The following is a 54664-nucleotide window of genomic DNA, read 5'->3' as shown; positions in this document are numbered from 1 at the left end:
TTGTTCCCTTGAGGCAACCGCCGGCCTCAGGCCAGGCGGTGCAGGCCGTACTTTTCGGCCAGCCTCAGGGCCTCCCGGTACTCCTCGGCCGTAATGCGCCGGTCCAGCGGCGGGTGGGCGAAGGCCCGGAAGCAGGGCTGGTACTGGTCCATGATATTCATATAGGTGTTCCGGGATATCTCCTCGGCGACGAACCTCAAGACCTCCTCCGTGCCCGCCAGCCCCGCGGGGAGCACCAGGTGCCGGACGAGGAGGCCCCTCAGGGCCACGCCCCTCTGGTCCATGACGAGGTCTCCCACCTGCCGGTGCATTTCCAGGAGGGCGGCCCGGGCCACCCGGGGGTAGTCCTCGGCTTCCGAGAGGACCCGGGCCGCCTTGGGGTCGGCGTACTTCATGTCGGGCATGTAGATGTCCACGACCCCGTCCAGGGCCCGGAGGGTTCCCAGGGCTTCGTAGCCTCCCGAGTTGTACACCAGGGGGAGACGCAGGCCCTTGCCGGTGGCCAGGTCCAGGGCCCTGAGGAGCATGGGGACCTGGTGGGTGGGGGTGACCGCGTTTATGTTGTGGCAGCCGTCCTCCTGGAGCGTGAGCATGATGTCGGCCAGCTTCTCGATGGAGACTTCCCGGCCCTCGCGCCCGTGGCTGATGCTCCAGTTCTGGCAATACACGCAGCCCAGGTTGCAGCCCGTAAAGAATATGGTGCCCGAGCCGCCTCGCCCCACCAGCGGGGGCTCCTCCCCGAAGTGCGGCCCCCAGCTGGCGACCACGGGCTTCTCTCCGATGCCGCAGAACCCCAGCTCCCCCCGGGTCCTGTCCACCCCGCAGGCCCGCGGGCAGAGCCGGCAGTTCCGGAGGGCCCCGGTCAGGGCGTCCGCCCGCGCGGCCAGCTCCCCGGCACCCAGGGCGACCCTGAGGGGGGCGAGCCTATCGGACGAGGGTGCGTGCAATTTCCTTGCAGTGCCAGGCGATGCCCTTGAAGGACTCTATCATCTCCAGATACAGCGAACTGGCCCGGGGCATGCAGAGCCCCTCGATGAGCCTCTCCTCATGGAGGGTGGCGTAGACGTTTGCGGTGCTTTCCAGGGCCTTTTCCGATTCTTCCAGGTGCCTGGCCACCAGGGTGTTCCTGGCCAATATCATGTCCTTGGTATTGGCCATCATGTCCCGGACGCGCCCGAACAGGTACTCCAGCTCCGAGATTGCCTTGTCGCTGAAGAGGATGTTCTCGGCGATTTTTCCCTTGATGGCCTGGGCGATGCGTCCCAGGTTCTCGCCGATGCGCTCTATGTGGGAGGGCAGGCCGGCGTACTTCATGGCCAGGTCGGTGTCCTTCTCCCCCTCTATGAGGCTCTCGGTAAGGGCGGGCATGCGCTCGCGGACGTGCTGGATGGAGGCCTCCACGTCGGCCATGACCTTGACGTTGCTGTAAATGAGGGCGGTGTACAGGCCGTCTATGCCCTCGACCATGGAGTCAATCAAGTCATGCATCTCGGTGACGAGGTCCTGAAAGGCCATGCGCATCCCTCCACGTTGCCGTTGTTTGTACCGAAGGCGCCCTGTCCGGCTTCATCTTAGCAAATCCGCAAAGGCGAGTAAATCGACCGGCCATGGGCTGCGCACAGAATTTTATCCGCCGATTAAATTTTTTTATTTGACCCTTTTCAGAGGGGTATATTAGGCTTAGTACTCATTTCCTCGTCTTCATGAACCAGAAAAACAACGAAGGAGGTCTGAGTCAGATGAAGAAGTACGACACGCCACTTCTGGACGAGCTAGAGAAAGGTCCGTGGCCCAGTTTCGTCACCGAGATCAAGAAGGCGGCCCAGAAGCACGAAGCGGCCGCGGATGAGCTCGGTCAGCTCGAGAAGTCCTACAAGACGAAGCGCGGCTACTGGAAGCACGGCGGCATCGTGGGCGTCCTGGGCTACGGCGGGGGAGTCATCGGCCGGTACTCCAACCTGCCGGACGAGTTCCCCGGGGTGGCCCATTTCCACACCGTGCGTATCAACCAGCCCAGCGGGTTCTACTACAAGTCGGACTCTCTCCGCGAGATCCTGGACCTCTGGGACAAGTACGGAAGCGGCCTGACCAACATGCACGGCTCCACCGGGGACATGGTCATGCTGGGATGCAAGACCGAGGCCCTGGAGCCCTTCTTCGCCGAGATTTCCTCCCGGGGCTGGGACCTGGGCGGTTCGGGTTCGGCCCTGAGAACCCCCAGCTGCTGCATGGGGGCCTCCAAGTGCGAATGGTCCAACATCGACACCATGAACCTGGCCAACACCCTCACCCAGGCCTACCAGGACGAGCTGCACAGGCCCATGTGGCCCTACAAGTTTAAGTTCAAGATCGCCGGGTGCGCCGTGGACTGCGTGGCCTCCATCGCCCGGGCCGACTGCTCCATCATCGGCACCTGGAGGGGGGACATCCAGATTGACCAGGGCGAGGTGGAGAACTACGCCAAGCAGGGCATGGACATCAAGGCCGAGATCGTGGACATGTGCCCCACGGGCTGCATGAGCTACGAGAGCAAGCTCGAAATCAACAACGCCGAGTGCTCCCGCTGCATGCACTGCATCGCCAAGATGACCAAGGCCCTCGGCCCCGGCCCCGAGAAGGGCGCGTCCATACTTATCGGCTCCAAGGCCCCCATCGTGGTGGGCTCGCTCCTGTCCTGGGTGGTGGTGCCCTTCATGAAGATGGAGCCCCCCTACGAGGAGTTCAAGGACCTCGCCGACAAGATGATCGAGTGGTGGGACGACAACGCCAAGCCCCGCGAGAGAATCGGCGAGCTCATCGAGGCCAAGGGCATGAGACCCTTCCTGGAGGCCATCGGCGTGGAGGCGCAGCCCCAGCAGGTCTACGAGCCGCGGAAGGACCCCTTCTTCTTCTGGAAGGATGAGGACCTCGGCTAAAACCGGAAAGAAAGATTTCATAAAGGAGGCTTGCCATCATGTCAGCACAGTGGCTTACCGAAACTGAAGCCAAGGAAAAGAGGCAGACGGACATCGGACCGCCGCATTACGAGAAGTTCCTTCCGCCGGTCATAAAGAAGAACTACGGCGACTGGAAGTACCACGAGCTCCTGGAGCCCGGGGTGAGCGTGCACGTGGCCAACTCGGGGGATAAGGTGTTCACCGTGCGGATCGGCTCCCCGCGGATTCTCTCCACCGACACCATCCGCGACATGCTGGAGGTGGCCGACAAGTTCTGCGGCGGCTACATCCGCTGGACCACCCGCAACAACGTGGAGTTCCTCACCGACAAGGAGGAGACCGTCAAGTCCCTGAAGGCCGAGCTGCAGAAGCGGGGCTACTCCGTCGGGGGCATCGGCCCGCGGGTCAGCAACGTCGTGCACACCCAGGGCTGGGTCCACTGCCACAGCGCCTGCACCGACGCCTCCGGGCTGGTCAAGGCCATGATGGACGAGTTCCACGACTACTTCGTGGAGAAGTCCCTGCCCAACAAGGTCCGGCTGGCCGTGGCCTGCTGTGTGAACATGTGCGGGGCGGTGCACTGCTCCGACATCGCCGTGGTGGCCGTGCACAGGAAGGTGCCGCACATCGACCACGAACTGGTGAAGAACATGTGCGAGATTCCCACCACCGTTGCCTCCTGCCCCACCAGGGCCATCAGTCCCGACCCGGGGAAGAAGAGCATAAAGATCAACGCCGATAAGTGCATGTACTGCGGCAACTGCTTCACCGTCTGCCCGCCCGTCGACATCCACAACCCCGAGAACGACGGCGTGGCCATCATGGTCGGGGGCAAGGTGGGCAGCCTGAGGAAGGGCCCCATGTTCTCGAAACTTGCCGTGCCCTACATCCCCAACGAGCCGCCCCGCTGGCCCACGGTCATCAAGCACCTCAAGACCATCCTGGAGACCTACGCAAGCCACGCCCGGAAGCACGAGAGGGTGGGCGAGTGGATAGAGCGCATCGGCTGGGAGAGGTTTTTCTCGCTGACCGGCATCCCGTTCACGTTCCAGCACATTGACGACTTCACCTTCATGCGTGATACACTGAGGACGTCGGCTGCGTTCAAATATTAAACCCATGTGGGGGGGCGGCGGGGCACCGTCCCCCCCGCAAGAAGGAGGCACGGGTATGGAGAAGGAGGAACTGAAAAATACGATCTTCGCCTTCGTCGAAAAGGCCAAGGGCAAGAAGAAGCTCAAGGAAAAGGACATCATCAAGGGTGTCTCGGCCGATGCCGGCGTGGAGAAGGACGAGGTGAAGAAAGCCCTGCGCGAGATGATTGACGTGGGCCGCCTGATGTACTCCTACGGCGGAGGCGCCAGCTCCGTGGAAATACCCAGTGAGGAGTATCTCCGGGAAAAGGGCATGATAAAGTAGCGCCTTGCCCGATAAAGCAAGCATTCCGAGGGTAGTCATTGCCGGCCTCAGGGGAGGGGCGGGCAAGACTACCCTTTCTGTTGGGCTGGTCCGTGCCTGGAGGAAACGGGGGCTTCAGGCCGTCTCTTTCAAGAAAGGGCCGGATTACATAGACGCGGGCTGGCTGGCCCAGGCCGCCCGGAGCCCCTGCTACAACCTCGACCCCTTCCTCATCGGCGAAAAGCGGGTGCTCTCCTCGTTTCTTGCCCATGCCGGGGGAGCGGACTGCGCGGTCATAGAGGGAAACCGCGGCCTGTTCGACGGCATGGACGCCGAGGGCAGCCAGAGCACCGCCAGAGTGGCGCGCATCCTCAAAAGCCCCGTCATCCTCATCGTGGACTGCACCAAGGCCACCCGCACGGTGGCCGCCCTGGTCTACGGGGCCAGGCGGTTCGAAAGGGGGGTGACGGTTGCGGGCGTGGTCCTCAACAACATAGCGGGAGCCCGGCATGAGGCGGTCACCCGGGAGGCCGTGGAGCGGCTGGCCGGGGTCCCGGTCCTCGGGGCCATCCCCCGCCTGGGCGGGGCCGAGTTCCCCGAGCGGCACATGGGCCTTGTGCCCTGGCAGGAGCACCCGGAGGTGGAAAGCGCCGTGGAGGCCACCGGCGAGCTGGTCACCCGCTACGTCGACCTGGAGAGGGCCTTTGCCGTGGCCCGGAGCGCTCCGCCCCTCACCCCCGTGAGGGAAGCGGAGCGTCCGCCGGCCGAAGGGGCGCCCGGCCCCCCGCGCGTGGGGGTCGTCCGGGACCGGGCCTTTCAGTTCTACTACCCGGAGAACTTCGAGGAGCTCCGGCGCCGGGGGGCGGAGGTCGTGGAGGTGAGCGCCCTCGGGGCCCACCGCCTTCCCCCCGGCCTGGACGCCCTGTACATCGGGGGCGGCTTCCCCGAGACGCACGCCCTGGCCCTGGCGGGAAACGGTCGCTTCCGCCGGAGCCTCCGGCACGCCGTGGAGGAGGGGCTTCCCGTCTATGCGGAATGCGGCGGACTCATGTACCTGGGGGAGAGCCTACGCCTGAAGGGAAAGCGCCACCCCATGGCCGGGGTCTTTCCGGTGAGCTTCCTCATGCACGAGAGGCCCCGGGCCCACGGCTACACCGTGGCAAGGGTGGTCCGGGCCAACCCCTTCTTCAGGCGGGGCACGGTGCTCCGGGGGCATGAGTTTCACTACTCGGAGGTGGCCGACCCGGAGGCCCTTCCGGGGGAGGCAGCCCTGGCCTTCAGGATGGAGCGAGGCACGGGCATTGCCCGTGGACGGGACGGCCTTTTCCGAAAGAGGGCCTTCGGCACCTATACCCACCTGCACGCCCTGGGCTCCCCGGAGTGGGCCGAGGGCATGATGCGGGCGGCGGGCCAGCACAGGCGGGCCCGGAAGCGGCCCTGACCCGGTTGTCCATGGACCTCAGAAAGCGCATTTCCCGCCTCCTTTCAAGCGGGGAGACCGAAGGTCTCCTCGCCCTGGCCCGCGAGGAGCCCCGGACGGTGCGGCTCCTCATATCCCGTTCGTACGACATGGAGGAGGCCTCCTCCTGGCGGGCCATCAGGGCCATCGGGCTCATCGCCGGGCGGATGCCCCAGGACCGGGCCCGGGGCCTCATCCAGCGTGTTCTCTGGATGATGCGGGAGGAATCGGGCACCAACCCCCGGAGCGGCCCGGACATCCTGGGCGAGGTCCTCAGGGCCAACCCCGACCCCTTCGCCGACGTGCTGCCCGTGGTCATCTCCTTCCACGAGGAGGAGTTCCTCCGCGCCGGGGCCCTCCGGGCCATGGCCCGCGTGGGGGAGGTCCGGCCCGACCTCACGGCGGCCTTCGCGCCCGTGGCCGAGGTCCACCTGGAGGACCCCGACCCCTCCGTGAGGGGCGCGGCCCTCATGGCCCTGGCCCCGCTGGGCAGGGAGCACTGCCTTCAGGTCCTGGCGAAGGCCGGAGATGAGGAGACTTTCCTTTTCTTTGACGGAGACGGCCTTCGCCCCGTCTCGGTCTCCGAGGCCGCCCTGGGGGCTGCACGGCGGATGGGCTGCCGAGGGGCCGGTGCTTCATGGAAAAAATAAGGAAAAGGTGTCTTATCTGAAAGAGCCCGCCTTCCCCGAGGAGGCTCCGGCTTTTTTCACATCCCCGCCCCCTCCCCGATCTTGTCCCTGAGCTTTCTCAACCTCCCCGGGGGCATGTCTTACAGGTCACGGGGTCCCTTCTGGCCGAGGGGCACGGCGGAGGTGCGCATGTCCGCCATCCCTCCGGAAGCCTTGCCGTAGCCCCTGAGCCCGGTGGGCACCCCGGGCATCGGGGTCTCCGCATTGTGTCAGCCAGGTGCGCATCCAGATGCGAAAGGCCGGAAAAGCGGTTATATTTTGTGAGGCGCCCCGGTCGAGGGGTCGATTTTTTTCCGTGCGTTGTGTAAAATACGGCGTCTGAAACGGTTTCAGGAAAGATTTTTTATAGGAACCGCCTCAAGGGCTCGTCTCTGGCATCGGGGGGAAACGGAGTGAGGGGAACGGTCCTCTGGGGGCTTGGTCTGCTTTTATTTCTTCTGGCGCAGGGCCCCGGAGGCGGCCCGGCCCTTGCCCAGGACCGGGGCCCCCTGGTCACGGTCAAGGGCACCAACATGGACATCCGGGAGCTGCTCACACGCCTGGGCGAGGCGCACGGGCTCAGCATGGTCATGGACGAGGGGCTCGAGGGAAGGGTCACGGTGGACGTCCATGACGTGCCCCTCTGGGACCTCCTGGGCGCTCTCCTTTCGGCCCGGCACTACACGTACCGCCTCTCAAAGGGAGGCAGTCTCCTGCTTATCGAGCCCATGGGCAAGCTCCAGGGGGAGGAGCAGGAGACGGAGGTCCGCGAGTTCCACCTCCGCTATGTCACCTTGACCGAGGACGTGGTGGCTTCGGTGCGGGGGCTCCTGAGCAGGCGGGGCAGTGTCTCCGCCGTGCGGGCCAACAACTGCCTTCTGGTCAAGGACATCCCCCTGGCGACCGCCCGGGTGGCGGAGTACCTGGAGAGCCTGGACAGGCGGCCGGAACAGGTCGTCATAGAGGCCAAGATCGTGGAAATCGAGAGCTCCCGGTCCCGGGACCTGGGCATAGAGTGGAACGGCACCGTCAGCGAAGAGTCCGGTGACGTTTTCGGCTCTCTGGGCTCGGTGGAGGGCTCGGCGGCCGTCAACCTGCCGCCCGGCACCGAGGAGGGCCTCACGCTGGGCTTCGGCCTCCTCACCGATACGGTCTCGGTGAACCTCACGCTGGCGGCCTTGCAAGAGGAGGGCTCGGCCAGGATACTGTCAAGCCCCCGGGTGATGGTGCTCAACAACCGGGAGGCCCGCATCACCACGGGGACCGAACTGCTCATACCCACCCTGGAGACCCAGACCCTCATCCAGACCGGGCAGGCCCCCCCGAAGAGCCGGGCCGAGACCTTCGCGGCCAACCTGGAGCTTTCGGTCACGCCCCGCCTGGTGGGGGGCGACGTGGTGGCCCTTACGATAGAGGCCAAACGCGAGGAGTTCGACTTCTCCCGCGAGGTGGAGGGTTTCCCGCCGAAGCTCTCCCGCACGGTGCGGACCGAGCTTCTGGTGGATGAGGGGACCACGGTGGTCATCGGCGGCATCAAGGTACAAAACACGTCCCAGAGGGAGAGCAGAGTCCCCTTCCTTTCCCGCATCCCCTTGCTCGGATGGCTCTTCAAGAGGCAGAGCAGGGACGAGGAGGCCAGGGAGCTCCTGGTCTTCATTACCCCCAGTGTCCTCGCCCCGGAGGACTCCGCGAAAGCTCCTTAGCAGCGCCCCCGTCCTGGGGTGTGACAAAGTCGCCCCAAAGATGGTATAATACTTAAATTTTTTGCCACAGGGAGGCGCACTCCCCCGTGACACTCTCCGCGACAAGGCCTGCGTCTTTCCCTTTCGAAAAAAGAAAAGGAGGTCGTTTTTTTCATGTGTACCATTTGCGGACACTTTGCCCATGGGGAGGCCATAGCCTCCACCGACGTCTTCGATATGCTGAAGAAGATGGAGCACCGGGGGCCCGACACCCACGGCGTCTACCTCGACGAAGAGGTGACCAGGGGGGAAGCCGTGGACGACCTGAAGGGGGCGCTCAAGCGGGAAAGCCGCATCGCCCTGGGACATTCCCGCCTGAAGATCGTGGGGCAAGAGAAGACCACCCAGCCCTTCCTCTCCTGCGACGGGCGCCTGGCCCTCATCCATAATGGGGAGATATACAATTACCGGAAGCTCAAGTCCCTTCTCCTTCGCCACCACGAGTTTCGCACCACGAGCGACAGCGAGGTCTTCGTCCACCTGCTGGAGGAAACCTACCGGGGGGACCTTCTGGACGCCGTGAGCAAGGTGGTGGGGCTCCTGGACGGCATGTACTCCCTGGCCGTCACCGACGGCAAGGACATCGTGGCCGCCCGCGACAGCATAGGCAAGAAGCCCCTGTACTACCTGACCAACAAGTCCGTCACCTACTTCGCCTCGGAGAAGAAGGCCCTCTGGAACCGGATGACCGAGCCCCGGAGGCTTCACCCCGGGGGGCTGCTCTCCATTACCGAAGAGGGGGCGGAGGTGCACGAGGGCTTCCCCCTTCAGTTTCCCCAGATAGACGTCGTGGAGTTCCGGGAGGCCGTGGAGCGGTACAAGGTCATGCTGCTCAGGGCCGTGGCGAAGCGCCTCGAGGGGTTGATGGAGAGCCATCTGGGGGTGATTTTCTCCGGGGGCATAGACTCCGTCCTGGTGGCCAAGCTCCTTCAGCGGGAGGGCAAGAACGTCATCTGCTACTGCACCGGGACCGAGGACTCCGGCGACATCGTGGCCGCCCGTGCGGTGGCCGGGGACCTGGGGCTGCCCCTGAAGACCACCATCATCGACGAGGCGATGGTGGAGGCCCTGGTGCCCGAGATCATACGCAACGTCGAGGAGGGAGGCCTCCTTCAGGTGGAAGTGGCCATCCCCATGTACCTGGCGGCCCGGATGGCCGCGGAGGACGGCATCAGGGTCATGTACACCGGACAGGCGGCCGACGAGCTGTTTGCCGGCTATCCCTGGTACAACGAGGTGCTGAGGAAGTACGGCTATCTCCGGCTGCACGAGAAGCTCTGGGAAGACCTGAACTACCTGTACACCGACACCCTGGAGCGCGAGGACAAGCTGACCATGGCCCATTCCATCGAGCTTCGGGCCCCCTACCTGGACAGGGACGTCATCCGCACGGCCATGCGCATCTCGCCGCGGCTCAAGCTGGAGGGGTGGGAGGACAACCTCAGAAAGAGGGTCCACCGCCAGGCCGCCGTGGAGCTGGGCGTGCCCCCCTACCTGGCCTTCCGGGCCAAGGACCCGGCCCAGTCCGGCTCCGGCATCCACGGCATCATCGAGAACATCGCCAAGGGCAAGGCCGGCCAGATAGACAAGACCCTGGTGGAGAAGAACCTCAAGCGGGACAAGGGCAGCCTCTACCGGTACGAAGAGGAGATGTACGGCGAAGCCCTCACCCGCTCGTACCTGCAGCAGATAGAGGAAGACATCAGGGAGCGGTACGTGCAGCCTTTCCTGGTGGCCTGATGAGGCGGCCCGTGAAGCTCACGGTCGCCCTGGTGCAGACGAGCTACAACTCCGCGGATCTGGCCGGCCACGTGGCCCGCCTCAAGGACGTGGTCAGGGAGAACCGCGAGTGCGACCTGATTGTCTTTCCCGAGCTCATCCTGCACGGGCACCCCTCCGATGAGAGGCCCGCGGGGTTTCTCTACAGGCGGATGAAGGCCTGGCACAGCTCCGTCTCGGAGGAGTTTTACGGCTTTGTCAAAGACGTGGACGCCCGCGTCATCATCGGGGAGGTCCGGCGCAGGGGCGAGCGCTTCTATAACGTGGCCACCTATGTGGACCGCCACGGCGTGGACCGGTATGCGAAGACACACGTGCACTGGACCGAGCAGTTCGTGCCCGGCAGGCGCCTGAAGAGCTTTCAGACACCCTTCGGCAAGGTGGGAGTCAACATCTGCTTCGACGGCGCCTTCTCGGAGGTCTGGCGCGCCCTCGCCCTCACCGGCGTTCCTGTCATCGCCAACATATCGGCCGTGCCCGCCACCTTTCCGGTCCGGTACATGTGGAGGCGTCTTCGGGGGGCGGCCATCTTCAACGAGGTCTTCGTCCTGTATGCAAACCGGGCGGGAGACTTCTTCTCCGGCCACAGCGCGGTCTTCGGCCCCCGGGGGGACCTTTTGGCCAGCGCGGGCATGGAGGAGACCGTCCTTCGCGTGAGGCTCGACCTGGAGGAGGTCACCCGGTGGAGGCGGGAGGAGACGATTTACCCCAACCGGCGGCCCCTTCTGTACAGGGAGATAGTGCGCCGCCGGCCGCCGACCCCTTCCCCTCCCGAAATGGGGTAAACTACCCGTATCCGGAAAGCCTTCACGGGGAGGAGGCGGTGCCTCGGGACGATGCCTTGCACGCAATATTCGGCGTAAACCTCGCTCTCAGGCGGGCGGAGCGCGTCCTGGTCTTCACGGACCTTCCCTCCCCGGAGGAAAACCTCGAGGAAAAGGAGCGGGAGCAAAGGCGGCGCCTTCCGGCCCTGGCCCGGCGCCTTGCCCGGGTGGGCAGGGAGGACTTCGGGGCCCAGGTGCGGTACGTCGAGTTCGGGGCCACCGGAAGCCACGGGGCCGAGCCCCCCTCGGAGCTCTGGCGGGCCGCCTTCGGCGACAGGGCGGTGGATGCGCTCCGGGACGCCGGCCTTCTGGCTCCGCTCATCGCCAAGACCCTCCCGGAGGAGGGCCTGGCCCGGGCGGAGGAGATATTGCTTTCCGCCCGGGGGGAGGCCGTCCAGGCCGTGGCCGCCCTTTCGCACTACTCCACCAGCCACACGGCCTTCCGGCGCTTTCTCACCCGCCTTGCAGGGGCCCGGTTTGCGAGCATGCCGCTTTTCGACGAAGAAATGCTTTCGGGCCCCATGCTGGTGGACTGGCAGGCCATGGCCCGAAGGACCCGTGCGGTGGCGGCCCTCCTGGGGGCGGCCCGCCAGGTGCAGGTAACGACGCCGGAAGGCACCTCGCTGACCTTCTCCACCGGCGGCCGTGAGGGCGAGGCCGATACGGGGCTTCTCTCGGAGCCCGGCTCCTTCGGAAACCTTCCGGCCGGGGAGGCCTACCTCGCTCCCCTGGAAGGAACGGCCCGGGGCAGGCTCGTCCTCCTCTGGGCGCCCACGCGGAAACTTGCCTCCCCGGTCACCCTCCAGGTGGAGGGCGGACGGGTGAGGCACATAGAGGGCCGGGAGGAGTTCGCCTCCACCCTGGCTGGGCGGCTCTCGGAGAGAGAGGAGAACGCCAACGTCGCCGAGTTCGGCGTGGGCACCAACGACAGGGCCTCCCGGGCGGACAACATTCTGGAGTCGGAGAAGATACTGGGCACCGTGCACGTGGCCCTCGGGGACAACAGCGCCTTCGGCGGCAGGGTGAAAACGCCCTTTCACCAGGACTTCGTCTTCTTCGGCCCCACGGTGGTCCTGACCCTCGGGACGGGGGAGCGGCGAAGCCTTCTCCGGGAAGGCACCCTCGCCCTTTAGGGCATCGGTCGAGGCCTCTGTAGAAACGGGCAAGGAAAGGAGGTCGTCATGCAATCCCTTGTGGTCCTGGTCACCACTGCGAGCGAGGAGGAAGCAGCCCGCATCGGCCGGGCCCTGGTAGAGGAGAAGCTGGCCGCCTGCGTGAACATCCTGGGCAATGTCCGCTCGATATTCACCTGGGAGGGCGAGGTGCAGAGCGAGGCGGAAGCGCTCATGGTGGTCAAGACCGGCGAGCACCTCTTCGAGGCGCTGGCAGACAGGGTGCGGGAGCTTCACAGCTACGCGGTCCCCGAGGTCATCGCCCTGCCCATACGGCTGGGCTTGCGGGAATATCTCAAGTGGATGAAGGAGGTGACCCGGCCGTGAGCCGCATTTTATTGTATTTCCAAAATTGAAAATATTAATTTATAATATCTCCCGAAAGTCGATACCGGGGAGAGACGAAGGGGGGGAGGAAGATTTCAGGGGCACCGGGGGATGAAAAGGGCCCGGAAGCGCCTTTTCCGCAAGGCGAGGCGCACTTCAGAGCGGTTTTCGAGAACCTGCCCGCCGGAATGGGCATCGTGGACCTCACGGGGAAGCTCATCCAATGCAACCCCGCTCTTGAGGGCATCCTGGGCTATAGTGCGTCGGAACTGGAGGGCATGAGCTTCCTGGCCTTCACGCATCCGGAGGACAGGGAGAAGGACATGGCTTTCTTCCAGGACCTGGCCGCCGGCAAACTTTCGAGCTACCGCAGGGAGAAGCGGTGCGTCAGGAAAGACGGCTCCCTGCTCTGGGGCAACCTCTCGGTCTGTCTCATCACCGGAGAGGCGGGGAAGCCCCTTTTCGCCGTGGGCCTGCTCGAGGACATAACGGAGCGCAAGCGCGCGGAGGAAGCCCTCAAGCTCTTCTCCGCCGCGGTGGAGGAGGCCCCCGACGGCATCCAGCTCGTGGACCTGGACGGGCGCATTCTCTACTCGAACAAGGCGGTCCAGGACATCTACGGCTTTCCCCCGGAGGAGCTCGTGGGAATGCCGGTGGGCCGGATGAACGCCGACCCCTCCTTTGCCGAGCGGGTCATCCTGCCCGCGCTGCTCGAGAAGGGGCGCTGGGAGGGGGAGGTGATGGTGCGGCACTGCCGGGGACGGGATTTTCCCATCTGGCTCAGCACCTCAATTGTCGCCGACGTCCTGGGGGAGCCCATGGCCATGGTGGGGGTCATCCGGGACGTCACCGAAAGGCGGCGGATGGAGGAGCAGCTTCGCCAGAGCATCAGGGAGAAGGAGACCCTTATCAAGGAGATACACCACCGGGTGAAGAACAACCTCTCGGTGGTCTCGAGCCTCCTGAGGCTTCAGTCCGGCCGGAGCAAGGACCGCGAGACCCGGGACCTTTTTGAGGAGAGCAGAAACCGCGTCCTTTCCATGTCCCTCATACACGAGAAGCTCTACCGCTCGGAGGACCCGGTGCGGGTGGACGTGCGGGACTACATCGGCAGCCTGGCCCGGGAGCTCTTCGAGTCGTACCGCACCTCGGAGGTCGCCCTGGAGATAAACGTGCCGGAGGACGTCTTCCTCGACATCGACACCATGATTCCCTGCGGCCTCATCCTCAACGAGCTTCTGGGCAACGCCCTCAAGCACGCTTTCCCCGGTGGGCGCCGGGGGCGCGTCTCGGTGGGGTTTGCCCGTGTGGAGGGGGGGCGGCTCACGCTTTCCGTCCGGGACGACGGCGTGGGGATGCCCCAGGGCTTCGCCCCCGGGGAGACCGGCACCCTGGGGATGGAGCTCGTCTCCTCGCTGCTTGAGCAGTTGGACGGCGCCATGGACATCCGCTCCGGCCAGGGCACGGAAGTGAGGATAACCTTCGCCGAGGGGCGGCCGGACCGGTAAGGGGCCTTCTCTTCCTTGTCTTCGCCCTCCGGCGCATCCCGGGGGGAAAAGACCTGCCTTCTCCTCGGGCTTTTTCGTGCCGGGGAAATGAACTATAATATGCGCATGTCCGCTTCCCGTGGCATCGTGCGCGCGGGAGGCGGCCCGGGGGTTGGGTTTTCGCGTTCGTACGGCGGTTTTCCTCATCGAAGGAGCTCAAGCGCCCATGACCAATGAACAGTTCCTGACACAGCTCATCCGTCTCAGGCGGCGGGTGCGGGACCTGGAGGAGAGGGCCCTCGGTGCGGGGCCACCCCCCGGCGGACCGGAGACCCGCGCCCCGTCCGCCGCAGCCGGTCCCCTTTTTGAGCATGCCATCAACGGCATCGCCACGTTTCAGGTCCTCGAAGACGAGAGGGGCCGCCCCCGGGACTTTGTCTTTCTGGACGTAAACCCCGCCTTCGAGAGCCTAACGGGCCTTTCCCCCGACAGGGTGCGGGGCAGGAGCGCTCCGGAGATGCTGCCCCCGGTGCGGGGCCTGGAGGGGGGCTGGAGGAACTTCCTGGCCGATGCGTCCCGCTCGGCGGAGCCCCTGCAGGTGGAACTCTACTGCGAGAGCTTCCGGGGGTGGCTCTCCGTCTCCGCCCGCCGCTTGCGCCAGGGCTCCCTGGTGGCGAGCTTCTCCGACATAACCGAGCGGGTCACGGCCGAGGAGGCCCTCCGGGAAAGCGAGGAGAGGTTCCGGAGCATCTATGACCAGTCGCCCCTGGGGGTGGAGCTGTATGACCGGGAGGGCTGGCTTCTCTATGCCAACAGGGCGAGCCTGGACATCTTCGGCGTCCGGGAGCCCTTCGAGATGAGGCGGGTCAAGCTCTTCGACGACCCGCACATCCCGGCAAAGGCAAAGGGCAAGCTCCTGGAGGGCAAGAAGGTCTCCTTCACCGTCCCCTTCGACCTGGAAAGGGAGAAGAAGGAGCGCCAGGTCCGGAGCCGGAAGTCCGGGGTCCTTTACGTGGAGATGCACATTGCCCCGCTGGGGCCGGACCTGCGGGACTATGGGTATCTGATGCAGCTTCAGGACGTCACCGCGCGCAAGCTCAAGGAGGAAGAGCAGGCCCGGGCCCGGGACGAGCTGGAGCGTATCGTGGGCGAACGCACCCGGGAGCTGAGCGAGGCGAACAAGAGGCTCCGGGCCGAGATGAGCGGACGGGAGCAGGTGGAGGCACGCCTGCGCGAATCGGTCAGAGAAAAGGAAATCCTTCTCAAGGAGGTCTACCACCGGGTCAAGAACAACCTGCTGATGATATCCAGCCTCCTGAGGCTCCAGTCCGCGCAGCTGAAGGACCGGGAGGCCCGGGACCTCTTCAGGGAGAGCCGCGACAGGGTGCGCTCCATGAGCCTCATCCATGAGAAGCTTTATCAGTCCGCGGACATGGCCAGCATCGACCTCAGGGACTACATCCGCAACCTGGCCGTCTACCTCTTCCGCTCCTACAGCACCGACGCCTCCAACGTCAACCTCGTCATCGACGTGCCTCCCGTCTCCCTGGACGTCGACACCATCATCCCCTGCGGCCTTATCCTGAACGAGCTCATCAGCAACGCCCTGAAGCACGCCTTTCCCGAAGGCAGGACCGGGGAGGTGCGCATCAGTCTCCGGCAGGAGGACGAAAACAGCTACGAGCTTCTCGTCCGGGACACCGGGGCGGGCCTTCCCGCGGGCCTTGACGTCCGCCGCACCGAGACCCTGGGGATGCAGCTCGTCTGCTCCCTGGCGGAGCAGCTCGGCGGGAGGCTTGAGGTGCAAAGCGACGGGGGGACGTCCTTCAGGATAACCTTCCGGGAGAAGGCCTCACCGGCCTCCTCATAGGGAGGCCAGCACGTCCTTGAGCGCCCGGAGGAGCCTGTCCACGTCCTCTTCGCCGTGGGCGGCGGTCACGCTCAGGCGTATCCGGGGCGTGGGTACGGTGGGCGGGCGGATGGCCGGTGCGTAGATGCCCCGCTCGCGAAGGCCCCGGGCCACGCGGAGCGTGCGCTCCACGTCTCCGGGGAAAACCGGGAGAATGGGCGTTTCGGAGCGGCCTGTGTCGAGGCCCAGCTCGCCGAGCCCCCGGTGCAGGAGCTCCCTGTTTCTCCAGAGCCTCTCGACCTCCGGCACGGGCTCGCGGGAGACGATGCGCACGGCCTCCAGCGAGGCCGCGACCACCGCGGGGGGAAGGGCCGTGGAGTAGACGAAGCTTCGCGCCGCCTGCACGAGCCACTCTATGGCGGCCCCCTCCGCCGCAGCGAAGGCGCCGTAGGAGCCCAGGGCCTTGGAGAAGGTCCCCATCTGAATGACGCGTCCCCCGGGGGCAAGGCCCGCGTGGCTGAGCGCCCCCCTGCCGCCGCCCAGCACCCCGGTGCCGTGGGCGTCGTCGAGGTAAAGGAGGGCGTCGTAGCGCTCGCAAAGCGACAGGATGTCCCGGAGGGGGGCGACCGTGCCGTCCATGCTGAAGACCGTGTCGGTGGCCACTATCCGCTTTCCCGAGACGGCGACCTTTCCCAGGAGCTTTTCCAGGTGCTCCATGCTCCGGTGTCGGTAGCGGTAGGTCATGGCCCGGGCCAGGCGGGTGCCGTCGACGATGCTGGCGTGGTTGAGCTCGTCGGAGAGAATGACGTCTCCCCGGCCGGCCAGGGCCGGCAGGATGCCCGTGTTTGCCTGGAAGCCCGAGCCCAGAAGGAGGGCGTCCGGGGCGCCCTTCAGGGCGGCGGCGGCCGTCTCCAGCTCTCTTTGAAGGGTGCTGCCCCCGCCCAGAAGCCGGGCCGCCCCGCCCCCGGTGCCCTCCCTTTGGAGGGCACGGCGCGCCGCCTCCTTCAGGCGGGGGTCCGCGGCCAGGCCCAGGTAGTCGTTGGAGGCGAAGTTCAGAAGCTCCCTGCCTTCCATCCGCAGGTGGCGCGCCTGGGGGCCTTCGCGGTCGTTCCTTTCCCGCAGAAGCCCCGCCGCCTTGAGCCTGATGAGCCGTTCCTGGAACACGGACTATTTTATCATTAATTCTTATCAGCTTATAAATGCGGCCCAAGGTTCTTGACTCCGATTCGCACCATATGATAATCTCACAAAGTTTTCATTTCCATTCGCAGGCTTTTCACTTTCAATTAAGGGGAATGCGCAAGTGCTGGAACTGAACTATTGGTTTTTTGTCCTCGTGGCGAACTTCCTCGTCCTGACGTACATCCTGAACCGCATACTTTTCGCTCCTCTGCTCAAGCTGTTTCGGGAAAGGGAGGAGGCCATATCCGGCAGGCTCATGGCGGCGCGGGGCATGACCGAGGACCGGGAGGCCAGGCTGGAGGAGCTCAAGCGCGAGATGGCCGCCGCCTCGGCGCGGGCGCGGGATGCCTTCGATGCCCTGAAGCAGGAGGGGCTGGAGAGGCAGAGGGAGCTTCTGAAGAAGACGGGGGATGAGGCTTCCGCCCTGGTGGAGAAGGCGCGGGAGGAAATCAGGGCCGAGTCCGACCGGGCCCGCCAGTCCCTCAGGAAGGACGTGGAGACCTTCTCCGAGGACATCGTAAGCAAGCTTATAGGGGTATGACGAGCATGAAGGAGCTGGCAAAGAGATACCTGCCCCTGGTCCCGGGCGCTCTTTTCCTTTGCGCCCTGCTGGCCGGGCCCGTTTTCGGGGCCCCCGAGGGGGGCGGGGAGGAGCACGGCTCCGTCCTTCTGGGCTTCCTGTGGCAGCTGATAAATTTCGCCATCCTGGCGGCCGCCCTCATCTATTTCGGAAGAAAGCCCGTCAGAGACTTTTTCCGCACCCGGAGCGAAACCATCAAGAAGAGCCTCGACGAGGCACGGGAGGCCAAGGAGCTGGCCCAGAAGGCCCTCGACGAGGTGGAGCAGCGCCTGAGGGAGAAGGACAAGGAGGCCGAGGAAATGATGCGGCTCTCCACGGAGAGAGGCGGACGGGAGCGCGACCGCCTTCACGAGGAGGGCGAGCGCCTCAGCCAGAAGATTCTGGAGCAGGCCAGGGTGAACATAGACTTCGAGCTGAACCAGGCCCGCGCGGCCATCAAGGCCGAGGCCGTGGAGCTGGCCATGGAGCTGGCCGAAAAGAGGCTGGAAGGCAAGATAACCAAGGACGAGCAGGAGCGCCTCCTGGAAGAGGCCCTCGGGAAGATAGAGAAGGAATGAAGAACAACCGGAACGCAAAACGCTACGCGCGGATGTTCCTCGGGGCCGTGGGAGAGGACGCCCCCGGAGCCCTGGAGGAGCTGGCCCTGGTGGACGCCCTCCTGGGGCGGAGCGAGGACTTCAAGAACTTCCTCCTGAACCCCGTGTTCACCGACGAGGAGCACCAGAAGGGCCTGGAGGCGGTGGGCTCCCGGGCGGCCCTGTCTCCGACGACGGTGAAGTTTCTGACGTTTCTCTCCGAGGAGGCTGCGGCGGGGGCCATTCCGGAGATACTGAGGCACGCCGTGGCCCTCTATGCCGAGAGGCGCGGCCTGGCCAAGGCCACGGTGGTTACGCCCATGCCCCTGAACGGCTCTTACGCGGCCAGGCTCAAGGAGGCCCTGAAGAGGGTCTCCGCCAGGGAAGTGACCGTGGAGTTTCAGACCGACCCTTCCCTTCTGGGGGGCGTGCTTGTAAAGATGGGCAGCACCATGTTCGACGGGAGCATCAGAGGACAGCTGCGGCTCCTCAAAGATGAGCTGATAAAGGGGTGAGACAATGGAAATCAAGGTCGACGAAATAAGCGAGCTCTTGCGCAAGCAGATAACCGCCTTCGAAAAGAAGGTCGACGTCAGCGAGGTGGGCACGGTGGTCTCCGTGGGCGACGGCATTGCCCGCCTGTACGGGCTGGACAACTGCATGGCCGGCGAGCTCCTGGAGTTTCCCAACAACGTCTTCGGCATGGCCCTGAACCTCGAGGAGGACGCCGTGGGCGCGGTCCTCTTCGGTTCGGACGCCTTCGTCAAGGAAGGCGACGTGGTCAAGCGCACGGGGACCATCATGTCGGTGCCGGTGGGCGAGGCTCTCCTGGGGCGCACGGTCAACGCCATCGGACAGCCCATCGACGGCAGGGGCTCCATGGAGACGGGCGAGAGCAGGTTCGTCGACGTGGTGGCCCCGGGCATCATCGAGCGGCAGCCGGTGCGCGAGCCGCTTCAGACCGGGCTGAAGGCCATCGACTCCATGATTCCCATCGGCCGCGGCCAGCGGGAGCTCATCATTGGCGACCGGCAGACCGGCAAGACGGCCATCGCCCTGGACGCCATCATCAACCAGAAGAACTCCGGCGTCGTCTGCATTTACGTGGCCGTGGGGCAGAAGCGCTCGAGCATCGTCAACACCGTGAAAATCCTGGAGGAAAACGGGGCCATGGAGCACACCATCGTGGTTTCGGCCACGGCGAGCGAGCCGGCCCCGCTTCAGTACATCGCTCCGTACACGGGGTGCGCCATCGGCGAGTACTTCAGGGACAAGGGGGGCCACGCCCTCATCATCTACGACGACCTGAGCAAGCAGGCCACGGCCTACCGGCAGCTTTCCCTGCTTCTGAGGCGCCCGCCGGGGCGGGAGGCCTACCCCGGGGACGTCTTCTACCTGCACTCCAGGCTGCTTGAGCGGGCGGCCAAGCTCTCCGACGAGAAGGGAGGGGGCTCCCTGACCGCCCTGCCCATCATCGAGACCCAGGCCGGCGACGTCTCGGGCTACATTCCCACCAACGTCATCTCCATCACGGACGGCCAGATATACCTGGAGCCGGAGCTTTTCTACGCCGGCGTCAGGCCGGCCGTCAACGTGGGCCTTTCGGTCAGCCGCGTGGGCGGCGCGGCCCAGACCAAGGGGATGAAGCAGGTGGCCGGCACCCTGAGGCTCGACCTGGCCCAGTACCGGGAGCTTGCGGCCTTTGCCCAGTTCGGCTCCGACCTGGACAAGTCCACGCTGGCCCAGATAGAAAGAGGCAAGCGCATGGTGGAGCTCCTGAAGCAGGACCAGTATGAGCCCCTTGCCGTGGAGGAGCAGGTCATCACGCTGTTTGCGGCCACCCAGGGCTACCTGGACGACCTGCCGGTGGAGGCCGTGCGGAAGTTCGAGGCCGAGCTGCTTCAGTACATCCGGGACGCCGGGCGGGAGGCGGCCGCGGAGGTCCGGGAGAAGGGCGCCCTCGACGAGGACCTCAAGGGCAAGCTCCGCGGTGTCCTGGACGACTTCAAGAAGGGATTTCAGCCCTAGCAGGGGACCATGGCAACGCTGAGAGACATACAGCGGCGCATCCGGGCCGTCAAGAGCACCCGGCAGATTACCCGGGCCATGAAGATGGTCTCGGCGGCCAAGCTCCGCCGGGCCCAGGGCCGGATGCTGGAGCTGAGGCCCTACGCCGACAAGATGCAGTCCGTCATAGAGGGCCTGGCGGCGCGCACGAAGGAGGAGGCCCATCCCCTTCTGGCCGTGCGGCCCCGGCACAACGTCGAGGTTCTGGTCATCACCTCGGACAGGGGGCTCTGCGGGGCCTTCAACACCAACATCCTCCGCTCGGCCTCCGCGCTGATGGCCGAGCTGGGCAAGGAAGAGGTGAACTCCGTTTCCGGCGGGCCGGTGGATGCGGGTGTTAGCGTCGTGGGCAAGAAGGCGCGGGATTATTACAGGCGCAGAAGAATCGAGGTCAGCAACACCTGGGTCGGCCTCTCGGGGAAGATATCCTTCCGTGAGGCCCAGCAGATAGCCGCCGGCATGACTTCCCGCTTCATCGAGGGCGACCTGGACGAGGTCTACATGGTCTATAACGAGTTCGTCAACGTCATCCGGCAGCAGGTGCGGGCCGTAAAACTCCTGCCCATGGCGGCGGGGGAGGAGGCGGCCGGGGGGGCCGAGGCGGGCCCCGCGGCGGGGTACATCTACGAGCCTTCCGAGGAGCTGCTCCTGGACGCCCTGCTGCCCAAGAACGTGGAGGTCCAGGTGTACCGGGCGCTCCTGGAGTCGCAGGCCTCGGAGGAGGCCGCGCGGATGTCTGCCATGGAAAACGCCACCAAGAGCGCCAACGAAATGATAGAGAAGCTCACCTTGCAGTACAACAAGGCGCGCCAGGCGACCATCACGGCGGAGCTCATGGACATCGTGGGCGGGGTGGAGGCCCTGAAGGCCTCGTAGCCCCCGCCCTGGGGATAGAGAACAGAAATGGAGGGAGAAGGGATGCAGGAGAACGTCGGAAAAGTCGACCAGGTCATCGGCGCGGTCGTGGACCTGGAGTTCGAAGATAAAATGCCCGAGATCTTGAACGCCGTCAAGATCGAGCAGGCCCCCGACCCCGAAAAGGGCACCCCGGGCTTCAACCTTACCCTGGAGGTGGCCGCCCACCTGGGCGAGAACAAGGTTCGCACCATCGCCATGGGGGGCACCGACGGCCTGGTCCGGGGCACGCCGGCGCTGGACACCGGGCAGCCCATCAGCATCCCGGTGGGCGAAGGCACCCTGGGGAGAATCATCAACGTGGTCGGCGAGCCCCAGGACCAGCTGGGCCCGGTCAAGTGCGAGAAGCGCAGCCCCATCCACAAGGAGGCCCCGGAGTTCGTGGAGCAGAACCCCTCCACGGAGGTCTTCGAGACGGGCGTGAAGGTGTTCGACCTGCTGGTCCCCTTCGTCCGCGGCGGAAAGATGGGCATGTTCGGCGGCGCCGGGGTGGGCAAGACCGTCATCATCATGGAGATGATCCACAACATCGCCATGAAGCACGGCGGCGTCTCCTGCTTCGCTGGCGTCGGGGAGCGCACGCGCGAGGGCAACGACCTGTACCGCGAGATGAAGGAGTCGGGCGTTCTGGACAAGGTCGCCCTGGTCTACGGGCAGATGAACGAGCCCCCGGGGGCTCGGTTGAGGGTGGCCCTGAGCGCCATCACCACGGCCGAGTACTTCCGGGACGAGGGGCAGGACGTCCTGATATTCATCGACAACATTTTCCGCTATACCCTGGCGGGCTCCGAAGTCTCGGCCCTCCTGGGACGGATGCCCTCGGCGGTGGGCTACCAGCCCAACCTGGGGACCGACATGGGGGTGCTTCAGGAGCGCATCACCACCACGAAGAAGGGCTCCATCACCTCCATGCAGGCCATCTACGTGCCGGCCGACGACCTGACGGACCCGGCGGTGGCCACCGCGTTCACCCACCTGGACGGCACCGTCGTTCTCTCGCGGCAGATATCGGAGCTGGGCATCTATCCCGCCGTGGACCCGCTGGACAGCACCTCCCGCATCCTGGACCCCCGGGTCCTCGGAGAAGAGCACTACAAGGTGGCCCGGAGCGTGCAGATGATCCTTCAGCGCTACAAGGAGCTGCAGGACATCATCGCCATCCTGGGCATGGAGGAGCTGTCCGAGGACGACAAGCTCACCGTGGCCCGGGCCCGGAAGATACAGCGGTTCCTCTCTCAGCCCTTCCACGTGGCCGAGACCTTCACCGGGACCCCCGGCAAGTACGTCAAGCTGGAAGACACCATCAAGGGCTTCAATGACATTGTCGAGGGCAAGTACGACGCCATGCCCGAGCAGGCCTTCTACATGGTGGGCACCATGGAAGAGGCCGAGGAGAAGGGCCGCCAGCTGGGCTGGGAAGGATAGGGGATGGCCGAGAAGCTCAGGCTCGACATCGTCACCCCCTACGGGGCCGTCTTCAGCGACGAGGTGGACGAGGTGACGGCCACCGGAAGCGAGGGCGAGTTCGGGGTGCTGCCGGAGCACGCTCCCTTCGTCACGACCCTCAGGGCGGGCCTGTTTCAGGCGCGCAAGGACGGGCAGCCCCTGTACTTCTTCGTGGGCTGGGGCTATGCGGAGGTGGGGCCCGAGAAGACGGCCGTCCTGGCCGACAGTGCGGAGCGCGCCGAGGACATCGACGTCGAGAGGGCCATGGAGGCCAAGCGGAGGGCCGAAGACCGTCTCAAGGAGCAGGAAGACGTGGACTTCACCCGGGCGGAGGCGGCCCTGGAGAGGGCCCTGACGCGGATTCACATAGTCGAGAGAGTCGTCGGGCGGTAAAGCCTCCCCAGAGGGGGGGCGCCGTGTCCTGGTGCCCGGCAGGGTCACGCCAGGTGGTAAAGGGGGGCCGATATGGGCGCTGGGGGCATCGGCGCCGGGCGCGGATGAGGGAGCCCGGGACGGGTGAGGACATCCCCGGGCGGTTTTATGGGGCGCTGGGCCTGCGCGGAGGGTTGACAAGAATCGCTTTCATGTGACATATTTTATAGCACGGTTTTTTTAAGATGTACGTACCGGGCCGCTGAAGAGCAGATGGAATGCGGCCTTTTTTATTTCTCATCGTGCGGCCTCTGCTCCGCCTCAAGCGGCGGTCAGACGGCGGGGGGTTCGAGCCGCGGCGAAGAGGAAGGTGGTGAGACACCCGAAGTTCAAAGCTGCCGGCCTGTGGGCCGGACAGGGCCGCCGGAGGGAGATATCCCATTGCCCGAGGGGCGGGGCATGTCCGAACCGCAGGGACGCCGTGCTGCTTCCGCCGAAAGGGGTGCGGAACCACGAAGAAAAGAAGGAAGGTTGATATAATTGGAAATACGGGTCAACGACAATGATGTCGAAAAAGCCCTGAAAGTCCTCAAGAGGGAGGTCCAGAAGAACGGCCTCCTCGGGGAGCTGAAGAAGCGCCGCTACTACGAGAAGCCCTCCGAGAAGCTGCGCCGCAAGCAGAGGGAGTCCCGCAAGCGCCAGCTCAAGAGCCAGAGAAAGCGCCGCTGAGGGATGTGGTTTTTTTAAAGGCCCGCCCGCCGATCCCGGGGGCGGGCCTTTTTTGTGCTCCCAGAGCTCACCTTCTCCTGTCCCTCAGGGCGGGCAAACGCCGCCGGGCCTCCTGCACCAGCGCCGGGTCCAGCTCCGCCGGAAACACGCCCTCCCCGTCCCCCGCCACAAGCAGGGTCTCCCCTTCGGGGCCGAAGACCGCCGAGTCCCCGCAGTAGGCGATGCCGTTTCCGTCCGTCCCCACGCGGTTTACCCCCACCACGAAACACTGGTTCTCGATTGCCCTGGCCCTGAGGAGCACCAGCCAGTGCTCCCTCCGGCTGCGGGGCCAGTTGGCCAGGACGAACAGGGCGGCGGCCCGGGGGGCCACCTCCCTGAAAACCTCGGGGAACCGGAGGTCGTAGCAGATGAAAACGCTTGCCTCCATGCCCTCGATGCCGAAGAGCACCGGCCCCTCGCCGGCCTCGAAGCAACGTTCCTCCCCCGCGGGGGAGAAGGGATGCATCTTGGCGTACCGGGCAAGGAGGCCTCCCTCGGCATCCCAGACGCCGGCCAGGTTCCTGGCCCTCCCGCCCCGGGCCCGCTCGGCATAGCCCGCCACCACGGCGACCCTGCACTCGCGGGCCAGGTCGGCGAGAAAGCGCTCCGTGCCGGAGTCCTCGCGCAGGGCGTCCACGTTCATGGTAAATCCCGTGGAGAACATCTCCGGAAGAACGCACAGGCGGGCTCCTCCGGCCCCGGCCTCCGCAGCGAGGGCCCGGGCACGCTCGTGGTTGCGGGCCGGGTTCTCCCATGCCCCGTCCATCTGAAGAAGGGCTATTTTCACGAAAAATGCGCCATTCGCGGACTTCCCGCATTTTACCACAGCGAAGAAGCCGCGATACGTTTTCGGCGTTGACGTGCAGTGGACCACCTGTGTCCCCTTCCCGCCAAAACCATGAAGAGGCACACGTTTTTCCTCCGGCGCGGGAGCTGTCTGGAAAATGTGTGAGGCTCATAAGATGTGTTGAAGCGCTCCCCGTTTCGCGATACAATGGGGCCATGGCAGGAGGCTTTTTCAGGAAATCCGTCCTCCCCGTTCTGGTCCTTCTGGCCTTTGTGCTTTCGCCGGGCAGGGGGCTGGCCCACGAGCGCGTCCTGAGGACCAGCGATGGCGAGACCATCAGCCGCGAGCAGATGTACAAAGAAATCCGGGACGTGCGCCTCGTCTTCATGGGCGAGGCTCACACGTACGCGCCCCACCACAGGGCGGAGCTCGAGGTCCTGAAGGCGCTGCACGGGTCCCGGAAAGACGCCCTGGCCGCGGGCCTCGAGATGTTCAGGTCCAGGGACCAGAAAGCCCTGAACGAATGGGTGGCGGGGGAGCTTTCCGAGGAGCGTTTCAGCGCCATCTACCTGGCCAACTGGGGCTATCCGTGGCGCTTCTACCGGCAGATATTTCTCTATGCGCGCCGGGAGAAGGTCCACCTGATAGGGCTCAACGTTCCGAAGGAGATTACCGAGAAGGTCGCCCGCGACGGCTTCGATTCCCTCACCGAGGAGGACCTGAAGGGCATCCCCCCGGTGCTCACCTGTAACGTGGACAGGGAGTACATGGATTACATCCGCATGATGTACCGCATGCACGGGCCCGGGGACAAGACGTTCGTCCACTTCTGCGAGGCTCAGCTCCTCTGGGACAAGGCCATGGCGTGGCACGTCATCCAGTACCTCAAGAACAACCCCCGAAGCTCCGTGCTGGTGCTGGCCGGCTATACCCACGCCCTCAAGCAGGGCATCCCCACGCAGATGGACCGCATGGAGGGGGGCTATCCCTACGTCGTCATCCAGCCCCTCATGCCCGGCATGGACCCCGGCGAGCTCACCCACGAGAACGCGGACTACGTCCTGATAGACTACTGAGAGCGGCCTGGGCCGCCCGTTTTCGTTGACTTGCGGGGCTCCCCTGTATTAATTTATCAGTCATTCCGTGCTTCTCCCCCTCGCCTTTGCGTCTGAGGCGGGGCATCCGGCGGCCCGCGACGACCGCCGGCCGTGCGCCGGGGCGGAGGGTGCGTCCAAGAGGAGGCTCTCAGATGATCATCGTTTTGAGGAAAGGGTGCAGCAAAAAACAGATTGAAGGCATCGTGAAAAAGATAGAGGCCGTGGGGCTCACCCCTCACGTCAGCGTGGGCGTGGAGCGCACGGTCATCGGCGCCATCGGCGACGAGCGGGGCAAGGTGCAGCTTCAGAACCTCGAGGCCCTGCCCTGCGTGGAGAAGATGGTCCCCATCCTTCAGCCCTACAAGCTGGCCAGCCGGGAGTTCAAGCGCGACCGCACCGTGGTCACCGTGGGCAGGGCGGTCTTCGGCGCGGGCCACTTCGGCATCATCGCCGGGCCCTGCTCGGTGGAAAGCGAAAAGCAGATAATAAAGGCCGCCGAGGGCGTCAAGAAGGCCGGGGCCCGTATGCTCCGGGGCGGGGCCTTCAAGCCCCGCACCTCGCCCTATTCTTTCCAGGGGATGGAGGAGGAGGGCCTCAAGCTCCTGGCCAAGGCGCGCACGGAGACGGGGCTGCCCTTCGTCACGGAGGTCATCAACACCCGGAGCGCCGAGCTGGCCGCCGAGTACGCCGACATGCTCCAGATAGGGGCCAGAAACGTGCAGAACTTCTCCCTGCTGCGCACCGTGGGGAGGCTGGGCAAGCCCATCCTCCTCAAGCGGGGCATGTCCACCACCATCCAGGAGTTCCTCATGTCTGCCGAGTACGTGCTCTCGGAGGGCTGCACGGCCCTGGTGCTTTGCGAGCGGGGCATCCGCACCTTCGAGAACGCCACGCGCAACACCCTGGACATCTCCGCTGTCCCCGTCATCCAGGAGCGCTCCCACCTGCCCATCATCATCGACCCCTCCCACGCCACGGGCGTCAGGCAGTACATCCCGCCCCTGTGCTTCGCCGCCCTGGCCGCCGGGGCCGACGGCGTCATGCTGGAGGTCCATCCCGACCCCGCCCGGGCCCTCTGCGACGGGCCGCAGTCGCTGGACATCGAGGAGTTCGGGCAGGTGATGGAAAAACTCAAGACCCTGTCCCGGGCCGCCAAGGTCAAGCTCTAAGCTCCGGGCCGGACGTCCGGACGGGCTCGCCGTTCCCCCTGCGGGTCAAGGCCGCGCCGAAACCGCCGTTTCTCTCCAGTGCGGGCATGCACCCCGCCTCCCCGGTGCCCCCTGCATGAAATGCTGATATAATCAATCTAATCTTGGAGAGCAAGCGGGATTCCCGGGACAGGAAAAGGGAGAACGAAAGAGGAGGCCGCTCCGAACAAATCCCGGCTCCGGGCCCCCCGGATGGCGGCCTGCAATGGGCCACGGGTGTTAGCCGGGGCTGTACGTACCGGGCACGGGCGCCATGAAGTGACCGTCGAACTTCTCTACAATTTTTAGTTGCGGTCCCGAAGGCTTTGGTGATTGACCGGAAGGGAATGCGGATGGCCGAGGAGAAGAAGGAATACGAGCGCGAGGAGCTGGAGGGCAAACCGGTTCGGGACGTCATCGAGGAGCTGTCGACCGACCGCGAAAGCGGCCTTGCCGAATCGGAGGCCGCAAAGAGAATCGAAAGATACGGCGAGAACGCCGTCGAGGAAGAAAAGAAAAGCCCGATTCTGGATTTTTTCTCCCACTTCTGGGGACCGATACCCTGGATGATCGAGATAGCCCTCCTTCTGGCCGGTTCGGTGCGGAAGTGGGAGGAATGCGGGGTTATTCTGCTGTTGCTGCTGGTCAATGGCGGGGTCAGTTACTGGCACGAAAGCAAGGCAAGCCAGGCCATCGAAGCACTCAAGAAACAGATGGCCTTGAATGCCCGGGTTATCAGGGACGGGGGGCGGAAAACCATCCCGGCCAGGAGGCTCGTGCCGGGAGACATCGTCGTTCTGCGCATGGGAGATGTCGTCCCCGCCGACGCGAAGCTGCTGGAAAAAGAGCATCTCAGCGCCGACGAATCGACCCTCACCGGGGAGTCCCTTCCCGTGGACAAGCAGGAATCCGACGGCGTGTACTCGGGCACGACGGTCAAACAGGGCGAGGCCCGGGCCGTGGTGGTTGCCACGGGAGGCAATACCCGCTTCGCCCGCACGGTGGAGCTTGTGGCGGGGGCCCAGGGGGTGTCACACTTCCAGCGTGCCGTGCTTCGGATAGGCTACTTTCTTATGGGGTCGGCCGGGGCGCTGGTCGTTACCATCGTTTTGGTCAGCATACTGTACAGAGGCGACATGGCAATCAAGGTGATCATCTTTGCGCTGGGCCTGACTCTGGCGGGAATTCCGGTTGCCCTGCCGGCGGTGCTTTCCGTCACCATGTCCATAGGCGCCGGGCGGCTGGCGCAGTGGAAGGCTATCGTCTCGAAACTGCCCGCCATGGAAGAGATGGCGGGCTTGAAGGTGCTCTGTGCCGATAAGACGGGCACCCTTACCAAGAACAAGCTGGAGCTGCAGGACCCCGTTCTCCTGGCCGCAAAGGACAAGCACGACCTCATACTGGCGGCGGCCCTCACGGCCCGGCGCGAGGAAGACGGGGAAGACCCCATCGACGCGGCCGTGCTGAAGGGACTTGGTGATACGAAGGAACTCGATGCGTACAAAGTCGACGAATTTCGCCCGTTCGACCCCACAAGGAAAATGGCCGACGCGGACATCCAATACGAGGGCAAGAAATTCACCGTTGCCAAGGGGGCTCCGCAGGCCATATCAGAACTCGTCGGCCCCGAGGGGAAAGGAGCTGGAGACGTCGAGGCCAGGGTTGACGAGCTCGGGCGCGAGGGTTTCCGCGCTTTGGGCGTAGCCAGGAAAGACGAAGGCGGCGAGTGGCAGTACCTGGGGCTCCTGCCCCTCCTGGACCCTCCGCGCGAGGACTCGGCGGAGGTTGTGAAAGCGGCAAAGGAGCATGGAATAGATATACGGATGGTAACCGGGGACCATCTGGCCATAGCCAGACAGGTGGCCAAACAGGTTGATTTGGGCCGGGACATAAAGGTTGCCGCCGACGTCTTCGGCAAGGGCAAGGAGGACGAATCGCAGATGGCCCGGCGGGTGACCGAGAGCGACGGCTTTGCCGAAGTAACCCCGGAGCACAAGTTCAATATCATCAAGGCCTTCCAGTCCGGGGATACCATCATAGGGATGACCGGCGACGGGGTAAACGATGCCCCCGCCCTGAAGCAGGCCGACGTGGGCATCGCGGTGCCGGAAGCCGCCGACGCGGCGCGTGCGGCTGCCGCGCTCGTTCTGACGGCGCCCGGATTGGGGGTGATTATCAGGGCGGTCGAGGAAGCCCGCCGCATCTTCGAGCGGATGATGAGCTACGCCACGTACCGCATTACCGAGACCATCCGCCTGCTGCTGTTCATCGCCATTTCGGTTCTGGTATTCAATTTTTATCCGGTCAGCGCGATAATGATCATACTCCTTGCGATATTGAACGATTTGCCGATAATCGCCATTGCATGGGACAACGTGCGGACGCCGCCCCGCCCGGTGCGCTGGGACATGCCCAGGGTCCTTTCGATGGCAAGCATGCTGGGCCTGGCCGGCGTAGTCTCTTCTTTCCTTTTCTTTTACTACCTGCGGACGTACACGGATTTTCCCCCCGAGGTAATCCAGACGATGGTGTTCCTGAAGCTGCTTGTCGCCGGCCACATGACCATATTCCTCACGCGCACCCGTGCCGCCTTGTGGGAGAGGCCGCTGCCGAGCCTTGGCCTGCTCATACCTCTGGAACTCACGCAGATAGCCGGTACCTTGATAGCGGTGTACGGCTTTCTCGTTACCCCCGTCGGCTGGCGTAACGCGGGCATCGTATGGGCGTATGCCCTTGTATGGCTTTTCATCCTGAACGGGGTAAAGATGCTTACCCACAAGGTGCAAATGAAAGTGAAAGCGCGGTGAGAAGGTGTGTGGATACGGATGTCTCGGGACCCTGGCCCGGGCCGCCAAGGTCAAGCTCTAAGCGGCCGGACGTCCGGTTTGGAACATCGGAGGCTGCGCCAAACCGCCTTTTCTTTTCAGCGCTCCACAGAAGGGAAGAGCGATTTGAGGACTGCGGCGGAGCACCCGGCGCGAGGCAACCGCCGCTACGGCATAACTGTACAGAATAGAAATTGAAATACACAATGAAGTGGTCTGAATAACTCTCTCAAAAATCCAAACGCCGCTTTTCTGGGCCGAATCCTCTTGCTTCTTATTTGACGGTTCTTGACTTTTACAATCGATTCTTCCGCTCTCCTGTGACTCGAATTACATATTTACAGTTGCGTAATAGAACATATTATGCTAATAAAACATGAAAGGTCCTTCTCATCATGGTCTTCAGTTTTATGGTCATCATTGCAGCCAGATGTATTCGCTCAAAGAGTGATTCTTGATGATTCATAGAATCATGAAGAGTATAATGTAACATCTTTCATCTAATGAGACCTGCCAAAAAGAAAATAAGGAAGATTCTGCTTATCTTGGCACTCCTCTTTGTCAACGCCTGGTTCTGGGGTAACGCCGCACTTGAATATTTTCTGTATCATGGTTTAGTAATCGAAGATTTTGTCGTGAACTTAAACCAGATTCCAGAGAAAGTTATCCTTCCTGAAACGAATATCGACGGCGAGCAAATTACTTTGTTCAGTTACGCAGTTAAGATGCCCTTTCTAAAAGAAGAAAGGAATATAAAGATAAGTCCTCATATATATGAGCGAAGTTTGTCATCCATAGATTTATTATTTTACGAAAATGACGGTCTCTCAGCTATTATCAGTTTCAGTGAAAGTCCTTGGGTGACTTATCGTGAGAATGAATCACTGTACGATAGATTCCGGGAAGGAATTATTTATGGGTCTGATCGTTCTTGCAAGAAATTCCTTACTGAGACGCATTATAGTAGACTCAGCGACTTAAGTTGGTGGAACCCAATTCAGAATCTAAGGTCTTTCCCCTATTTGTTTGTAAAATTAACGGCAACAACAGGCAAGATGTATGATGTTAAGACTCCACACATAGCGGGGTTCCTTAGAGAAAGTGCTGATGGCACATCCAGCAATTTTGAATTTTGTAATGATGATAAATTCGATTCTTTCCATATCGCCTTGAAACGGTCTACAGGGAAGGAATTCCCAATCAGAGATATTGTGAGTACAATCACAAAAGTTGATGATATTGACGAGGCCTACACAAATATGAAAGCCCTCTATGAGAATAATCCGGGATATCCGGAGAGGCTTCTAATACTATCAATGATATCCCTTAAAGGGCCTCAGGAGAACTACCAAAGGAGGTACCTTATAGAAGTTTTGAAAGAGCAGCTTGAATGGGTTAAAGAAAACTATAAAAAGACTAAGAACAAAGATGAAAAAGAAGGTGCTAAGGAATGGATCGAGGAAATACAAAGCGATATAGAATATTATGGAAAGAGGATGCAATGATATCCAATAACTGCGCTCTTCTATCAGTAATTTATAATCCCTCTCGACCTTGCAGTTGCATCTTCGCTTGTGGAGGGCGTAGTCACATGTACTTCCTGTACCGACACCTTTGAAACCTCATATAATTGTTCACAATACAATCGAGAATCGTTACTTATGGCGCACTCCTGTGATGGAATAAAAAAACCGAGGATATAAATATATTTCTCCATCATTTACGTGTGGTTGCTTGCTATAAGCATGTTGATTGCTACCCTCGGGCCGCCATATGTGATAGCTCGAATAGCGCATACTAGAGACTCTTCCCTGTTAACGGATATGGAACAATCGTTTCAGGTATATGCTAAAGAAGCATCTGTCAGATTGAATGTTGGTAGTGACGTCATCCTATATACGCTGATCTCAAATGTCATTATATTCAGTGTCGCCATCTTGGTGGGCTTCTTCGTTCTGAAGAAAAGAATGTGGGCAAGGAACGGCATGATTCTGTTAATGATCATTCTAATTGTACGGGCGCCGGTTTTCCGAATCATCGCAAGTGGGTCGCTTCTTGATTTGCATTCTTCCTGAAAGTGAGATTGTCAGTTTTACAAGAAATATCTAGACTGCAATGGATAATTGATGTTGATGGGCGGGAGAAAAAGTGCTATATCAAACCCGTTCCATACAGGTGGTTCGAATGACTATGGTGACGAACCATTTATCTAATGGGTTTTTGAGGAGGAGAGTGGAGAGAGCGCCCATTTACCGGCTTTCAACGCAACACCACGCCGTGGGGGATCTTGCCGTGGCGGATGGTGATGATGACGTCGGCCAGGCGCTCGGCCATCGCGCGGTCGTGGGTGGCCAGGATGATGGTGGGCGCGTCGGTCTGTCTCTTCATCCCCAGGAGAATCTTTTCCACGACGGCCGCGTTTTCCTCGTCGAGGCTCGCGGTGGGCTCATCGAGGAAGAGCACCTCGGGCTCCAGCACCATGGCCCGCACCAGGGCGAGGCGCTGGGCCTCCCCACTTGAGAGGGACAGGGCGTTTTCCTTCCTCTTGTCGTAAAGGCCCACGGCCTGGAGCATCTCCGCGGTGCGCTTTTTGCGCTCCCTGCGGCCCACCCCGCGCACCATGAGGCCATAGGCGGCGTTCTTCCACACGGTGGTGTTGAAGAGGGCCGCCTCGGGCAGCACGTAGGTAATCTTGCGCCGTAAGGCCACGTCGTGGGGGACGTTGCCCTTTCCCGTATAGGAGTATCGCACTTCCCCCGCCGTGGGAGGCTCAAGGAGCGCGCATATGCGCAGAAGGGTGGACTTCCCGCAGCCGTTGGGGCCCATCACGGCCGTCACCCCCGAGGCAAACCCGTAGGTCGCCCCGGCCAGGACCTTCTTCTTCCCGTAGCTCTTCTCTATGTTGGATACGCCGAGCCTAACGTTCATACTGGGTTCTCCTCTGAAGGAGGTGCAGGGCCATGTTGATGCCGAGGGACATGCTGAGGAGGATGATGCCCAGGGCCAGGGCCAGGGTGAACTCCCCCTTGTCGGTCTCCAGCGCTATGGTGGTGGTCATCACGCGGGTCAGCCCGGCGATGTTGCCTCCCACGATGAGGATGGAGCCCACCTCCGCCAGCACGCGCCCCAGGCCGGCGACGGAGGCCGACATGATGCCGTAGCGGGCCTCGCGGACGACGGCCCTGGTCACCTGGCGGGACGTGGCCCCGAGGGTCCGGGCCGTTTGGGCCACCTGGGGCTTCACCCCCACCATGGCCGAATGGGTCAAAGCAGCCACGATGGGCAGAGCCAGGACGAACTGGGCTATCACCATCGCCCCCGGGGAGTAAAGAAGGCCCATGAAGCCCAGGGGCCCGCTCCGGGAAAGCAGGATGTAGATGAAAAGGCCCACCACCACGGGGGGAAGGCCCATGAAGGCGTTCAGGACCGAGACGATCAGCCCCCGGAGGGGAAACCTCCTCAACCCCACCGCGGCCCCCAGGGGAATGCCCGCCAGGGCGGCCAGAAGAAGGGCCGACCCCGAGATGGCAAAGGTCCGGAGCACTATGTCGACGAGCTCCGCGCTGGGGTGTGCGATGAGCCTCAAGGCACTGCCGAAGGCGGAGAAAATGTCCCCCAAACGGTTCCCTCCTCAGAGTGATGTTACCACGAACGGCTCCGGGGATTCACGTGCTCTAAATCACAAACGGGGCAACCACCGGATGCGGCGGGCCCAACCCTCAGGCCAGCGCCCCGAGGACGTATTTCAGGGCCAGGGCGAGGATGACCAGCGAGAGCATGCCCTTTATGGCCCGCGCGGGGACATGCTTCTGGGCCCTGGCCCCCATGTACATGCCCACGACGCCGCCCAGGCCGAAGAGAAGGCCCAGGAGCCAGTCGGGGCCGGTGTGAAGCCCGGAGGGCAGGAGGCTGTAAAACGTCACCCCCGCGGCCGAGGTTACGAAGGTGCCCAGAAGGGCCGCGCCGGCCACGGCATAGACGGGAAGCCCCAGCACGCTTATGCAGAAAGGCGCGATTATCGCCCCCCCGCCTATCCCGTACGCCCCGCCCACCACGCCCACGCCCAGGGCCAGGAGAAAAAGCGGCAGGGTCCGCACCTCGTACTCGGTGCCCGCGTACCCGAACCATATGCGCCCCAGGCTTATCCGCCCGGCTGCCACGGAGGGTCTTGCCCCGTCCTGCCCGCCGCCCCTGGCCCGCACGGGACGAAGCATGTCCTTTAAGAGCCTCCCGCCGACGTACAGAAGGACGACGCCCACGAAGACCTTGAACCGGGCGGGGTCCGGGAGGAAAAGAACGCGGAGGTAGTACCCCAGAAAAACTCCGGGAAGGGTGCCCGCCGTGATCGCCAGGGCCAGGGGCCAGTTCATCTTCCCCTCGCGGATGTAGCTCAACACGCCGCTGGGGATGCCCACGATGTTGTAAACGAAATTGGTCGCCGTCACGGAGGGGCTCACGTAGCCCAGCACGCTCACCTGAAAGGGGAGGATGAGGAACGCCCCCGAGAGTCCTCCCATGGAGGTGAAGAACGACACCACCAGGGCCACCAGGGGCGGCACGAAGATGTTCGTGCTCACACCCGAGACGGGAAAGACAACATTGAGGAAATCCATCCCGTCATTATAGCAGGGGGCAGGGTCGTTTGCCCTCGGCGGGGCCTTTTCCCGGCCCGGTCGATGCTGTATCATCCGGGTATGAAGAAAAACCGCTTCGTCCTTATCGGCTTGGGCCACCTGGGGCAGGAGCTCCTGAAGCGCCTGGCCGCCGAGGTGGAACTGACCGTTGTGGAGGTGGACCCGGGGCTTGAGCAGGTGGCACAGACGATAAGGGTGGGTGCGGTGCAGTTCATTGCCGGGGACGCCACGAGCAGGCTCGTCCTGGAGAAAGCGGGCGTCAACGAGGCCGACGGCGTCATCGTCACCACGACCACGGAGGAGGTCAACCTGGAGGTCGCCCGCGTGCTGAGGGAGCAGTTCGAGCCGCGGCGCATCGTCTCCATCGGCATCACCCGCGAGGGCGTCAAGGCGTTCGAGGAGATGGGGGTGGAGGTGGTGGACATCATCAGGTCCGGCGTGACCGAGCTCAGAAACGCCATGGAGCAGACCGTCCGCACAGTGCAGGGCATCGGCCTCGGGGAGAACGAGATCGTGGAGGTGGAGGTCCACCCCCACTCCAAGCTCGCCGGCAAGGCCCTGGGCTCCATAGCGCCCATAAACTGGCGGGTGGGCCTCATCTACCGCGACAAGCAGATAGTGATGCCCCGGAAGGACGCCGTCCTGAAAGCCGGCGACCGGGTGGTCCTCCTCGGAGACCCGCAGACCCTGGCCATGGTCTCGGAGATATTCACCTTCAGCTTTACCCGGTTTCCCCTGGAGTACGGCCCCGTGGCCGCCGTCTACCTCGGGGGCGCGGAGGACGAGGCGTTCTTCGAGGAGCTGGCCTACATCTTCCGGGTGTTCCCCATGAAGCGCGCCGTCTTCATCCATTCGGCCGACGCGCAGCTCGTCCGGGAGAAGTTCGAGCGCTTCATCACGAAAGAGAATTTCAGGAGCGTAGAGCAAAGGGCGTGGGCCCTCTCCCCCCTGAGTGCTTTGAAGGACCTCTTCAAGGAGCGCAAGTGGGAGCTGGGCCTGATTGTCTTCTCCCGGCTCTCCATGTTCGGGCGCCTGGGGGCCTTCCGGGCCCGACGGGGGAGGAAGGGGTTTTTCCTTACCCTGGCCGACATGGCCCCCTGTCCCGTTGTTCTCCTCGGGGGGACTTTCCCCTACGAGAAGGTCGCCCTCCCCCTGGTCGGCGGGCTCGAGTTGCACCATATCTTCGGGACGGCCATTGAGATATCCCTGTCCCTGGAGAGCGAGACGGAGGCCCTTCTGGTGAACCCGTCGGAGTACATCTCCTCGGAGGAGGACGTGCAGGAGTTCGAGGGGATGAAGAAGGCCGTCTCCGACATGAGCCTTACGTACAAGCGAAGCGTCAACTCCCGCATTCTCAGTGGCAATCCCGTGGAGGCCATGGCCGGGGCCGTAAAGGACTATAACTGCCTTCTCGTTGACGCCGGCGGATGGAAGCGCCAGGGATGGCTCAGAGACCTCCTGGACCCCGACGTCCTCTGGCAGGTGATGAAGCGCTCGCCCCTTACCAGCTTCCTGGTGCCTCCTCTGGAAGAATCCCTGTAGCGCATGCAGGAGCAGCTCCTCATATTGTTTCTCATAATGGGAGGGGCGGCCGCCGTCCCCTTCCTGGCCCGGAGGCTCCGCCTGCCCTCTGCGGCCCTGGAGATAATCTACGGCATCGTCCTTTTCAACACAGTGCTTAGAGCGCAGCCCGAGTGGTTTGCCTTCTTCAAGGAGCTGGGCCTCATCTACCTGATGTTCATCGCGGGCATGGAGCTTGACCTGAGACGGTTCATCCGGACGAACCGGTTCTGCTGGTACGTCGCGGTCTCGCTGCTGTCCTTCGCCGCAACGCCCGTCGTCTTCGTCTGGCTGGGGTATTCCTTTTACCTGGGCGTGGCGGTCTCGATGATATCGGCGGGCATCATCATCCCCGTGCTCAGGGAGCTGGGCATGACGCAGACGGGCCTGGGCAGGGACATCATCGGCGTGGGGCTGACGGGGGAGCTCCTTTCCATCACCATGCTGACGGGCATCGACATCTACCACACCCACGGCCTGACTCTCTCGGCCTTCGCCCAGGCCCTGAAGCTCCTTCTTCTTCTCGGGGCATCGGCGCTTTTTCTGCGACTCCTGTACATTGTCGCCTGGTGGAATCCCGCGCGGGTGCAGAAGGTCATGGAGAGCGAGGACCCCGTGGAGGAGGGCATACGGGTCGTCCTTTCCATCGCCTTTGCGGGCGCCCTCATCGCCCTGGGCTCGGGGGTGGAGCCCATCCTGGGCTCTTTCATGGCGGGACTCATTTTCGGCTACGTTTTCAGAAGCAAGGGACACTTCGAGGAAAAGATAAACGCCGTGGGCTTCGGGTTCTTCGTCCCGCTTTTCTTCATCGGCGTCGGCGCGGAGTTCAACCTGGGGCTCCTGGGCTCCGCCCGGTCCTTTCTGATGGGCATTTTCCTTTCGGCCATGGTTCTTGCAAGCAACGTCTTCCCCCTTCTCTTTGCCCCTTTCATGAAGCTCAGGTTGCGGGAGGCCCTGGGGATGACCCTTCTTCTTTCGGCCCCCCTCTCGCTCCTGGTGGTCTCCGGCACCCTGGGAGAGAGGATGGGGCTTCTGAGCGCTTCCATGAAGGGGGAGCTCATCCTCGCTGCCCTGGTCTCGGGCATCCTCTACCCCAGCCTATTCAGGCCCCTGGGGCGCGGCATCATGGCCTCGCTCGAGGAGAAAGAGGCCGAGAAGGCCTGACCCTCTGCGCTTTACTTCCCCCAGGGGGTGCTTTATTATATGAGCCATGAAAACCCTGAGGCTGGCCCTTGCGCAGATAAACGCGGTGGTGGGCGACCTGGAGGGAAACGCGCAGAAGATACTCTCCTACGCCGCCCGCGCCAGGGACCTGGGGGCCGACCTGGTGGCGTTCCCCGAGATGGCCCTCACGGGTTATCCCCCCGAGGACCTTCTGCTCAAGCCCCTTTTCATCGAGCGCAACGTGCAGGTCCTCGGCGAGCTCAGCGGCTCGGTGCAGGGTATTGCCGCCGTGGTGGGGTTCGTGGACCGCCGGGAGGACATTTATAATGCCGCCGCCATCATCTCGGGGGGGCGGGTGCTGGACGTCTATCACAAAATCTACCTTCCCAACTACGGCGTGTTCGACGAGATGCGCTACTTCCAGGCCGGCACCCGGAGCCCCGTCTACGAGGTGGGCGGCGTGCTCATCGGGGTGAACATCTGCGAGGACATCTGGTACCCCGAGGGCCCCGCGCGGCTTCAGGCCCTGGCGGGGGCGGAGGTCGTCATCAACATCAATTCCTCCCCCTACACCACCAGGAAGATGGAGTTCAGGGACAAGATGCTGGCCACCAGGGCCACCGACAGCGCGGCCATCGTGGCCTACGTCAACATGGTGGGCGGGCAGGACGAGATCGTTTTTGATGGGGGAAGCTGCATCATGAACGAGCGGGGCGACGTCATCGCCCGGGGGCGGCAGTTCGAAGAGGACCTGGTGGTGGCCGACCTGGACATCGAGGCGGTCTTCATGCACAGGCTGCACGACCCCCGCAGGCGCCAGCAGGTGCGGGGGCTTCGCCCGGAAGACAGGATACGGATAAAGGCGCCCGAAGGCGTAGGCGGCGGGCGGAAGGAAATCCTTCAGACGGTGGCCCCCCTCATGGAGCCCCTGGAGGAGGTCCACAGCGCCCTCATCACGGGCCTCAGGGACTACGTCCATAAGAACGGCTTCGAGGGGGGCATCATCGGCCTGAGCGGCGGGGTGGACTCCGCCCTGGTGGCCGCCCTTGCGGCAGACGCCCTGGGCAGGGAGAACGTCCACTGCCTCTTCATGCCCTCCCGCTACACCTCGACCGAGAGCAGGGAGGACGCATACGCCCTGGTCGCCAACCTGGGCGTGGCCCTGACGGAGATACCCATAGACGCCATCTTCTCGGCCTATCTCAAGGAGCTGGAGGAGCCCTTCCGCGGATATCCGGGCAACACCACCGAGGAGAACATCCAGGCCCGCATCCGGGGCAACCTCCTCATGGCCTTCTCGAACAAGACGGGCTGGATAGTCCTCACCACGGGGAACAAGTCGGAGATGAGTGTGGGCTACGCCACGCTCTACGGGGACATGGCGGGCGGGTTCGCCGTCGTCAAGGACGTCCCCAAGACCCTGGTGTACGACCTGGCGCACTGGAGAAACCGCATGGGCGAGGTCATCCCCAGGCGCATCCTTGAGAGGCCGCCCAGCGCGGAGCTGAAGCCCGACCAGAGGGACACCGACGTCCTTCCGGCCTACGACGTCCTGGACCCCATCCTCCAGGCTTACGTGGAGGAGGAACGGAGCGTGGAGGAAATAGTGACATTCGGCTCCTGTGAGCCGGAGTGCGTCAAGAAGGTCATAACCATGGTGGACCGCAGCGAGTACAAGCGCCGGCAGTCACCCCCGGGCATCAAAATCACCCCCCGGGCCTTCGGTAAGGACTGGCGGGTCCCCATCACCAACAAGTACAAGAGCTACTGAGGCCCCGTGGCGATGCGGGCTCCCCCGAAAAGCCCCGGCAACCCCCTGCCAGTCCGTCCCGGGCCAGAGTGCCGTTGCCCTGCCTTCCCTTGCGGTCCGTGCGGGTAGTCATCGATACCAACATCATGGTGGCCTCCCTCTTCCCCGGCGCCTCGAAGCGGCTCATAGAGGCATGGGCCTCGGGACGCCTGACACTCTGTGTGTCCCGCCCCATCCTGGGCGAATACGAGGCCATCCTGCGCCGCTTCGCCTTTCGCGAGGGAGAGCTTCGTCGCCTGAGGGAGGCCCTCGAGACAAGCCCGCACACCCTCTGCGCGGTGCATCCCCCCGAGGGGCACTGGGTGCCCGAGGACCCCGAGGACGACAAGTTCGTAGCCTGCGCCCTGGCCCTCGAGGCCGTCTGCATCGTCACCAGCGACGAGCACCTCGGGGCGATGGAAAGAGTCCAGGGCGTGGAGGTGCTCTCACCGGCCCGGGCCCTGTCCCGGCTTAACCTGTGAGGCCTCCCAGGTCCATGAGCAGGCCGCGGCCTGTCCGATAAGACCCTGGAGCGACTTACTCAAGGGACGGCTGGGTTTGATGGGTGAGAAAGGGCACTGGTGCCCCTAGTCCCGGGGGACTGGTTCTTGATATACTACCGGCACGCTGATGGGGACGTTCGCAAGGAGCATCGCACTTCTGGTTTTTGTCCTGGCTGCGGCTGTTTCCCCCTCTTTTGCCCAGGATGACGGCGGATTTCGTTTCCGGACGGACCCGGAGGTCAAGCAGGTTCGCCCGAAGAAGCCCGTGAAGATAAAGCTCAAGCGCCTGGGAAGCGGGGACTACACGTGGGAGCTCAAGGGGGACGACCCCGGGGAGATTCTCCGTGTGGACAAGGAGCTGCGAAAGGTGCTCCAGGGCTCCGAAGAGAAATAGACAATCATTCATGAGGAGGTTTCCCACATGGCTTCTTTCTCCGTACGCGAGGTAGTTGAGATGGCCATCCAGACCGAGAGGCTCGGGTACGCGTTCTATGAGGAGATGGCGGGAAGGTTTCCCGACCACAAGGGCCTCAAGGACCTGTTTACGACCCTGGCCAAAAAGGAGCACCACCACGAGCAGGTCTTCACGGACCTCCTGGGCAAGATAAAAGATGCCCCGGCCCTGGAGGGCTGGGAGGAGGCGCAGCCCTACTTCAGGGCCATGGTGGAGAGCGAGTTTTTCCTGGGCGACAAGAAGGCCCTGCCCTCCATGGACCGGGTGGGCACGGTGGCCGAGGCGGCCGACTTCGCCCTGGGCTTCGAGAAGGAGACCCTGCTTTTCTTCGTGGGCCTCAGGCAGGGGGTCAGGGAGAAGGACGTGGTGGAGGACATCATCGAGGAAGAGATGAGCCACATCGTCTGGCTCAAGGAGTTCAAGGAATCCCTCTGAGAAAGGGCGCCCTCTTCATCGTCGCCACGCCCATCGGCAACCTCGAGGACATCACCCTGAGGGCGCTGAGGGTCCTCAAGGAGGTGGACCTCGTGGCCGCCGAGGACACCCGGCACACGGCCAAGCTCCTCAGTCATTTCGGCATATCCCGGCCCATGGTAAGTTACTGGGGAGAGAAGGAGAAGGTAAAGGCGGAGGCCGTCATGGCCCGCCTTCTTCGGGGCGAATCCGTGGCGCTGGTCTCCGATGCGGGCACCCCGGGCATCTCCGACCCGGGGGCGGTGCTCATCAGGCGGGCCCTGGAGGAAGGAGTAAGCGTGGTCGCCATCCCCGGTCCCTCCGCCCTGGTGGCCGCCCTGGGCATCTCGGGGCTTCCCACCGAGGAGTTTACGTTCTTCGGGTTCTCTCCCTCCAAGAAGGGTGAGAGGCAGAGGTTTCTGAGGGAGCGGGCCCTCGAGCCCAGGACCATGGTCTTTTACGAGTCTCCCCACCGGGTGGTGGACACCCTCGTTGACATGGAGGAGATTCTGGGGGGCGGGCGCAGGGCGGCGGTCATCCGCGAGCTGACGAAGGTGCACGAGGAGGCGCTCCGGGGCACGCTCTCCGGGGTCCTGGACATGATGCAGAGGGAAGGTTCCGTGATAGCGGGGGAGTATGTCATCGTCCTGGAGGGCAAGCCCCCGGAGGCGGGGCGCACGCTCGGGGAGGCCCTGGAGGAGGTGGCGGCCTTGATGAAGCGCGGCATGGGCAGGAAGGAGGCGGTCCGGACCGTGGCGGGGCAATACGGCCTGAGCCGGCGGGAGCTGTACCAGAGGAGCCTGGGGAGCCCGGAGACATGAGGACACTTCTCCTCTGGCTTGCCGTGCTCCTTTTCTTCTCGCTCTATCCCTTCAGCCAGCGGGGGCTTGTTCCCCACTCCGACCTCCTGCTCCATGCCGTCCTGTACGGCATCACCTGTCTTCTGCTCTTCAGCGTCCTCGGGGGGCTCTCGCGCGAGGCCCTCAGGCGGCATGCCCTCTCTCTGGCGGTCGTTTCCGCCTCGGTGTATGGTTTGCTCATGGAGGTGGCCCAGTCGTTCACGCGGACGCGCACCTTCTCATGGGAGGACGAGATGGCAAACGTCGGGGGAGCCCTGCTGGCTGCCCTCTACATTATTGCACGGAGGAAAAGGCGATGAAAATAAGGCCGCTGGCTCTGGGAGTGGCCCTCGGGCTGGTGTGGGGCGTCTCTCTCCTGGTCACCACCCTTGTTTCGGCCAGGACGGGCTACGCCCGGGAGTTCCTCGCGGTGATGGCCGGGTCCATCTACCCCGGGTACGCCATATCTCCCGCGGGCAGCCTTCTGGGGCTGCTGTACGGGTTTGTGGACGGGCTGGCCGGCGGGGCCGTGCTGGCCTGGATTTATAACAGGCTGGCGGGGGCCAGATGAGCGCTGTCTCCCGCGTCTACTTCGCTTCGGCCCGCCTGTACAAATGGACCCACGGGGATAGCCTGCCGGGGAAGCTCGAGAGGCTCCTGGGCGAAGCGGGCCTCGCCGGGCGCTTCGCGCCGGATGAATGGGTTGCCGTGAAGACCCACTTCGGCTCCCACGGGGCTCACCGGGTGGTGCGCCCGGTCTTTCTGCGCAAGGTGGTGGAGGCCCTGAAGGGCGCCGGTGCGAGGCCCTTCGTGACCGACACGGTGCGCATCAAGGGGCTCGATTACCTCGAGGTCGCAAACCAAAACGGGATAAACCACCTCTCCGTGGGCGCCCCCGTCATCCTGGCCGACGGCCTGTACGGCAGCGATAACATCATCATCAAGGCCGGGGAGATACTGGGCGAGATAGCCGTGGCCTCCGTCATCCACGACGTGCCGGCCATGGTGGTGGTCTCCCACATAAAGGGGCACATCAACGCCGGGTACGCAGGGGCCATCAAGAACCTGGCCATGGGCGGGGTCAGCTCCGCCCACCGCACCTGCGGGTGGAAGTGCGGCAGGGGCTCCATGCACGCCATAGGGGCCGGCAAGCTCACCTGGGATCAGGGGAAATGCGAGCTCTGCTACCAGTGCGAGGAGGTCTGTCCCATGGAGTGCATCGAGTTCGCCCAAGATGGGAAGGTCTTCCGCTACGAGGACGAGCGCTGCTGGCGGTGCGGACGGTGCACGCGGGTCTGCCCCGGGGAGGCGGTTGTGCTGGAGGGGGCGGATGAGGGCACCTTCATGCGCTCGCTGGCCGAGGCCGCCGGGGCGGTCTTGAGCACCTTCGCGCCCGGCAAGGTCCTCTACCTGAACTTCCTCACGGAGATACAGCCGGAGTGCGACTGCATGCCGGGGGCCGACGTGCCGGTCATGCAGGAGCAGGGAATCCTCATGGGCGAGGACCTGGTCGCGGTGGAGCAGGCCAGCATGGACCTCATGGGGAAAGCCGCGCCCCTGCCCCAGTCGGCCGCCGAGGACAGGGGCCTTCGCGCCGGGGCCGACGTGCTTGAGGGACTGCACCTGAAGCCCTATGAGCTTCAGGTACGGGAGGCCCAGAGGCTGGGCCTGGGAAGCCGCCGCTACGAGCTCGTGGAGCTTTCCTCCCAGGGAGAAGGCGGGCGCCCCGCCTAATATGTATGGATTAGAAAGGGGTTGCTGCTGCCCGTGGGTGGTGGACAGCAGCAAGGGGAGGTAACGAGGCGCTAATCTTTTCTAACACTGTCGGGGGGCAGATGTCAAGAGAAATTTTCAAATTATTTATTAGTCCTAAATTTAGGCTGGCTAAACCCCCTCTTTGACGGGGTCTTTCTCCGCCCCCGGCGGCCCCGCCAAGGGGGCTATGGGCCTGCCGCCGCGGTTTGCCCTCACCGGGCGGGATGCGATATACTTGAGCACCGTGAAGAACGCGGCCTTTGTTTTTGTTATTATTTTCGGCTTTTTGCTCCCCGCTCAAGCCCTTGCCCTGCAGGCGGTGGTCCTGCCGCCCTCGGTCAAGCCCGGCGACCCCTTCGTCCTCAGGGTCTATACAAACCCCGATGCGCCCGAGGCACGGGTGGGAGAGGAAGACCTGGCCTTTGCTCCCTGCGGTCCCGGCTGCTTCGAGGCGGTGGGGGCCGTGGACCTGCAGACGCCTCCCGGAACGGTCAGCATCGAGGTTCGGGCCGCCGGGGAGGTCCTCAGGCTTCCCCTTGTGGTGGAGGAGGCAGCTTTTCCCCTTCAGAAACTCACGCTCCCGAGGGGAGAGGTGACCCTGAGCCCCAAGGACGAGGCCCGTGCGGAGCGGGAGGCGACCCTTCTGCGGGCCCTCTGGCAGCGGGTCTCCGGGAAGCTCTGGGAGGGACGGTTTCTCATGCCCCTTGATAACAGCTTTTCCACGGCTTTCGGCACCCGGCGTCTCATGAACGGGACCAAAAAAGGCCGCCACACGGGGCTGGACATCCGGGGCCACCGGGGAGAGCCCGTGCTGGCGGCCAATGCCGGGCGCGTGGTGCTGGCCCGGGAGCTCTTCTTCGGCGGAAACACCGTGGTGCTGGACCACGGGCAGGGCATATACACCATTTACATGCATCTCTCGGCGTTCAAGGTCGCCAAGGGGAGCGTCGTACGGAAGGGCCAGGTCATCGGGCTGGTGGGCTCCACAGGCCGGTCCACGGGGCCCCATCTGCACTACGGGGTCAAGGTCAACGCGGTCAACACCAACCCCGTGGCCCTGAGCGAGCTTCCCCTGGGGCCCCCGGAAGGGCCCGCAACGCAGGCCGGAGCAGTCCCATAGCGCCCCGGAAGCGCCGGATAGGTGGCGTCCCCTGCGGTTTTGCCTTTGCTTCGCTTCCCGGCCGTGTTATCCTGTGCGCATGACCATGCGCTTGCGGAATGCCCTGCCCCCACGCGGGGGCCGGGCGGCGGAGGACAAGGGGAGACGGCCGAAAGCGGCTCCCCGGGGTCTTGCTCTCCTTGCGGGCGTTCTTCTCTGGCTTGCGCTTACCGGCCCGGCCCATGCGGCTTTCATCTGCAAGGGCCAGATATTCTCCGAGGGAGACCCCAAGTCCATGGTCTATCTCGTCTGCGGCCCGCCGGATTACCAGGAGGTCGTCGGGGAGGAGTCCCGGGGAGGCATCCCGCTTCCGCCGGAGGGCAAGGGAAGAGGGACCTTCCAAAAGAGCAAGGAGCCGGTGGTCCAGTGGGTGTATAACTGTGGAGAGACGCATTTCCTCAAGATACTGACCTTCAGGGGAGGCACCCTGGTGGACGTCCGGAGCAGCGAGCAGCGGGGCTGGGGGGCAAACCGGAGGAACTGCTGGTAGAGGCCGGTGCAGCGTTTTCCCTCGCCGGCGTGCAGGCCCCCCTGCCTTGCATCGGCGGCGCCCATGTATTATAGTCGTACTATTGCTCCACGCATGAAACAGCCGACATGGCAGTGCCGCAACCGGCCTTGGCGTAAGCGTCGTTTCAGGCTTCAATGTCATGTATAAGACGAACTGGTATAAAGCGAACTGGTTCGCAAATCCCCTTTTCATCCCGACCGGAGGGCATACATGAGCGAGACCATCGAGATCAAGCCCGGCATCTACTGGGTGGGGGCCATCGACTGGGCCTTACGGGACTTCCACGGCTACGTGACCCCCAGGGGGTCCACCTACAACAATTTCCTCATCATGGACGGCGACGTCACCCTGGTGGACGCCGTCAGGCACGAGATGGTGGACGTCGCCATCCAGAACATCCAGGCCATTACCGACCCGTCCCGGATAAAAAACATCGTGGTCAACCACATAGAGCCCGACCACGCGGGCGGCCTCTGGGAGGTGGTGGAGCTGGCCCCGGAGGCGCAGATATACTGCACCAAGAAGGCCCGGGAGGCCCTGGAGAAGATGTTCGACATCTCCCACTGGAACATCAACATCGTCAAAACGGGGGACGAGCTGAAGACGGGTGCGAAGACCCTGCTTTTCATCGAGACCCCCATGCTCCACTGGCCCGACTCCATGATGACCTACGTGCGCGAGGACAAGCTCCTCATCAGCCAGGACGCCTTCGGGCAGCACCTGGCCTCCTCGCAGCGCTTCGACGACGAGTTCGTGGAGTGCTCCTCCATGGGCGCCCTGGAGGACTCGGTCTGGGACTACTACGCCAACATCCTCATGCCCTTCGGCTCCCTCATCGAGCGGAAGGTGGCGGAGCTGGAGAAGCTGGGGCTTCAGATAGACATGATAGCCCCCGACCACGGCATCATCTGGAGGCGGGACCCCGGCAAGGTCGTCCAGATGTACCTGGACATGGCCAGGGGCAAGAGCGAGGAGCGCGTGGTCATCGTCTACGACACCATGTGGCACAGCACCGAGAAGATGGCCCAGCCCATGATGGAAGGCATCCGGGACGAGGGCATGGACTGCAGGGTGTTCAAGCTGAGGGCCTCGCCCACCAGCGTGGCCGTCAAGGAGTTCTGGCGGGCCCGGGGCGCCCTGGTGGGCTCGCCCACCCTGAACAACACCGTCTTTCCCTACGTGGGAGAGTTTCTCGTCTACCTGAAAGGCCTCCGGCCCAAGCACCGCATCGTCAGCGCTTTCGGCAGCTACGGCTGGGGCGGCGGCGCGGTCAAGGAGATGCTGGGTGCCTTCAAGGACATGAAGCTCGAGACCGTGGAGCCCGGGTTCGAGGTGAAATACAAGGCCTCGGCCGACGAAGTGAAGGCCTGCTACGATTTCGGCCGCCGGTTCGCGCAGAAGACCCGCGAGTACCATAAGCAGTTCTGAGTGCGTGAACGTCACGCCCCGCGGGGCCGCGCGGCCCCGCGGGGGGGTTTTCCAAGGTCCTCCCGCCCCTCACCCTCCTGCCCTCCGGGGGCGTGCCCCGCCTCTCATGAAGTATAATTTTTTGTACGGGTTTTCCAGAGGGATGAAAGGAAGGGAGGGCAAACCATGGTCCGCCCCATACTCATCGTTGAGGACGACACCAAGATAGCCAACGTGGTGAAGGTCTACCTTCGGGAGGCGGGCTATCAGGTGCTTCATGTCGAGCGCGGGCGCGACGCCCTCAAGGCCGCCGAGAAGGAGCCGCCCCTGGCCGTCATCCTGGACCTCAAGCTCCCGGACCTGAGCGGCGAGGAGGTCTGCCAGGGCCTGAAGGAGCTGGGGGACTTCCCCATCATCATGCTCACCTCCAAGCACACCGAGGAGGAGCGCGTGGCGGGCTTCGCCCTGGGGGCCGACGATTACGTGGTCAAGCCCTTCAGCCCGCGGGAGCTCATGTACCGCGTGCGGGCCGTCCTCAGGCGGACGGACAAGGGGGGTGCGGCGGAGCCCATGAGCTTCAACGCCGGCTCCCTGGTCATCGACGAGCAGCGCTACCAGGTCACCCGCGACGGCCGGCCGCTGAACCTCACCAGCACCGAGATAAAGATACTCTCCACCCTGGCCTCCCATCCCGGGAAGGTCTTCACCCGCGAGGAGCTGGTCATGGGGGCCCTGGGGTATCAGTTCGAGGGGTACGACCGCAGCGTGGACGCCCATATAAAGAACATCAGGCACAAGGTGGAGCCCGACCCCAGGCACCCCACCTTCATACACACCGTCTACGGGGCGGGCTATCGCTTCTCCGGGCGCCGCGATGATTAGGAGCCTCTCTGCGAAGTTCCTCCTCCTTCTGGTCTCTGTGGTGGCCGTGGGCCTCTCCGGCACCTTCCTTCTCCGGGAGCTCATGGTCCAGGATTTCAGGGGATACCTCGAAGGGGAAATGCTGGACCGGGTCTCCTGGGTCGTGGCCTCCCTGGAGAGCTCCCGTGCCAGGGCCGGCCTCTGGCGGAGGGAGGACCTGGTGCGGGGCACCGTCTGGGCCGCCATGATGGGGATGGACCTCAAGGTCTATGACGAGCGGGGCGCGCTCCTCATGGACACCGGGGAGGCCCTGGAGAGCCTCCCGCCCCTGGTGAAGAAGCGCATGCGGGCCGTTGCGGCCGGCGGGGGGCGGGCCCAGAGGGAGTACGTGCCCGCTCCCCTTTTCCTGGGCGGCAAGCAGATAGGCCGCCTGGAGGCCTGGGTGGCCGCCCCCCGGAGGGAAGCCCTTTTCGTCCGGAGGTCCAACAAATTCCTCCTGGTCTCGGTGGTGGCCCTGGGTGGCGTGGCCGTCGTGCTGAGCATCGTCTTTTCCCGGATGCTTACCCGCCCCATCAAGGAGCTGACGGCCGCGGCCTCCCGCATCTCTGAGGGGGACCTGGAGAGCCGCGTGCACATCCCCCGGAGCGACGAGCTCGGCACCCTTTCTGAGACCTTCAACGCCATGGCCCAGAACCTCCTGACCCAGGAGCGCCTGAAGCGGCGGCTCACGGCCGACATCGCCCACGAGTTGAGAACCCCCCTGAGCGCGGTGCGCGGGGAGCTGGAAGGCATGATAGACGGCCTCATCCCCACCGACAGGAAGACCCTGGAGTCCCTTCATGCCGAGATAGGGCGCCTGCGGAGCATCCTGGAGGGCATAGAGGACCTCTCCCAGGCCGAGGCCAGCAGCCTCGCCCTGAGGAAGGAGGACCTCACGCTTTCGCACTTCCTCCGGAACATCGTGGACCGCTACCAGGGCGTCTTCGAGGACAAGGGCATAGCCCTTTCACTCGAGGCCCCGGAGGAGACCGTGGTGGCCGCCGACCCGGACAAGCTCAGCCAGGTGGTCATAAACCTTCTGAGCAACGCCCTCAAGGCCACGGCCCCCGGCGGAAAGGTTGCGGTACGGGCGTCGCGGAGAGGGAAGGAGGCCCTCATCGAGGTCTCCGACACCGGCCGGGGCATTGAGGAGAAGGACCTGCCGTTCATATTCGAGCGCTTCTACCGCCCGGGGCATCCCGGCCGGGGGAGCCTGGGAATAGGGCTTACCATAGTCAAGGAGCTGGTGCAGGCCCACGGCGGCAGGGTCGAGGTAACGAGCAGACCCGGGAAGGGCTCGGTTTTCAGCGTTTTTTTGCCACTTTAAGGCCCTTCTTCATATTTTTTCACAATCTGTTCGCAGCCTGTTCATATTGTTTTCATACTCTGGTAATATATACGCCAGTCACCACCCGGAAAGGAGGGCAGGAATAGTCTGCAAGGGTATGGGGGTAAAGCGTATGAACGGTGAACTACGAAACCACGGAGGAGGAAGTCAGATGAAGAAAGTCGTTCTTGTCGGTATCATTGCCCTTACACTCGTCTTTGCCGGACTGGCCATGGCAGTGCCCCCTGGCAAGACCCTGACGTTCGAGGACGGCCCCATGGGCCCGGTGACCTTCAGCGGCCAGGTCCATGCCGACGCCGGCCTGAAGTGCAACGACTGCCACACCAAGATTTTCCCCATGAAGAAGGGCGGCGTCGAGATCACCGCTCCGCACAAGGCCGGTGTGGCGTGCTTTACCTGCCATGACGGCTCCAAGGCTTTCAGCTTCGAGGGCAACTGCACCAAGTGCCATAAGAAATAACCATGCTTTCCCGAAAAAAGGCGGCCCAGAGAAGGGCCGCCTTTTTTCTTTGCGCCGGGAAACACGAAAACATTGACCCCGAAGGAAGCACTCACTATAATGTGCCGAAGATGAAGCCGGTCCTTCTCATAATCCTCTGCGCCTCCCTCTTCCTGTGGGCCGGCCCGGGGGAAAGCGCCCACCGGGCTTCTTCGGCCACGCTTGCCCAGAACTCCTCCTATGGAGAAAAGCGGCCCGTCAGGACCAAGAAGGAGGCCCGCGAGATACTCAAGGAGCATCTGAAGGGCAGGAACCTCAGGGTGGGCAAGATAGAGGAAAAGGAGCTTTACTTCGAGGCCGAGATACTGGACGCCCGGGGCAACGTTGTGGACAGGCTCATCGTGCAGAAGCAGACCGGGCGCATCCGCTCCATATACTAAGGGCGGTACTCAGGGGGACCGCGCCAGTGAGACCGCGGTCACTTCCTTTGCCCCTCCCCGCAAGAGCGTCCGGGCGCACGCGCCCATGGTCGCCCCCGTGGTCATGACGTCGTCCACCAGAAGCACCCGCTCTCCGTCGGGCTTTCGGCGAAGGGCGAAGGCCCCCTTGAGGTTGCCCAGGCGCTGAGCCCGCGTCAGGCCGACCTGGGAGGGGGTCTCCTTTCTCTTGTAAAGGACGTCCCCGGCCAGGGGCAGGCCGAGCCCCGCCGCCAGGGCCCGGGCCAGAAGATAGGATTGGTTGAAGCCGCGCCTCCTCAATGCGCCCGGGGAAAGCGGCACGGGCGCCACGCAGTCCGCCCCGGGCAGGTCGAGCGCAAGGAGAAGCCCTCCCAGGGGACGGGCCAGCCGCTTGATGCCCTGGAACTTCAGCAGGTGGACCGCTTCCTTCAGGGTGCCGGCATAGGCCCCGTAGCAAAGCGCGCGGGCAAAGGGGGGAGGGTGCTTCATGCACTGGCCGCAGACCGTGGCGTAAGGCGATATGAGCGGCAATGAGCAGACCCGGCAGGCGACGCCGTCCTCACGGCGTATGCCCGCCCAGCAGGCCGAGCACAGGGGCGAAAGGCTGTACCGGTCGGGGGGTGAGGCGCAGGAAGGGCACCGGGCAGGGTAAAGGACGTTGAGCAGGCGGCCTGCCAGGGCATCGAGCGAGCCTCCGAACGGGCCGGACCCTCGCGGAGGGCCCGATTCTCGCGGAGGGCCCGGTTCTTGCGGAGGTTCCGACCCCTGCGGCGGGTCCGGTCCTCGCGGAGGGCCCCAAAGAAGCCCCTTTCTCAGGCCCCCTTCTCCTCCGGTCCCGGGAGACCGGCCTCGCCCGAATCCCCGGCGCTCCCGGCGGCCTGTTTCCTCAGGCCCTCGATGTAGTCGCTGTAGGCTTGGTCGTGCTCGATGAGCCGGACGCCGATGCCGTTTCTGACCAGGCCCGAGCCGGGTCCCGCGTTCCTCAGGGCCTTGCCCTTGACCCGGGCGGTCTTGCCGTCGGGGAGGAACAGCGTGATGTGCAGCAGGCTTCCCGTGCTCAGGCTGTGCTGTGTCCTCAGGAGCAACCCCCCCTGGGAGAGATTGCTCGAGACCCCGCGGAGGATGCGGTCCCCCGCATAGAATTCGGCGTCCAGGCTCAGCCGGTACCGCTTGAACTTGCGCCTGTCCATCAGAACCCCCCTTCCCTCAGGATAAGCTCCTCCCTGCTGGCCCCGGTGGACACCATGGCCACCGGCACGCCGAGCATCTCCTCGATGCGGCCGATGTAGTCCCGGGCGCCCTTGGGGAGCTCCTCCATGCTGCGCAGGCCGCTCGTGCTCTCCTTCCAGCCGGGGAGGCTCTCGTAGACGGGCTCGCACCGGGCCAGGACCGTTGCCTCCCGGGGGAAGTGCTCAAGCCTCTCTCCTCCGCACCGGTATGCCGAGCATATCTTTATTTCCTCCAGCCCGTCGAGGATGTCGAGCTTGGTCATCACCACGCCGGTCAGGCCGTTTACCCTTCGGGAATGCCTGAGGGCGACCATGTCGAGCCATCCGCACCTGCGGGGTCTGCCCGTGGTGGCCCCGAACTCCCCACCTTTCTTCTGAAGCCTCTCGCCCAGGCCGTCACGAAGCTCCGTGGGAAAGGGTCCCTCGCCCACGCGGGTCGTGTACGCCTTCACCACGCCCAGGACCTTTCCGATGCGGGTGGGCCCCACGCCCGAGCCGATGCACGCGCCGCCTGCGGAGGCGCTGGAGGAGGTCACATAGGGGTAGGTGCCGTGGTCGATGTCCAGGAGGGTGCCCTGCGCGCCCTCGAACAGCACGTTTTTCCTCTCGTCCAGGGCCCGGTTCAAGAAGACGTCGGTGTCCGTGACGTAATGGGCGAGCTTCTCGGCGTATCCCATGAAGGCCGCATGGATGTCGCCGGCCGTGAAGGCCTCCTGCCCGTAGACCCTGGTGAGGACCTGGTTCACGTAATGAAGGGCTTTCTCCAGCTTTTCCCTGAAGATATCGGGATGCAGGAGGTCCCCCACCATGAGGCCCACCCGTGCCATCTTGTCCACGTAGGCCGGGCCGATGCCCCTGCCCGTGGTGCCTATCTTGGAGGAGCCCCGGTGCTTTTCGCTGGCCCCGTCCAGCGCCGTGTGGTAGGGCATGATGAGATGGGCGCCCCGGCTCAGCAGGAGGTTGTTGTCGACGTCTATGCCCTCGCGCCTCAGGCCCTCTATCTCCGCGATGAGGGCCCCGGGCTCCACCACGGTGCCGTTTCCGATGACCGCGGCCTTCCCCGCGTGCAGGATGCCCGAGGGGATGAGGTGCAGGATGAAGGTCTTCCCGCCGATGACCACCGTGTGGCCCGCGTTGTGGCCGCCCTGGTACCGGGCCACCACGTGGGCCTCTTCGGTGAGGACGTCCACGATTTTCCCTTTTCCCTCATCGCCCCACTGGGCGCCCACAATGACGACGGCTGGCATTCTGCCCTTTCCTTTGCCTTATTTCCAGGGACCCGGATGGATGCCCCGCCACCCCCCGGCGGCCCTACAGGTATATCTGCTTGACGGAGAGGATGTTCGGGAGGTTCCGTATCTCCTTGAGCTCCTTGTCCCCCACTGCGGTGTCCACGCAGACCACGCTCATGGCGAGCCCGCCGGCCGACTCCCGCCCGAAGTGCATCCAGGCTATGTTGACGCCGTGGGAGGCCAGGACCGAGCCCGTTCCGCCGATGACTCCGGGCTTGTCCTGGTTGTGAATGACCAGGATGGTCCCCTCCGGGATTATCTCCACGGGGAAGTTGTCCACCATGATGATCCTGGGGTCCCTGCGGCTGAAGAGCGTGCCGGAGAAGGAGTGCTCCTCCTTCTTGACGCGCACCCGCAGGGTGAGCACGCTCTGGTAGTCCCCCGCATCGGCGCTCTTGGTCTCCTTGACCTCGATGCCCCTTTCCCGGGCGATGATGGGGGCGTTGACGAAGTTGACCGTGGACTCCAGGATGGGGGTCAGAAGCCCTTTCACCGCCGCCATGGTCACCGGCTCGGTGGTGAGCTCGGCCGCCTCGCCCCTGTACTCCAGGGTCACCTCGGTGATGCCGCCCTCGATGAGCTGGGCGGCGAAGCTCCCCAGCCCCTCGGCGAGCTTGAGGTAGGGCCGCAGGTGGGGCACCTGGTCGGCCGGCACGGAGGGGAAGTTCACGGCGTTTCTGATGGTCCCCGCCTGGAGATAGTCCACTATCTGCTCGGCCACCGCCACGGCCACGTTCTCCTGGGCCTCGTCCGTGGAAGCCCCCAGGTGGGGGGTGAGAACCACGTTGTCTTCGAGCCTGAGCAGGGGGCTGTCCTCCGGCGCGGGCTCCTCTTCGAAGACGTCCAGGGCGGCCCCGGCCACCCGGCCTGACTCCAGGGCCTCGGCCAGGTCGCCCTCGTTGACGATGCCGCCGCGGGCGCAGTTGATGATGCGCACCGTTGTCTTCATGAGCTTTATGGTCACTTTGTTGATGAGGTTCCGGGTCTCGCCCGTCAGGGGGCTGTGCACGGTAATGAAGTCGGCGGTCCTGAATATCTCCTCAAGCGGGACCTTCCGGATGCCCATGGCCTCGGCCGTGTCCTCGCTCAGGAAGGGGTCGTAGGCGATGACGTTCATCTCCAGGCACCGGGCGCGCTTGGCCACCTGGGAGCCTATCTGGCCCAGGCCCACCACGCCCAGGGTCTTGTTGAAGAGCTCCACGCCCTTGAACTTCTTCTTCTCCCACAGGCCGGCCTTCATGGAGGCCGTGGCCTGGGGCACCTTCCGGGCCAGCGAGAACATCAGGGCGATGGTGTGCTCCGCCGTGGTGATGGTGTTGCCCCCGGGGGTGTTCATCACCACGATGCCCTTCTTGGTGGCGGCGGCCTTGTCCACGTTGTCCAGTCCGGAGCCGGCCCGCCCGATGACCTTGAGGTTGCGGGCCGCCTCGATGACGTCGGCCGTGAGCTTGGTGGCGCTGCGGATGACGATGCCGTGGTACTCGCCGATGACGGAGGTGAGCTCCTCGGGGCTCATGCCCACCTTGACGTCCACCGTGAGGCCCGCTTTCCTCAGTATGGAGATGCCGGTTTCCGAGAGGTTGTCGCTTACGAGGACCTTCATCTACTTCACCATGAGTATTTCCTGGGCCGCAGCCACTCCGCTGCCCAGGGCGAGGTCGTGGCCCAGCCCCCTCAGGACCATCTCCAGGCCCGCGACGGCTGTGATGACGTCGAAGGTGTCGGCATAGCCCAGGTGGGCGATGCGGAATATCTTTCCCCTGGCCTGGTCCTGTCCGCCCGCGCCGGTGATGCCGTAGTCCTCGCGCATCCGTTTGTAGACCTCCTGCCCGTCGATGCCCGCCGGGGTCTCCACGGCCGTCAGGGCGTTGCTCGGGGACTCCTTGGCGAAGAGGGAAAGGCCCAGGGCCTTCGCGGCGGCCCGGGTGGCCTCGGCCAGGCGGGCGTGGCGGGCGAAGACATTGCCGTAGCCTTCTGCCTCCAGGAGCTTCAGGGCCTCGTTCAGGGCCACGACCAGGGTCACCGAGGAGGTGAAATTCGTCTGGTTTTTCGCCAGGGCCGCCCGCTCCTTCTTGAGATTGAAATAGAAGTGCGGCGCCTCCGCCGTCTCGGCCTTCTTCCAGGCCCGCTCGCTCACGCTTATGAAGGCCAGACCCGGCGGCAGCATGAGCCCCTTCTGCGAGCCCGCCACCATGACGTCGATGCCCCACCCGTCGGTCTTTATGTCGTGGGCCACCAGGGCGCTGATGGCGTCCACCACGTACAGGACCTCGGGATGCCTTTTAAGCACCTCGCCCACGGCGCGGATGTCGTGGAAGACCCCCGTGGAGGTCTCCGAGCCCTGGATGAGGACGCCCTTTATGGAGCCGTCCCTGGCCAGCTCCTGCTCGACCTGCTCGGGCTTGACGGCGTGCCCCCAGGGCACCTCTATCTCCGTGACCTCCAGGCCGTAGGCCCGGCCGATATTGGTCCATCGCTCGCCGAACTTTCCGCCGTTTACCACCAGGACCCTCTCGCCGGGGCTGAAGAAGTTGTTCACCGCGGCCACCATCCCGCCGGTGCCGGTGGAGGTGAGGATGAGGACGTCGTTTTCGGTCTGATAGAGCCGCTTCAGTCCCTTTTTCGCGGAATCCAGGATGGGGACGAAATCCGGCGCCCTGTGGTGCAGGATGGGCAGGGCCATGCTCTGAAGCACTCGTGGGGGCACGGGCGTGGGTCCCGGAGCAAGGAGATAACGTTTGAGCATCGAGCACAGACCTCCCGGAAATTATTTTCAGAAGTCAGGGACTTCGCATGAAACCCAGCCTATGAAACTAGCATACGCGCAGAGATTATTGCAACACGCGCGGCCCCGGAGCGGGCCGCCGGGGCCGGGAGAAAGGCAGCGTGTCATTGTTTAGTACGGGGTGTGGCATCAGGGTGTCATTTTTCCCGTCCGCGCCCCTGTGAGCCGGGTCACGAAAGGGGCGCAACCCTTTTTGTTCCCTGGAACTTTACGCGCCGCCATTTTGTGGCACGAGTGTTGCTTCCTCTTAGCGCCGTTGGGATGAGTAATAACTCAGAGGAGGCTGAAATGAAAAAATTTGTCACTTCTTCATCGGTTCTGGTCCTGGGCATCCTGGCGGCCGTGTTCCTTGCGGCCTGCGGAGGGGGCGACGGAGGCGGCGGCACACCGTCGCTGTCCTACACCGGCTCCACGACCCAGGCCGCCATTACCAACACCAATGCCGAAACGCTGCTCAAAGGCGCCTATGAGGGAGGCGAGGAGACCAGTTTCGTGATCACAATGGGAACGGACACGAGCTCCCCCGGCGGATACTCTCTCCCC

General features: G+C 63.9%; 54 protein-coding genes. 42 read left to right on the top strand and 12 right to left on the bottom strand.

Annotated elements, in window-relative coordinates; translation table 11 throughout:
• Window positions 1-26 precede the first annotated feature (26 nt).
• Together P8Y39_03010 and P8Y39_03005 are read right to left on the bottom strand one after the other, a co-directional pair.
• The gene (locus tag P8Y39_03010; protein ID MEJ2191306.1) at window positions 27-947 is read right to left on the bottom strand and encodes a radical SAM protein; all 921 of its coding nucleotides are present in this window, start codon (window positions 945-947) and stop codon (window positions 27-29) included.
• A complete protein-coding gene (locus tag P8Y39_03005) occupies window positions 925-1515 on the bottom strand; it encodes a hypothetical protein (protein MEJ2191305.1) in 591 nt (196 codons plus the stop codon). Before P8Y39_03005 ends, P8Y39_03010 begins: the two co-directional genes overlap by 23 nt.
• Window positions 1516-1739: 224 nt before the next feature.
• Here P8Y39_03005 and dsrA point away from each other — a divergent pair, with 224 nt between their 5' ends.
• The 12 genes from dsrA to P8Y39_02945 all read left to right on the top strand — a co-directional run bounded on the left by dsrA (window position 1740) and on the right by P8Y39_02945 (window position 15662).
• Window positions 1740-2915, top strand: a complete 1176-nt coding sequence (gene dsrA, locus P8Y39_03000; protein ID MEJ2191304.1) for a dissimilatory-type sulfite reductase subunit alpha — start codon at window positions 1740-1742, stop codon at window positions 2913-2915.
• A 38-nt stretch (window positions 2916-2953) separates the two neighbouring features.
• Window positions 2954-4051 carry a dissimilatory-type sulfite reductase subunit beta gene (dsrB, locus tag P8Y39_02995; protein MEJ2191303.1) on the top strand — a complete coding sequence of 366 codons (1098 nt, stop codon included), beginning with the start codon at window positions 2954-2956 and terminating at the stop codon, window positions 4049-4051.
• A 55-nt stretch (window positions 4052-4106) separates the two neighbouring features.
• Complete coding sequence (locus P8Y39_02990; protein MEJ2191302.1) at window positions 4107-4355, top strand: hypothetical protein; 249 nt, start codon at window positions 4107-4109, stop codon at window positions 4353-4355.
• 4 nt (window positions 4356-4359) lie between these two features.
• Entirely contained in the window at window positions 4360-5775 is a 1416-nt protein-coding gene (locus tag P8Y39_02985) for a cobyrinate a,c-diamide synthase (protein MEJ2191301.1), read from the top strand.
• 5 nt (window positions 5776-5780) lie between these two features.
• Entirely contained in the window at window positions 5781-6443 is a 663-nt protein-coding gene (locus P8Y39_02980; protein ID MEJ2191300.1) for a hypothetical protein, read from the top strand.
• Between the two features lie 431 nt (window positions 6444-6874).
• Window positions 6875-8164 carry a secretin N-terminal domain-containing protein gene (locus P8Y39_02975; protein ID MEJ2191299.1) on the top strand — a complete coding sequence of 430 codons (1290 nt, stop codon included), beginning with the start codon at window positions 6875-6877 and terminating at the stop codon, window positions 8162-8164.
• 153 nt (window positions 8165-8317) lie between these two features.
• The gene (locus P8Y39_02970; protein MEJ2191298.1) at window positions 8318-9943 is read left to right on the top strand and encodes an asparagine synthetase B; all 1626 of its coding nucleotides are present in this window, start codon (window positions 8318-8320) and stop codon (window positions 9941-9943) included.
• An 11-nt stretch (window positions 9944-9954) separates the two neighbouring features.
• Entirely contained in the window at window positions 9955-10767 is an 813-nt protein-coding gene (locus tag P8Y39_02965; protein MEJ2191297.1) for a carbon-nitrogen hydrolase family protein, read from the top strand.
• A gap of 38 nt (window positions 10768-10805) precedes the next feature.
• Window positions 10806-11939 carry an aminopeptidase gene (locus tag P8Y39_02960; protein ID MEJ2191296.1) on the top strand — a complete coding sequence of 378 codons (1134 nt, stop codon included), beginning with the start codon at window positions 10806-10808 and terminating at the stop codon, window positions 11937-11939.
• A gap of 48 nt (window positions 11940-11987) precedes the next feature.
• Window positions 11988-12305, top strand: coding sequence for a divalent-cation tolerance protein CutA (cutA, locus tag P8Y39_02955; protein MEJ2191295.1), 318 nt, complete (start codon window positions 11988-11990; stop codon window positions 12303-12305).
• A gap of 92 nt (window positions 12306-12397) precedes the next feature.
• Window positions 12398-13813, top strand: a complete 1416-nt coding sequence (locus tag P8Y39_02950) for a PAS domain S-box protein (protein ID MEJ2191294.1) — start codon at window positions 12398-12400, stop codon at window positions 13811-13813.
• A 205-nt stretch (window positions 13814-14018) separates the two neighbouring features.
• Complete coding sequence (locus P8Y39_02945; protein ID MEJ2191293.1) at window positions 14019-15662, top strand: histidine kinase dimerization/phosphoacceptor domain -containing protein; 1644 nt, start codon at window positions 14019-14021, stop codon at window positions 15660-15662.
• On the opposite strand, the gene bioF is transcribed toward P8Y39_02945, so the two are convergent.
• A complete protein-coding gene (bioF, locus tag P8Y39_02940) occupies window positions 15657-16805 on the bottom strand; it encodes an 8-amino-7-oxononanoate synthase (GenBank protein MEJ2191292.1) in 1149 nt (382 codons plus the stop codon). The genes P8Y39_02945 and bioF overlap by 6 nt on opposite strands.
• 139 nt (window positions 16806-16944) lie before the next feature.
• Here bioF and P8Y39_02935 point away from each other — a divergent pair, with 139 nt between their 5' ends.
• The 8 genes from P8Y39_02935 to rpsU all read left to right on the top strand — a co-directional run bounded on the left by P8Y39_02935 (window position 16945) and on the right by rpsU (window position 23507).
• Window positions 16945-17364, top strand: a complete 420-nt coding sequence (locus P8Y39_02935; protein MEJ2191291.1) for an ATP synthase F0 subunit B — start codon at window positions 16945-16947, stop codon at window positions 17362-17364.
• Complete coding sequence (gene atpF / locus P8Y39_02930) at window positions 17361-17960, top strand: F0F1 ATP synthase subunit B (protein ID MEJ2191290.1); 600 nt, start codon at window positions 17361-17363, stop codon at window positions 17958-17960. Before P8Y39_02935 ends, atpF begins: the two co-directional genes overlap by 4 nt.
• On the top strand, window positions 17957-18493 hold the full coding sequence (gene atpH, locus P8Y39_02925) for an ATP synthase F1 subunit delta (GenBank protein MEJ2191289.1): 537 nt from the start codon (window positions 17957-17959) through the stop codon (window positions 18491-18493). The genes atpF and atpH overlap by 4 nt, the downstream gene beginning before the upstream one ends.
• Before the next feature lie 4 nt (window positions 18494-18497).
• Window positions 18498-20006, top strand: a complete 1509-nt coding sequence (gene atpA / locus P8Y39_02920; protein ID MEJ2191288.1) for a F0F1 ATP synthase subunit alpha — start codon at window positions 18498-18500, stop codon at window positions 20004-20006.
• A 9-nt stretch (window positions 20007-20015) separates the two neighbouring features.
• On the top strand, window positions 20016-20921 hold the full coding sequence (atpG, locus tag P8Y39_02915; protein ID MEJ2191287.1) for an ATP synthase F1 subunit gamma: 906 nt from the start codon (window positions 20016-20018) through the stop codon (window positions 20919-20921).
• A 42-nt stretch (window positions 20922-20963) separates the two neighbouring features.
• On the top strand, window positions 20964-22385 hold the full coding sequence (gene atpD, locus P8Y39_02910; GenBank protein MEJ2191286.1) for a F0F1 ATP synthase subunit beta: 1422 nt from the start codon (window positions 20964-20966) through the stop codon (window positions 22383-22385).
• A gap of 3 nt (window positions 22386-22388) precedes the next feature.
• A complete protein-coding gene (locus tag P8Y39_02905) occupies window positions 22389-22799 on the top strand; it encodes a F0F1 ATP synthase subunit epsilon (protein MEJ2191285.1) in 411 nt (136 codons plus the stop codon).
• A gap of 519 nt (window positions 22800-23318) precedes the next feature.
• Entirely contained in the window at window positions 23319-23507 is a 189-nt protein-coding gene (gene rpsU / locus P8Y39_02900) for a 30S ribosomal protein S21 (GenBank protein ID MEJ2191284.1), read from the top strand.
• 67 nt (window positions 23508-23574) lie between these two features.
• Here the strand turns inward: rpsU and P8Y39_02895 are convergent, their stop codons facing one another.
• Window positions 23575-24333: a nitrilase-related carbon-nitrogen hydrolase gene (locus P8Y39_02895; GenBank protein ID MEJ2191283.1), complete on the bottom strand. Its 759-nt coding sequence runs from the start codon at window positions 24331-24333 to the stop codon at window positions 23575-23577.
• A 215-nt stretch (window positions 24334-24548) separates the two neighbouring features.
• Here P8Y39_02895 and P8Y39_02890 point away from each other — a divergent pair, with 215 nt between their 5' ends.
• The 4 genes from P8Y39_02890 (at window position 24549) to P8Y39_02875 (ending at window position 30947) form a co-directional block, all read left to right on the top strand.
• Window positions 24549-25409 (top strand): ChaN family lipoprotein, encoded by an 861-nt coding sequence (locus P8Y39_02890; protein MEJ2191282.1) that lies wholly within the window; start codon window positions 24549-24551, stop codon window positions 25407-25409.
• A 173-nt stretch (window positions 25410-25582) separates the two neighbouring features.
• Window positions 25583-26599, top strand: coding sequence for a 3-deoxy-7-phosphoheptulonate synthase (aroF, locus tag P8Y39_02885; protein MEJ2191281.1), 1017 nt, complete (start codon window positions 25583-25585; stop codon window positions 26597-26599).
• A gap of 347 nt (window positions 26600-26946) precedes the next feature.
• Window positions 26947-29424, top strand: a complete 2478-nt coding sequence (locus P8Y39_02880; GenBank protein ID MEJ2191280.1) for a plasma-membrane proton-efflux P-type ATPase — start codon at window positions 26947-26949, stop codon at window positions 29422-29424.
• Between the two features lie 563 nt (window positions 29425-29987).
• Entirely contained in the window at window positions 29988-30947 is a 960-nt protein-coding gene (locus P8Y39_02875; GenBank protein MEJ2191279.1) for a hypothetical protein, read from the top strand.
• A 754-nt stretch (window positions 30948-31701) separates the two neighbouring features.
• Here P8Y39_02875 and P8Y39_02870 read toward each other — a convergent pair.
• From P8Y39_02870 to P8Y39_02860, 3 genes are all read right to left on the bottom strand, one after another.
• Complete coding sequence (locus tag P8Y39_02870) at window positions 31702-32370, bottom strand: ATP-binding cassette domain-containing protein (protein ID MEJ2191278.1); 669 nt, start codon at window positions 32368-32370, stop codon at window positions 31702-31704.
• The gene (locus tag P8Y39_02865; protein ID MEJ2191277.1) at window positions 32360-33061 is read right to left on the bottom strand and encodes an ABC transporter permease; all 702 of its coding nucleotides are present in this window, start codon (window positions 33059-33061) and stop codon (window positions 32360-32362) included. Before P8Y39_02865 ends, P8Y39_02870 begins: the two co-directional genes overlap by 11 nt.
• A 100-nt stretch (window positions 33062-33161) precedes the next feature.
• Window positions 33162-34055 carry a sulfite exporter TauE/SafE family protein gene (locus P8Y39_02860; protein ID MEJ2191276.1) on the bottom strand — a complete coding sequence of 298 codons (894 nt, stop codon included), beginning with the start codon at window positions 34053-34055 and terminating at the stop codon, window positions 33162-33164.
• An 81-nt stretch (window positions 34056-34136) separates the two neighbouring features.
• Between P8Y39_02860 and P8Y39_02855 the strand changes: the two genes are divergently transcribed.
• The 17 genes from P8Y39_02855 to P8Y39_02775 all read left to right on the top strand — a co-directional run bounded on the left by P8Y39_02855 (window position 34137) and on the right by P8Y39_02775 (window position 48797).
• Window positions 34137-35618: a TrkA family potassium uptake protein gene (locus P8Y39_02855; protein MEJ2191275.1), complete on the top strand. Its 1482-nt coding sequence runs from the start codon at window positions 34137-34139 to the stop codon at window positions 35616-35618.
• A gap of 3 nt (window positions 35619-35621) precedes the next feature.
• The gene (locus tag P8Y39_02850) at window positions 35622-36800 is read left to right on the top strand and encodes a cation:proton antiporter (protein ID MEJ2191274.1); all 1179 of its coding nucleotides are present in this window, start codon (window positions 35622-35624) and stop codon (window positions 36798-36800) included.
• Window positions 36801-36846: 46 nt separating this feature from the next.
• Window positions 36847-38571 carry an NAD+ synthase gene (locus tag P8Y39_02845; GenBank protein MEJ2191273.1) on the top strand — a complete coding sequence of 575 codons (1725 nt, stop codon included), beginning with the start codon at window positions 36847-36849 and terminating at the stop codon, window positions 38569-38571.
• A 98-nt stretch (window positions 38572-38669) separates the two neighbouring features.
• Entirely contained in the window at window positions 38670-39071 is a 402-nt protein-coding gene (locus P8Y39_02840) for a putative toxin-antitoxin system toxin component, PIN family (GenBank protein ID MEJ2191272.1), read from the top strand.
• A 148-nt stretch (window positions 39072-39219) separates the two neighbouring features.
• Complete coding sequence (locus P8Y39_02835) at window positions 39220-39486, top strand: hypothetical protein (protein ID MEJ2191271.1); 267 nt, start codon at window positions 39220-39222, stop codon at window positions 39484-39486.
• Window positions 39487-39513: 27 nt separating this feature from the next.
• On the top strand, window positions 39514-39981 hold the full coding sequence (locus P8Y39_02830; protein MEJ2191270.1) for a ferritin family protein: 468 nt from the start codon (window positions 39514-39516) through the stop codon (window positions 39979-39981).
• Window positions 39978-40820 (top strand): 16S rRNA (cytidine(1402)-2'-O)-methyltransferase, encoded by an 843-nt coding sequence (rsmI, locus tag P8Y39_02825; protein MEJ2191269.1) that lies wholly within the window; start codon window positions 39978-39980, stop codon window positions 40818-40820. The genes P8Y39_02830 and rsmI overlap by 4 nt, the downstream gene beginning before the upstream one ends.
• Entirely contained in the window at window positions 40817-41158 is a 342-nt protein-coding gene (locus tag P8Y39_02820) for a VanZ family protein (protein MEJ2191268.1), read from the top strand. Before rsmI ends, P8Y39_02820 begins: the two co-directional genes overlap by 4 nt.
• Entirely contained in the window at window positions 41155-41409 is a 255-nt protein-coding gene (locus P8Y39_02815; protein MEJ2191267.1) for a bacteriophage holin, read from the top strand. The genes P8Y39_02820 and P8Y39_02815 overlap by 4 nt, the downstream gene beginning before the upstream one ends.
• Window positions 41406-42572: a DUF362 domain-containing protein gene (locus P8Y39_02810; protein MEJ2191266.1), complete on the top strand. Its 1167-nt coding sequence runs from the start codon at window positions 41406-41408 to the stop codon at window positions 42570-42572. The genes P8Y39_02815 and P8Y39_02810 overlap by 4 nt, the downstream gene beginning before the upstream one ends.
• Before the next feature lie 208 nt (window positions 42573-42780).
• Complete coding sequence (locus P8Y39_02805) at window positions 42781-43713, top strand: M23 family metallopeptidase (GenBank protein ID MEJ2191265.1); 933 nt, start codon at window positions 42781-42783, stop codon at window positions 43711-43713.
• Window positions 43714-43798: 85 nt separating this feature from the next.
• The gene (locus tag P8Y39_02800) at window positions 43799-44242 is read left to right on the top strand and encodes a DUF2845 domain-containing protein (GenBank protein MEJ2191264.1); all 444 of its coding nucleotides are present in this window, start codon (window positions 43799-43801) and stop codon (window positions 44240-44242) included.
• Between the two features lie 231 nt (window positions 44243-44473).
• On the top strand, window positions 44474-45691 hold the full coding sequence (locus P8Y39_02795; protein MEJ2191263.1) for an FprA family A-type flavoprotein: 1218 nt from the start codon (window positions 44474-44476) through the stop codon (window positions 45689-45691).
• Between the two features lie 165 nt (window positions 45692-45856).
• Window positions 45857-46552 carry a response regulator transcription factor gene (locus P8Y39_02790; GenBank protein MEJ2191262.1) on the top strand — a complete coding sequence of 232 codons (696 nt, stop codon included), beginning with the start codon at window positions 45857-45859 and terminating at the stop codon, window positions 46550-46552.
• The gene (locus P8Y39_02785) at window positions 46545-47897 is read left to right on the top strand and encodes a HAMP domain-containing sensor histidine kinase (protein ID MEJ2191261.1); all 1353 of its coding nucleotides are present in this window, start codon (window positions 46545-46547) and stop codon (window positions 47895-47897) included. Before P8Y39_02790 ends, P8Y39_02785 begins: the two co-directional genes overlap by 8 nt.
• A 172-nt stretch (window positions 47898-48069) precedes the next feature.
• Entirely contained in the window at window positions 48070-48378 is a 309-nt protein-coding gene (locus P8Y39_02780; GenBank protein ID MEJ2191260.1) for a cytochrome c3 family protein, read from the top strand.
• Window positions 48379-48488: 110 nt separating this feature from the next.
• Window positions 48489-48797, top strand: a complete 309-nt coding sequence (locus tag P8Y39_02775; protein ID MEJ2191259.1) for a hypothetical protein — start codon at window positions 48489-48491, stop codon at window positions 48795-48797.
• 9 nt (window positions 48798-48806) lie between these two features.
• On the opposite strand, the gene P8Y39_02770 is transcribed toward P8Y39_02775, so the two are convergent.
• The 5 genes from P8Y39_02770 to P8Y39_02750 form a co-directional block, all read right to left on the bottom strand.
• A complete protein-coding gene (locus P8Y39_02770; GenBank protein ID MEJ2191258.1) occupies window positions 48807-49304 on the bottom strand; it encodes a ComF family protein in 498 nt (165 codons plus the stop codon).
• A 323-nt stretch (window positions 49305-49627) separates the two neighbouring features.
• Window positions 49628-50005, bottom strand: coding sequence for a PilZ domain-containing protein (locus P8Y39_02765; GenBank protein MEJ2191257.1), 378 nt, complete (start codon window positions 50003-50005; stop codon window positions 49628-49630).
• Window positions 50005-51291, bottom strand: coding sequence for an adenylosuccinate synthase (locus tag P8Y39_02760; GenBank protein ID MEJ2191256.1), 1287 nt, complete (start codon window positions 51289-51291; stop codon window positions 50005-50007). Before P8Y39_02760 ends, P8Y39_02765 begins: the two co-directional genes overlap by 1 nt.
• A gap of 64 nt (window positions 51292-51355) precedes the next feature.
• On the bottom strand, window positions 51356-52939 hold the full coding sequence (gene serA, locus P8Y39_02755) for a phosphoglycerate dehydrogenase (GenBank protein ID MEJ2191255.1): 1584 nt from the start codon (window positions 52937-52939) through the stop codon (window positions 51356-51358).
• The gene (locus P8Y39_02750) at window positions 52940-54082 is read right to left on the bottom strand and encodes an alanine--glyoxylate aminotransferase family protein (GenBank protein ID MEJ2191254.1); all 1143 of its coding nucleotides are present in this window, start codon (window positions 54080-54082) and stop codon (window positions 52940-52942) included.
• 327 nt (window positions 54083-54409) lie between these two features.
• On the opposite strand from P8Y39_02750, the gene P8Y39_02745 reads away from it, so the two are divergent.
• The coding region (locus tag P8Y39_02745) for a hypothetical protein (protein MEJ2191253.1) at window positions 54410-54664 on the top strand (255 nt) is incomplete at its 3' end.

It is taken from the genome of Nitrospirota bacterium (genome assembly GCA_037386965.1).
Taxonomy (GTDB): domain Bacteria; phylum Nitrospirota; class Thermodesulfovibrionia; order Thermodesulfovibrionales; family JdFR-86; genus JARRLN01.
Note: the sequence above shows the minus strand (reverse complement) of the source record. Positions and strands in the feature narration are given on the sequence as shown.

Excerpts from the sequence above, each read along its gene's own strand:
- P8Y39_02770 (MEJ2191258.1), bottom strand. The coding sequence starts at position 49,304 with ATGAAGCACCCTCCCCCCTTTGCCCGCGCGCTTTGCTACGGGGCCTAT.
- dsrA (MEJ2191304.1), top strand. The coding sequence starts at position 1,740 with ATGAAGAAGTACGACACGCCACTTCTGGACGAGCTAGAGAAAGGTCCG.
- P8Y39_02970 (MEJ2191298.1), top strand. The coding sequence starts at position 8,318 with ATGTGTACCATTTGCGGACACTTTGCCCATGGGGAGGCCATAGCCTCC.
- P8Y39_02790 (MEJ2191262.1), top strand. The coding sequence starts at position 45,857 with ATGGTCCGCCCCATACTCATCGTTGAGGACGACACCAAGATAGCCAAC.
- P8Y39_02870 (MEJ2191278.1), bottom strand. The coding sequence starts at position 32,370 with ATGAACGTTAGGCTCGGCGTATCCAACATAGAGAAGAGCTACGGGAAG.
- P8Y39_02855 (MEJ2191275.1), top strand. The coding sequence starts at position 34,137 with ATGAAGAAAAACCGCTTCGTCCTTATCGGCTTGGGCCACCTGGGGCAG.
- serA (MEJ2191255.1), bottom strand. The coding sequence starts at position 52,939 with ATGAAGGTCCTCGTAAGCGACAACCTCTCGGAAACCGGCATCTCCATA.
- P8Y39_02830 (MEJ2191270.1), top strand. The coding sequence starts at position 39,514 with ATGGCTTCTTTCTCCGTACGCGAGGTAGTTGAGATGGCCATCCAGACC.
- P8Y39_02760 (MEJ2191256.1), bottom strand. The coding sequence starts at position 51,291 with ATGCCAGCCGTCGTCATTGTGGGCGCCCAGTGGGGCGATGAGGGAAAA.
- P8Y39_02820 (MEJ2191268.1), top strand. The coding sequence starts at position 40,817 with ATGAGGACACTTCTCCTCTGGCTTGCCGTGCTCCTTTTCTTCTCGCTC.
- atpA (MEJ2191288.1), top strand. The coding sequence starts at position 18,498 with ATGGAAATCAAGGTCGACGAAATAAGCGAGCTCTTGCGCAAGCAGATA.
- atpF (MEJ2191290.1), top strand. The coding sequence starts at position 17,361 with ATGACGAGCATGAAGGAGCTGGCAAAGAGATACCTGCCCCTGGTCCCG.
- atpD (MEJ2191286.1), top strand. The coding sequence starts at position 20,964 with ATGCAGGAGAACGTCGGAAAAGTCGACCAGGTCATCGGCGCGGTCGTG.
- atpG (MEJ2191287.1), top strand. The coding sequence starts at position 20,016 with ATGGCAACGCTGAGAGACATACAGCGGCGCATCCGGGCCGTCAAGAGC.
- P8Y39_02845 (MEJ2191273.1), top strand. The coding sequence starts at position 36,847 with ATGAAAACCCTGAGGCTGGCCCTTGCGCAGATAAACGCGGTGGTGGGC.
- P8Y39_02775 (MEJ2191259.1), top strand. The coding sequence starts at position 48,489 with ATGAAGCCGGTCCTTCTCATAATCCTCTGCGCCTCCCTCTTCCTGTGG.
- P8Y39_03005 (MEJ2191305.1), bottom strand. The coding sequence starts at position 1,515 with ATGGCCTTTCAGGACCTCGTCACCGAGATGCATGACTTGATTGACTCC.
- P8Y39_02780 (MEJ2191260.1), top strand. The coding sequence starts at position 48,070 with ATGAAGAAAGTCGTTCTTGTCGGTATCATTGCCCTTACACTCGTCTTT.
- P8Y39_02795 (MEJ2191263.1), top strand. The coding sequence starts at position 44,474 with ATGAGCGAGACCATCGAGATCAAGCCCGGCATCTACTGGGTGGGGGCC.
- P8Y39_02835 (MEJ2191271.1), top strand. The coding sequence starts at position 39,220 with ATGGGGACGTTCGCAAGGAGCATCGCACTTCTGGTTTTTGTCCTGGCT.
- P8Y39_02765 (MEJ2191257.1), bottom strand. The coding sequence starts at position 50,005 with ATGGACAGGCGCAAGTTCAAGCGGTACCGGCTGAGCCTGGACGCCGAA.
- P8Y39_02805 (MEJ2191265.1), top strand. The coding sequence starts at position 42,781 with ATGGGCCTGCCGCCGCGGTTTGCCCTCACCGGGCGGGATGCGATATAC.
- dsrB (MEJ2191303.1), top strand. The coding sequence starts at position 2,954 with ATGTCAGCACAGTGGCTTACCGAAACTGAAGCCAAGGAAAAGAGGCAG.
- P8Y39_02990 (MEJ2191302.1), top strand. The coding sequence starts at position 4,107 with ATGGAGAAGGAGGAACTGAAAAATACGATCTTCGCCTTCGTCGAAAAG.
- P8Y39_02905 (MEJ2191285.1), top strand. The coding sequence starts at position 22,389 with ATGGCCGAGAAGCTCAGGCTCGACATCGTCACCCCCTACGGGGCCGTC.
- P8Y39_02945 (MEJ2191293.1), top strand. The coding sequence starts at position 14,019 with ATGACCAATGAACAGTTCCTGACACAGCTCATCCGTCTCAGGCGGCGG.
- P8Y39_02815 (MEJ2191267.1), top strand. The coding sequence starts at position 41,155 with ATGAAAATAAGGCCGCTGGCTCTGGGAGTGGCCCTCGGGCTGGTGTGG.
- P8Y39_02890 (MEJ2191282.1), top strand. The coding sequence starts at position 24,549 with ATGGCAGGAGGCTTTTTCAGGAAATCCGTCCTCCCCGTTCTGGTCCTT.
- aroF (MEJ2191281.1), top strand. The coding sequence starts at position 25,583 with ATGATCATCGTTTTGAGGAAAGGGTGCAGCAAAAAACAGATTGAAGGC.
- P8Y39_02750 (MEJ2191254.1), bottom strand. The coding sequence starts at position 54,082 with ATGCTCAAACGTTATCTCCTTGCTCCGGGACCCACGCCCGTGCCCCCA.
- P8Y39_02850 (MEJ2191274.1), top strand. The coding sequence starts at position 35,622 with ATGCAGGAGCAGCTCCTCATATTGTTTCTCATAATGGGAGGGGCGGCC.
- P8Y39_02785 (MEJ2191261.1), top strand. The coding sequence starts at position 46,545 with ATGATTAGGAGCCTCTCTGCGAAGTTCCTCCTCCTTCTGGTCTCTGTG.
- P8Y39_02800 (MEJ2191264.1), top strand. The coding sequence starts at position 43,799 with ATGCGCTTGCGGAATGCCCTGCCCCCACGCGGGGGCCGGGCGGCGGAG.
- cutA (MEJ2191295.1), top strand. The coding sequence starts at position 11,988 with ATGCAATCCCTTGTGGTCCTGGTCACCACTGCGAGCGAGGAGGAAGCA.
- atpH (MEJ2191289.1), top strand. The coding sequence starts at position 17,957 with ATGAAGAACAACCGGAACGCAAAACGCTACGCGCGGATGTTCCTCGGG.
- P8Y39_02810 (MEJ2191266.1), top strand. The coding sequence starts at position 41,406 with ATGAGCGCTGTCTCCCGCGTCTACTTCGCTTCGGCCCGCCTGTACAAA.
- P8Y39_02860 (MEJ2191276.1), bottom strand. The coding sequence starts at position 34,055 with ATGGATTTCCTCAATGTTGTCTTTCCCGTCTCGGGTGTGAGCACGAAC.